At 51.4% G+C, this 57671-nt stretch carries 57 protein-coding genes (2 of these 57 running past the window's edge); 42 read left to right on the top strand and 15 right to left on the bottom strand.

Going from position 1 to position 57671, the window contains the following annotated elements:
- The 8 genes from addA to EVJ34_RS04065 all read left to right on the top strand — a co-directional run.
- Positions 1 to 2787, top strand: the 3' portion of a protein-coding gene (gene addA, locus EVJ34_RS04100) for a helicase-exonuclease AddAB subunit AddA (RefSeq protein WP_131484767.1). The gene continues 816 nt to the left of window position 1, outside the view; the window shows 2787 of its 3603 coding nt (coding positions 817-3603); its start codon lies beyond the left edge, outside the window; its stop codon occupies positions 2785 to 2787.
- Positions 2788 to 2902: 115 nt separating this feature from the next.
- Positions 2903 to 3265: a response regulator gene (locus EVJ34_RS04095; RefSeq protein WP_021066686.1), complete on the top strand. Its 363-nt coding sequence runs from the start codon at positions 2903 to 2905 to the stop codon at positions 3263 to 3265.
- Positions 3262 to 5820: an ATP-binding protein gene (locus EVJ34_RS04090; protein WP_131484766.1), complete on the top strand. Its 2559-nt coding sequence runs from the start codon at positions 3262 to 3264 to the stop codon at positions 5818 to 5820. Before EVJ34_RS04095 ends, EVJ34_RS04090 begins: the two co-directional genes overlap by 4 nt.
- Before the next feature lie 144 nt (positions 5821 to 5964).
- The gene (locus EVJ34_RS04085) at positions 5965 to 6345 is read left to right on the top strand and encodes a YisL family protein (RefSeq protein ID WP_131437615.1); all 381 of its coding nucleotides are present in this window, start codon (positions 5965 to 5967) and stop codon (positions 6343 to 6345) included.
- 101 nt (positions 6346 to 6446) lie between these two features.
- Positions 6447 to 7448 carry a class I SAM-dependent methyltransferase gene (locus EVJ34_RS04080; RefSeq protein ID WP_131484765.1) on the top strand — a complete coding sequence of 334 codons (1002 nt, stop codon included), beginning with the start codon at positions 6447 to 6449 and terminating at the stop codon, positions 7446 to 7448.
- Between the two features lie 73 nt (positions 7449 to 7521).
- On the top strand, positions 7522 to 9048 hold the full coding sequence (locus EVJ34_RS04075) for a phytoene desaturase family protein (protein ID WP_255417489.1): 1527 nt from the start codon (positions 7522 to 7524) through the stop codon (positions 9046 to 9048).
- On the top strand, positions 9045 to 10523 hold the full coding sequence (locus EVJ34_RS04070; protein WP_131484763.1) for a phytoene desaturase family protein: 1479 nt from the start codon (positions 9045 to 9047) through the stop codon (positions 10521 to 10523). The genes EVJ34_RS04075 and EVJ34_RS04070 overlap by 4 nt, the downstream gene beginning before the upstream one ends.
- The gene (locus tag EVJ34_RS04065; RefSeq protein WP_131484762.1) at positions 10492 to 11331 is read left to right on the top strand and encodes a phytoene/squalene synthase family protein; all 840 of its coding nucleotides are present in this window, start codon (positions 10492 to 10494) and stop codon (positions 11329 to 11331) included. Before EVJ34_RS04070 ends, EVJ34_RS04065 begins: the two co-directional genes overlap by 32 nt.
- 430 nt (positions 11332 to 11761) lie before the next feature.
- Here EVJ34_RS04065 and EVJ34_RS04060 read toward each other — a convergent pair whose 3' ends face one another.
- The 6 genes from EVJ34_RS04060 to ybaK all read right to left on the bottom strand — a co-directional run bounded on the left by EVJ34_RS04060 (position 11762) and on the right by ybaK (position 17000).
- Positions 11762 to 13228, bottom strand: coding sequence for a phytoene desaturase family protein (locus EVJ34_RS04060; protein ID WP_131484761.1), 1467 nt, complete (start codon positions 13226 to 13228; stop codon positions 11762 to 11764).
- Between the two features lie 19 nt (positions 13229 to 13247).
- Entirely contained in the window at positions 13248 to 14315 is a 1068-nt protein-coding gene (locus tag EVJ34_RS04055; RefSeq protein ID WP_131484760.1) for a glycosyltransferase family 2 protein, read from the bottom strand.
- Positions 14315 to 15010 carry a lysophospholipid acyltransferase family protein gene (locus EVJ34_RS04050; RefSeq protein ID WP_131484759.1) on the bottom strand — a complete coding sequence of 232 codons (696 nt, stop codon included), beginning with the start codon at positions 15008 to 15010 and terminating at the stop codon, positions 14315 to 14317. Before EVJ34_RS04050 ends, EVJ34_RS04055 begins: the two co-directional genes overlap by 1 nt.
- A complete protein-coding gene (locus EVJ34_RS04045; protein ID WP_131484758.1) occupies positions 14976 to 15728 on the bottom strand; it encodes a carotenoid biosynthesis protein in 753 nt (250 codons plus the stop codon). The genes EVJ34_RS04050 and EVJ34_RS04045 overlap by 35 nt, the downstream gene beginning before the upstream one ends.
- Before the next feature lie 88 nt (positions 15729 to 15816).
- Positions 15817 to 16515 (bottom strand): CDP-diacylglycerol--serine O-phosphatidyltransferase, encoded by a 699-nt coding sequence (gene pssA / locus EVJ34_RS04040; protein ID WP_131484757.1) that lies wholly within the window; start codon positions 16513 to 16515, stop codon positions 15817 to 15819.
- A gap of 20 nt (positions 16516 to 16535) precedes the next feature.
- On the bottom strand, positions 16536 to 17000 hold the full coding sequence (gene ybaK / locus EVJ34_RS04035) for a Cys-tRNA(Pro) deacylase (RefSeq protein ID WP_131437594.1): 465 nt from the start codon (positions 16998 to 17000) through the stop codon (positions 16536 to 16538).
- A 152-nt stretch (positions 17001 to 17152) separates the two neighbouring features.
- On the opposite strand from ybaK, the gene EVJ34_RS04030 reads away from it, so the two are divergent.
- Positions 17153 to 17887 carry an enoyl-CoA hydratase/isomerase family protein gene (locus tag EVJ34_RS04030; protein WP_131484756.1) on the top strand — a complete coding sequence of 245 codons (735 nt, stop codon included), beginning with the start codon at positions 17153 to 17155 and terminating at the stop codon, positions 17885 to 17887.
- A gap of 39 nt (positions 17888 to 17926) precedes the next feature.
- Here EVJ34_RS04030 and EVJ34_RS04025 read toward each other — a convergent pair whose 3' ends face one another.
- Both EVJ34_RS04025 and EVJ34_RS04020 read right to left on the bottom strand, forming a co-directional pair.
- Positions 17927 to 19285 (bottom strand): MATE family efflux transporter, encoded by a 1359-nt coding sequence (locus EVJ34_RS04025; RefSeq protein ID WP_131484755.1) that lies wholly within the window; start codon positions 19283 to 19285, stop codon positions 17927 to 17929.
- A 157-nt stretch (positions 19286 to 19442) separates the two neighbouring features.
- Complete coding sequence (locus EVJ34_RS04020) at positions 19443 to 21227, bottom strand: glycoside hydrolase family 13 protein (protein WP_131484754.1); 1785 nt, start codon at positions 21225 to 21227, stop codon at positions 19443 to 19445.
- A gap of 373 nt (positions 21228 to 21600) precedes the next feature.
- Here EVJ34_RS04020 and EVJ34_RS04015 point away from each other — a divergent pair, with 373 nt between their 5' ends.
- The 11 genes from EVJ34_RS04015 (at position 21601) to EVJ34_RS03965 (ending at position 34532) form a co-directional block, all read left to right on the top strand.
- On the top strand, positions 21601 to 22866 hold the full coding sequence (locus EVJ34_RS04015) for an extracellular solute-binding protein (protein ID WP_131437586.1): 1266 nt from the start codon (positions 21601 to 21603) through the stop codon (positions 22864 to 22866).
- 105 nt (positions 22867 to 22971) lie between these two features.
- A complete protein-coding gene (locus tag EVJ34_RS04010; RefSeq protein WP_052090084.1) occupies positions 22972 to 24324 on the top strand; it encodes a carbohydrate ABC transporter permease in 1353 nt (450 codons plus the stop codon).
- 1 nt (position 24325) lies between these two features.
- Positions 24326 to 25159 (top strand): sugar ABC transporter permease, encoded by an 834-nt coding sequence (locus EVJ34_RS04005; protein WP_131437584.1) that lies wholly within the window; start codon positions 24326 to 24328, stop codon positions 25157 to 25159.
- Between the two features lie 23 nt (positions 25160 to 25182).
- The gene (locus EVJ34_RS04000) at positions 25183 to 26694 is read left to right on the top strand and encodes an alpha-amylase family glycosyl hydrolase (protein WP_131484753.1); all 1512 of its coding nucleotides are present in this window, start codon (positions 25183 to 25185) and stop codon (positions 26692 to 26694) included.
- Between the two features lie 51 nt (positions 26695 to 26745).
- Positions 26746 to 27789, top strand: coding sequence for a LacI family DNA-binding transcriptional regulator (locus tag EVJ34_RS03995; protein WP_131484752.1), 1044 nt, complete (start codon positions 26746 to 26748; stop codon positions 27787 to 27789).
- A 234-nt stretch (positions 27790 to 28023) separates the two neighbouring features.
- The gene (locus EVJ34_RS03990; RefSeq protein WP_131437578.1) at positions 28024 to 28971 is read left to right on the top strand and encodes a YsnF/AvaK domain-containing protein; all 948 of its coding nucleotides are present in this window, start codon (positions 28024 to 28026) and stop codon (positions 28969 to 28971) included.
- An 87-nt stretch (positions 28972 to 29058) separates the two neighbouring features.
- Complete coding sequence (locus EVJ34_RS03985) at positions 29059 to 29868, top strand: YsnF/AvaK domain-containing protein (RefSeq protein WP_131484751.1); 810 nt, start codon at positions 29059 to 29061, stop codon at positions 29866 to 29868.
- Positions 29865 to 30272 (top strand): general stress protein, encoded by a 408-nt coding sequence (locus EVJ34_RS03980; protein WP_131484750.1) that lies wholly within the window; start codon positions 29865 to 29867, stop codon positions 30270 to 30272. Before EVJ34_RS03985 ends, EVJ34_RS03980 begins: the two co-directional genes overlap by 4 nt.
- A 222-nt stretch (positions 30273 to 30494) precedes the next feature.
- The gene (locus EVJ34_RS03975) at positions 30495 to 32792 is read left to right on the top strand and encodes a glycoside hydrolase family 65 protein (RefSeq protein ID WP_131484749.1); all 2298 of its coding nucleotides are present in this window, start codon (positions 30495 to 30497) and stop codon (positions 32790 to 32792) included.
- Between the two features lie 145 nt (positions 32793 to 32937).
- Positions 32938 to 33786 carry a YitT family protein gene (locus EVJ34_RS03970; RefSeq protein WP_131437570.1) on the top strand — a complete coding sequence of 283 codons (849 nt, stop codon included), beginning with the start codon at positions 32938 to 32940 and terminating at the stop codon, positions 33784 to 33786.
- A 74-nt stretch (positions 33787 to 33860) separates the two neighbouring features.
- Positions 33861 to 34532, top strand: a complete 672-nt coding sequence (locus EVJ34_RS03965) for a 5'-methylthioadenosine/S-adenosylhomocysteine nucleosidase family protein (protein ID WP_131437568.1) — start codon at positions 33861 to 33863, stop codon at positions 34530 to 34532.
- A 49-nt stretch (positions 34533 to 34581) separates the two neighbouring features.
- On the opposite strand, the gene EVJ34_RS03960 is transcribed toward EVJ34_RS03965, so the two are convergent.
- Entirely contained in the window at positions 34582 to 35394 is an 813-nt protein-coding gene (locus tag EVJ34_RS03960) for a Cof-type HAD-IIB family hydrolase (RefSeq protein WP_131437566.1), read from the bottom strand.
- A 165-nt stretch (positions 35395 to 35559) separates the two neighbouring features.
- Here EVJ34_RS03960 and EVJ34_RS03955 point away from each other — a divergent pair, with 165 nt between their 5' ends.
- The 16 genes from EVJ34_RS03955 (at position 35560) to EVJ34_RS15985 (ending at position 46820) form a co-directional block, all read left to right on the top strand.
- Positions 35560 to 35754 carry a YjzD family protein gene (locus EVJ34_RS03955; protein WP_021066656.1) on the top strand — a complete coding sequence of 65 codons (195 nt, stop codon included), beginning with the start codon at positions 35560 to 35562 and terminating at the stop codon, positions 35752 to 35754.
- 66 nt (positions 35755 to 35820) lie between these two features.
- Positions 35821 to 36240, top strand: a complete 420-nt coding sequence (locus EVJ34_RS03950; RefSeq protein WP_131437564.1) for a thioredoxin family protein — start codon at positions 35821 to 35823, stop codon at positions 36238 to 36240.
- The gene (locus EVJ34_RS03945; protein ID WP_131484748.1) at positions 36237 to 37019 is read left to right on the top strand and encodes a phosphatidylserine decarboxylase; all 783 of its coding nucleotides are present in this window, start codon (positions 36237 to 36239) and stop codon (positions 37017 to 37019) included. The genes EVJ34_RS03950 and EVJ34_RS03945 overlap by 4 nt, the downstream gene beginning before the upstream one ends.
- 127 nt (positions 37020 to 37146) lie before the next feature.
- Entirely contained in the window at positions 37147 to 37773 is a 627-nt protein-coding gene (locus EVJ34_RS03940; RefSeq protein WP_034776630.1) for a YqeG family HAD IIIA-type phosphatase, read from the top strand.
- 134 nt (positions 37774 to 37907) lie between these two features.
- Complete coding sequence (yqeH, locus tag EVJ34_RS03935) at positions 37908 to 39020, top strand: ribosome biogenesis GTPase YqeH (protein WP_131437558.1); 1113 nt, start codon at positions 37908 to 37910, stop codon at positions 39018 to 39020.
- Complete coding sequence (aroE, locus tag EVJ34_RS03930) at positions 39017 to 39802, top strand: shikimate dehydrogenase (protein WP_131484747.1); 786 nt, start codon at positions 39017 to 39019, stop codon at positions 39800 to 39802. The genes yqeH and aroE overlap by 4 nt, the downstream gene beginning before the upstream one ends.
- A 5-nt stretch (positions 39803 to 39807) precedes the next feature.
- Positions 39808 to 40104, top strand: coding sequence for a ribosome assembly RNA-binding protein YhbY (gene yhbY, locus EVJ34_RS03925; RefSeq protein WP_131437555.1), 297 nt, complete (start codon positions 39808 to 39810; stop codon positions 40102 to 40104).
- On the top strand, positions 40101 to 40670 hold the full coding sequence (locus EVJ34_RS03920; protein ID WP_131484746.1) for a nicotinate-nucleotide adenylyltransferase: 570 nt from the start codon (positions 40101 to 40103) through the stop codon (positions 40668 to 40670). The genes yhbY and EVJ34_RS03920 overlap by 4 nt, the downstream gene beginning before the upstream one ends.
- Positions 40660 to 41217 carry a bis(5'-nucleosyl)-tetraphosphatase (symmetrical) YqeK gene (yqeK, locus tag EVJ34_RS03915; protein ID WP_131484745.1) on the top strand — a complete coding sequence of 186 codons (558 nt, stop codon included), beginning with the start codon at positions 40660 to 40662 and terminating at the stop codon, positions 41215 to 41217. The genes EVJ34_RS03920 and yqeK overlap by 11 nt, the downstream gene beginning before the upstream one ends.
- Positions 41218 to 41227: 10 nt before the next feature.
- Positions 41228 to 41575, top strand: coding sequence for a ribosome silencing factor (gene rsfS / locus EVJ34_RS03910; RefSeq protein WP_021066647.1), 348 nt, complete (start codon positions 41228 to 41230; stop codon positions 41573 to 41575).
- Entirely contained in the window at positions 41575 to 42300 is a 726-nt protein-coding gene (locus EVJ34_RS03905) for a class I SAM-dependent DNA methyltransferase (protein WP_131484744.1), read from the top strand. The genes rsfS and EVJ34_RS03905 overlap by 1 nt, the downstream gene beginning before the upstream one ends.
- A 285-nt stretch (positions 42301 to 42585) precedes the next feature.
- On the top strand, positions 42586 to 43167 hold the full coding sequence (locus EVJ34_RS03895; protein ID WP_201739914.1) for a DUF2238 domain-containing protein: 582 nt from the start codon (positions 42586 to 42588) through the stop codon (positions 43165 to 43167).
- A 110-nt stretch (positions 43168 to 43277) separates the two neighbouring features.
- Complete coding sequence (locus tag EVJ34_RS03890) at positions 43278 to 44747, top strand: catalase (RefSeq protein WP_131484743.1); 1470 nt, start codon at positions 43278 to 43280, stop codon at positions 44745 to 44747.
- 66 nt (positions 44748 to 44813) lie between these two features.
- A complete protein-coding gene (locus tag EVJ34_RS03885) occupies positions 44814 to 45503 on the top strand; it encodes a hypothetical protein (RefSeq protein ID WP_131484742.1) in 690 nt (229 codons plus the stop codon).
- Positions 45504 to 45570: 67 nt separating this feature from the next.
- The gene (nfsA, locus tag EVJ34_RS03880) at positions 45571 to 46323 is read left to right on the top strand and encodes an oxygen-insensitive NADPH nitroreductase (RefSeq protein ID WP_131484741.1); all 753 of its coding nucleotides are present in this window, start codon (positions 45571 to 45573) and stop codon (positions 46321 to 46323) included.
- Entirely contained in the window at positions 46230 to 46820 is a 591-nt protein-coding gene (locus EVJ34_RS15985) for a YrvL family regulatory protein (protein ID WP_131484740.1), read from the top strand. Before nfsA ends, EVJ34_RS15985 begins: the two co-directional genes overlap by 94 nt.
- Positions 46821 to 46887: 67 nt before the next feature.
- Here EVJ34_RS15985 and EVJ34_RS03870 read toward each other — a convergent pair whose 3' ends face one another.
- The 3 genes from EVJ34_RS03870 to EVJ34_RS03860 form a co-directional block, all read right to left on the bottom strand.
- A complete protein-coding gene (locus EVJ34_RS03870; RefSeq protein WP_131484739.1) occupies positions 46888 to 48009 on the bottom strand; it encodes a TlpA disulfide reductase family protein in 1122 nt (373 codons plus the stop codon).
- A gap of 63 nt (positions 48010 to 48072) precedes the next feature.
- Positions 48073 to 49473: an MBL fold metallo-hydrolase gene (locus EVJ34_RS03865; RefSeq protein WP_131437539.1), complete on the bottom strand. Its 1401-nt coding sequence runs from the start codon at positions 49471 to 49473 to the stop codon at positions 48073 to 48075.
- Positions 49474 to 49542: 69 nt separating this feature from the next.
- Positions 49543 to 49839 carry a rhodanese-like domain-containing protein gene (locus EVJ34_RS03860; protein WP_029595926.1) on the bottom strand — a complete coding sequence of 99 codons (297 nt, stop codon included), beginning with the start codon at positions 49837 to 49839 and terminating at the stop codon, positions 49543 to 49545.
- A gap of 113 nt (positions 49840 to 49952) precedes the next feature.
- Between EVJ34_RS03860 and EVJ34_RS03855 the strand changes: the two genes are divergently transcribed.
- From EVJ34_RS03855 to EVJ34_RS03835, 5 genes are all read left to right on the top strand, one after another.
- Complete coding sequence (locus EVJ34_RS03855; protein ID WP_236636632.1) at positions 49953 to 50324, top strand: rhodanese-like domain-containing protein; 372 nt, start codon at positions 49953 to 49955, stop codon at positions 50322 to 50324.
- Positions 50325 to 50364: 40 nt separating this feature from the next.
- The gene (locus tag EVJ34_RS03850; RefSeq protein WP_131437535.1) at positions 50365 to 51144 is read left to right on the top strand and encodes a sulfite exporter TauE/SafE family protein; all 780 of its coding nucleotides are present in this window, start codon (positions 50365 to 50367) and stop codon (positions 51142 to 51144) included.
- 195 nt (positions 51145 to 51339) lie between these two features.
- Entirely contained in the window at positions 51340 to 53247 is a 1908-nt protein-coding gene (locus EVJ34_RS03845) for an LTA synthase family protein (protein WP_131437533.1), read from the top strand.
- 102 nt (positions 53248 to 53349) lie between these two features.
- The gene (locus EVJ34_RS03840; protein WP_131484738.1) at positions 53350 to 53967 is read left to right on the top strand and encodes a class I SAM-dependent methyltransferase; all 618 of its coding nucleotides are present in this window, start codon (positions 53350 to 53352) and stop codon (positions 53965 to 53967) included.
- A 19-nt stretch (positions 53968 to 53986) separates the two neighbouring features.
- Positions 53987 to 55237, top strand: coding sequence for an MFS transporter (locus EVJ34_RS03835; protein WP_131484737.1), 1251 nt, complete (start codon positions 53987 to 53989; stop codon positions 55235 to 55237).
- Positions 55238 to 55264: 27 nt separating this feature from the next.
- Here EVJ34_RS03835 and EVJ34_RS03830 read toward each other — a convergent pair whose 3' ends face one another.
- The 3 genes from EVJ34_RS03830 to EVJ34_RS03820 all read right to left on the bottom strand — a co-directional run bounded on the left by EVJ34_RS03830 (position 55265) and on the right by EVJ34_RS03820 (position 57280).
- On the bottom strand, positions 55265 to 55459 hold the full coding sequence (locus EVJ34_RS03830; RefSeq protein WP_131437527.1) for a hypothetical protein: 195 nt from the start codon (positions 55457 to 55459) through the stop codon (positions 55265 to 55267).
- 173 nt (positions 55460 to 55632) lie between these two features.
- Positions 55633 to 56370 carry an ABC transporter permease gene (locus EVJ34_RS03825; protein ID WP_131437525.1) on the bottom strand — a complete coding sequence of 246 codons (738 nt, stop codon included), beginning with the start codon at positions 56368 to 56370 and terminating at the stop codon, positions 55633 to 55635.
- Positions 56348 to 57280: an ABC transporter ATP-binding protein gene (locus EVJ34_RS03820; RefSeq protein WP_131484736.1), complete on the bottom strand. Its 933-nt coding sequence runs from the start codon at positions 57278 to 57280 to the stop codon at positions 56348 to 56350. The genes EVJ34_RS03825 and EVJ34_RS03820 overlap by 23 nt, the downstream gene beginning before the upstream one ends.
- Before the next feature lie 334 nt (positions 57281 to 57614).
- Between EVJ34_RS03820 and EVJ34_RS03815 the strand changes: the two genes are divergently transcribed.
- Positions 57615 to 57671, top strand: the start of a protein-coding gene (locus tag EVJ34_RS03815) for a 2-oxoglutarate dehydrogenase E1 component (RefSeq protein WP_131437521.1). Its footprint extends 2790 nt past the window's final position; the window shows 57 of its 2847 coding nt (coding positions 1-57); its start codon is at positions 57615 to 57617; its stop codon lies beyond the right edge, outside the window.

Here is a 57671-nt window from a genome sequence, read left to right as displayed (position 1 = left end):
GTCAAGTTCGGGACGATGAAATCCGTTCAAAAGAAAGAAGAGCATCACGTTTATCACACGGTATTGAAGCCGGCGTACGATCAGGCGAAGAAGAAGTTAAGTGAAGCCATCGCCCAAGCGAGCACGAGCGGGGCCGATTATTTAGACGTGTTGATGACACAACGTCCGCTCGTCGAGACGCTCGTCAAGACCGTTCGGACGTTCGGTGCCGCCTATGAACAGGCGAAGCGGGACCGTGCCTTCGTCGATTTCAGCGACCTCGAGCATTATGCGCTCGCCATTTTACGAGACGGGGAAGCGCCATCTTCGGTCGCTTCGCTTTACAAACAGCGCTTCGCCGAAGTATTGATCGATGAGTATCAGGATACAAACGAGATTCAAGAGACAATCATCGGGCTTGTCAGTCATGAAGTCGAGAACGTCGGGAACTTGTTCATGGTCGGTGATATCAAGCAGTCGATTTATCGGTTCCGTCATGCCGAGCCTCGCTTGTTCATCGAGAAGGCGACGCGCTTTAAACAGGATGGGGCGGGACAACGAATTGATTTATCCCAAAACTTCAGAAGTCGGGCCGAGGTGCTCCATGGCATTAACGACTTGTTCGTTCGATTGATGGACGAAGAAGTGAGTGAAATCGAATACGATGAGGCGGCACGCCTCGTGCCGGGACGAACGTATGAGGAACTTGAGGCGAGCCCGGAACTTATCCTCGTCAACGGGGAGAGCCGTGACTTGTCGAAACAAGAGCTAGAAGGCCGGGCCATCGCGACCCGGATTTTAGAGCTTGTCTCGGGTGATGAACCGTTCAAAGTGACCGATGAGGCGACGGGACTGCTGCGGTCGTGCGAATATCGCGATATCGTCATTTTGGTCCGCTCAAAAAAAGAACGCGTCGAACAGCTGATGGATATTTTGACACAGTACAACATCCCGGCCTATACCGATTCAGACGGTGGCTATTTCCAAGCGACCGAGATTCGCATGATGCTCGCGGTGTTGAAACTGATTGACAACCCGCTTCAAGACATCCCGCTCGCCGGGGCGCTCCGTTCGCCGATGTTCGGGTTCAGCGACCGAGAATTGGCCAATATTCGTCTTGAATCGGAGGACTCGTTCTTCGAGGCGCTCAAGGCAAAAGCGGACGATGAAGATGATCTCGGTCTGAAGTGCGGCGATGTACTCGACGCATTGTCGGCGTGGCGCACGTTCGCCCGGAACCATAGTTTGTCGGAATTGATTCAACAAGTGTTCAACGATACCGGCTTTTACGATTTCGCCGGCGGCTTACCTGGTGGGAAAGGGCGCCAAGAAAATTTGAAGGCGCTCTATGACCGGGCGCTGTCGTATGAGCGGAGTGGTTACCGCGGCTTGTATCGTTTCCTCCGTGTGATGGACCGGCTTCAGGATAATGGGGAAGATTTATCGGAAGCGCGTTCACTCGGTGAAGAAGAGAACGTCGTCCGGATTATGACAGTCCATAAATCCAAAGGACTCGAGTTCCCGGTCACGATCGTCGCCCAACTCGGGAAGCAGTTCAACAAGCGCGACCAAATGCAGCGTGTCATCTTCCATAAACGTTATGGCATCTCGCTCGACGCGATTGACGTCGTCACCCGGACGAAGACGGAGACGTTCGTCAAAGAGATGATTCGTCGCGATCTCGATGCCACCATGAAGGCAGAGGAGATGCGCGTCTTGTATGTCGCACTCACCCGTGCGAAAGAAAAATTGATTTTGGTCGGGACAATCAAAGAGCCCGGGAAACAAATCGGACAATGGTTGCATGTCGAGCAGACCGGGGTGACGTTATCGGCCGATGCGCGTCGCGAGGCGAAGACGTATCTCGATTGGGTCGCCCCGGCACTCCTGAAACTCGAAGGGGCCGCCCCGTTCTTGGAACAGCAAGGGCTACCGGTCATCGCGCCACAGCCGGAAGCGACGTCATGGACGTACCGCATCATCGGGGAGGAAGACTTGGCGGAAGTCGCTACACTGCAAGAGATGATGGCACAGCTCCATCATGTCAAACAGTTCGAGGCGATTGACTTCCCGGTCAAAGACGAAGCGAACGTCGCGGATTTCGTCCACCGGGCGTTCACGTATGCATATGCGGCTCAATCTGCGACCGAGACGGCAGCGAAACAAACGGTCACCGAACTGAAACGCGCGCTCCAGCTCGAGCAGGCTGCGTTTGAAGAGACGTACCGGGCGAGTGACACGCCATACCGCGAACCGAAATGGAAGCAGTCGAAGCAGACAGGGGCCGAGCGGGGGACGACATTACATCTCGTCTTCCAATTGATTGACCCGTCCGAGCCGCTCGATGTCCAAATCGATCGCTGGGAAATCGATGGTATGCTCAGTCCGGTCGAGGCCGAGACGGCAAGGCTCGCGACTCCTGAAATCGAGGCGTTCTTCGCTTCGGAAACCGGGCGTGCCTTAACGTCAGCGCTCCAAGCTGGACAGGGCTGGCGCGAGTTGCCATTCACATACACGGTTCCAGCCGAGCGGGTCAATCCGAGCGGGACGTTCACGGATGAGCATGTACTCATTCAAGGGATTATCGATTGTCTGTTTTATGATGGCGAGACATACGTGCTCCTCGACTATAAATCGGACTCTGTGCTCTTTTCGAGCGATTCCCGTGAAGCGGCGAAACAAATGCTGCGCGACCGCTATCACGTCCAATTATCGCTCTACCGCGAGGCAATCGAGGCGATCTGGGGAATCACGGTTGGCCAGATGCTCATTTATTCGCTCGAATTGCAGGAAATTGTTGTATTATAATGTAGACGTTGTGAAGAAAAAGGGGTACGGTTATACACCGTACACCCTTATTTTTTGTGATTACGAACTGAATCCGTTAAAATAATGGAATGGGATAAAAAATGGAGGAATCGTCATGGTGAAAATTTTACTAGCAGAAGATGAAGAAGTATTACGGATGCTTGTTTTAGATACATTAGAAGATGAAGGATATGACATTGATGAAGCGCCAGACGGCCTTGAAGCCTATCGGCTGATCGAACAGAACGAGTATGATCTCGTGATTGTCGACCATATGATGCCAGGCATGACCGGTCTTGAGGTCATCGAGAAAGTACGGAAACTACCGGGACGTCAACATACAAAAGTGATGATGCTCACGGCGAAGAGCCAACAATCTGATCGTGATTGCGCGAACGAGATTGGCGTCGACTATTTTATTTCCAAGCCGTTCAGTCCACTTGAGTTGGTGAAGATTATAGGAGGCATTGTGAATTGAACAGATGGTTTAAACAAAAACTCGGTCGCGACCTTATGGTCGTCCTCTATTCATTCCTCGCGCTCGCACTCGTGGGATCGATGATCATGTACACGTACATGCAAGAGCGAGTTGCCGAAAATGAACAACGGCTAGAAGACGTTGATGAACGGATTGAACGGTTGAACACGCTATGGGACGAATGGCAAGGTGCTCAATACGACGCACGCGGTTATCTTCTCTTTGGCGATCCAGAATTACTTGATTTGGCTCGTACGAAAGAGAATGAGTTCCAGCAAGAAATCAACTGGTTCAAGAGCGTCGTCCAAACGAAACAAGGTGAGATTTTCGCAGAAGACTTGCAACAATTTCATGACTTCTATTTCGGCGTCATCCTTCCGGTGACGACAGAATACGGACAATTGCGCGCTGAAGGTGAAATTACCGAGACAACGATCAACCCGGAAACGATATTGACGTTATCGACAGCAGAACGATTGATTGCACAGGGCGCCGTTCCATACGATTCTGAACGAGGCATCGATACACTGGGACCGATTCAACAAATCGAGACGGCGTTAGCTGATTATAAAACGTTGATGGACAGTGAAAAACAAAAAGTATATGACTCTTGGAAATTGAACAATGACATTTTACAATTCTTGTGGATTGCGAGCATCTTGTCGTTCGCCGCATTGATTCTATTAGTCATCCAACCGTTTTTGCGCCGTCAAACACAGTTGATTTCCCGCTTGTCAGTCGCATCTGACCGCTTGTTGAAAGGTGAGATCGTCGACATGAGTGATCAGATGGATCGTGAAGACGAAATCGGGACGATGTCGCGGTCCTTCAACAAGATGGCTGAGACGCTTCGTGATAACGAACGTCACTTGATTGAGAAGAACCACGAATTGCAGGCGCAACAAGAAGAATTGATCGCGCAACAAGAAGAACTCCAGGCCCAGCAACAAGAACTCGAAGAAATCTTGGAGCAAACGCAACAGAATGAGCAGCACTTGGCTTATCGCAACGAGTTGACCGAGACACTCGCGGCACGAGACTCGTTGACCGCTTATCCAGAGATTATCGAGAAACTAGTCGCCATCACCGACTCCGAAGTCGGCGCCCTCGTTTTTGTCGATGCAACGGGCTCGTTCTCGATTACAAGCCACGGCTTGAACGAGACGCTCACGCGTCAATTGCTCGATAGCGAGAATTCCGTCTTGACGCGTGCGATGACGCTGCGCACGACCGTGCACTCGTCGAAACAAGTCGCGAGCGACCACCCACTCCCGTATCCATACTACATGTATGAGACGGCTGTGCCGGTCCATGACCCGACGGATGATTCGATTATCGCGTTCATCTATCTCGTCCGCTATAAGGACCGTTTCACACAAACACAGATGGGTGATATCATGTCGTTCGCTCGCCAGTTGTCGCTCTCGCTTCTCCGGATGCGTTTATTTGAAGAGATGACTCGTGAGAAAGGGAAGACAGAACGAATTCTGGACTCGATTCGTGAGGCGGTCATTTACGTCGAGCATTCGACCGATGATGTCTTCGTCAACCGACCACTCTATGAAATGTTCCCTGAACTCGATGAAATCACATCGAGAGAACTTGCAGAACTGTCATGGAACGAATGGCGCGAGACGATTTCGACAACGGTCGACCAAGAAGATGATTTCATGAAGTATACGGATCGTCTTTTCACTGACGATTTCCCACACGACAGCGTCAGCTTCTCGATCCGTAAAGGCGAGATGAACTTGCAGATGTATGCAGAACGGATCGTCGTCGGTGGGTTATCGAAAGGGACATTGCTCGTCTTCCGTGACATCACGAGCGAGACCGAGGCAGAACGCTTGAAGAGCGAATTCATCTCGACGATTTCTCATGAATTGCGGACACCGCTCTCGTCGATTTACGGGTTCACCGAACTCATGGTCAAGAAGCAATTGCCGAACGAGAAGCAAGCGAAGTATCTACAGACGATCCACGCCGAGACGGAACGACTTACACATCTCGTCAACGACTTCCTCGACGTGCAGCGCATGGAAGCTGGTAGTCAAATGTATGATCGGGAACAGCTTGATATTGAACCGATTGTGCGTGACATGATGACGTTCTATGAAGCGTCGTCATTGAAACATCAATTCGAAGTGATTGCGACCGATGACCGTCCGTATGAACTGTTCGCGGATTGTCAGAAGTTTAAGCAGTTGATGAGCAACTTGCTCTCGAACGCTGTGAAATATTCTCCGCGTGGCGGGAAAATCACCGTCGAACTGGGTCATCACGACCAATCGGTGTCGATTAAAGTGAAGGATCAAGGCATCGGTATTCCAAGCGATGCGCTCGACCGTCTCTTCGACAAATTTTATCGGGTCGACAATTCGGATAGCCGTGAAATCGGTGGAACCGGACTAGGCCTCCCGATTTGTCAGGAAATCGTCCGTGGGCACGCGGGTCAGATTCATGTCGAGTCGGTCCAACATCAAGGTTCGACGTTCACGGTCGTCATTCCAAGTTATGAATACGCCGTCCGTGAACAAGAAACGACGACAGCTTAATCACGTCAACACGCCAAGGCGCCTATCGATCATCGATGAGGCGCCTTTTTGGTGCAAGCGAAGGTTTTTCAATTACCCGCTTGACCGCAATCCGAGCGACTCGTGTACAATAGAGATTGTACATAATGGAAAGGGGGACTTTGAATGCCATTAACTGCATTCCTACACACGCACGTCACGAGCTGGATCTTGTTACTCGTCTTGTTCGCCGTCGCTTACGTCGGCTATAAGAACGCGAACAAGAGCGGGAAGATTGCCCACATGGTGTTTCGACTCATGTTGCTCGTCGCGTTCGGCACAGGACTTTATTTGTATTTACAATTGAACGGTGGCGGCATGTTCTATCACGTGAAAATCACGGTCGGACTGCTCACACTCATCTTCGGTGAGATGACGCTCATCCGCGTGAAGAAGAAAAAACCAGCGAACGCAATGTTCGGCGGTTTTGCTATTCTCGCACTTGTGACGATTTTCATCGGCTATGCGTTGCCTTACGGTCAGTCGTTCTTCAGCAATTTCATTTAATTTGGTTCCCACTTCGCACATCGAAGTGGGATTTTTTTGTTTGTCCGTAAATTATTAGGGGAAAATAAAAAAATCAGTGATAACGATGATGAGGTGAAACGATGGAACAACAGATGAATGAATGGTCACGCGTTTTGCACGCACGCAGATGGATGAAACAAACCGAATCGTTCCTGCCGCTCTGGCACGGGTATATCGGGTATAAATATGGATTGTTCGACGCGCTCCAAGGCGGGGCAAGTTTTGCGGAGATGACGCTTCGCTTGAAACAGCCATTGACGAAACTAGCGCTTGAACGTTGGCTCGAAGTCGGGGTCGCCGTACGCCATTTGAAGAAGAAAGGCTGGCGCTATTTCCCGACACGTAGTTTGAAATATCAGTTGTCGCACGAAGATGAGCGTAGTATCGGTTTCATGCTCCAAGAGATGATGGAACTTCATATTCCGGCACTCATCGCATACCCTGACTTTTTAGAGTCGGGTACACAGAAGACGTTCGACGGTGCGACGCATGGCCAAGTCGTCGCACAGACGTCGACGCTCGTCGAGACGGTCGCGTTCCCGGTCGTGCAACAGCTGTTGCGTCAGGCCGACGTCAAGACGATGCTCGATATCGGATGCGGGCACGGCGGCTATTTACGGAAACTACACGGGCTCGAACCTGATTGGCAACTGACCGGCATCGATCTCGAGGAAGATGTCATTGCCGAAGCTAGGGATCAGGACGAGTCGGGCGACATCCATTACGAAGTGGCTGACTTCATGGAATGGGACCATGACGAACGGTTTGATGCCGTCATGATGAATAATATGCTCTACTACTTCTCCCCGGAACAACGAATCGAGCTGCTCGGACGGATGCTTGAAAACTTAGACGAAGCAGGTGTCGCCGTCCTCGTCACTCCGCTCGCGGAGACGCCGCTCGGGTCTCGATTTGCCTCAGCGTTCAATGCGTTCATGACGTTGCATGATAATCTCTATCCGCTCCCGACGATTCGTGAGTTACGTCGTCAAATGCACAAGGTCGGCTTTGATAACGTCCGTTTCATCCCGTTCATCCCAGAAGGGTCGTGGTACATTGTCATCGCGAAACGCGACAATTGACACATCACGGACACACGACGAGCCGATTCAGATTTGAACTTGTCTCCAGTCATTTCTATAATAGGATAGAAGCATAAGAGACTTTTCACATAGGGAGTTGTTCAACGTGTCGGAAAAAAGAGTCGCCGTAATCGGTGCCGGACCAGGAGGACTTGCGGCCGCTATGCTGCTCGCAAGTCGTGGTGTGAAGGTAACAGTGTTTGAGAAGCAGGCATTCGTCGGTGGACGGACGTCGCGTCTTCAAGTCGGAGAATTCGCGTTTGATCGTGGCCCGACTTTTTTAAATATGCCGTATATTTTAGAAGAAATATTCGAAGAGACAGGTCGAGATTTACATGACTACGTCGAGATGAAGCAACTCGAACCGATGTACGACCTTTATTTCGATAAAGGGAATCGCGTTCTATCGATGACGACCGACCGCGATCAAATGCATCAGGCGATCGAAGAACAGTTCCCGGGCAACGGGGAAGGATACGAACGCTTCATGGCCGAACAAGCCATCAAGCTTTCGAAGTTGATGCCGGTCCTACAGACGGCGCACGACAAGTTGACGGATTACGTGGCCACGCGCGTCTTGAAGGCGCTCCCGTTCTTGTCGATCGGTAAATCGTTATATGACGTGTTATCGGAATACTTCACGAGCGAGGAGCTGAAATACGCGTTCACGTTCCAAGCCAAATATTTAGGGATGTCGGCTTGGGATTGTCCCGGCGGCTTCTCGATTTTGTCGTATATGGAGCATGCCTACGGCGTCCATCATCCGATTGGCGGCGTGAACCAACTATGTACAGCAATGGCGCGCGTCATCGAAGAAGAAGGCGGAGAAATTCGTCTCGGAGAAGGCGTCGACCGTCTCTTGCTCGACGGAAAACGCGTCAACGGGCTCGTGGCAAACAACGTCCACTATGCCTTTGACGAAGTGATTGTCGGCGCGGACTTCGCGCACTCGATGACAACGCTCGTCCCGAGCGACGCACTGACACGTTGGAGTCCGAAGCAGCTGAAGAAGAAGCGCTATTCATGCTCGACGTTCATGCTCTATCTTGGGCTCGACCGCGTCTATGACGATGTCGCGCATCACTCGATTCATTTTGCCGACGATTATGAGCGGAACGTGAAGGAGATGACGCAAGAGTTGAAATTGAGCGAGGATTTCTCGTTCTATGTCCAAAATGCGTCACGGATTGACCCGACGCTCGCACCGGCAGGGAAATCATCACTTTACGTACTCGTTCCGGTGCCGAACAACTTGTCGAATTTACCGTGGGAGACGCTCGAGGCGACGATGACCGAGCGCGTCCTCGATGCCCTCGAGACGCGTTCACCGTATCGTGAGATCCGTAACCATATCGAAGTGATGCAGCCGCTCACGCCAAACGATTGGGAGGCGTTCGGTGTCTATGAAGGTGCGACGTTCAACTTAGGACATAACTTGTCACAGATGATGTATTTCCGTCCCCATAACCAATTCGAAGAGCTCGACCACGTCTGGCTCGTCGGTGGTGGGACACATCCAGGCAGTGGACTGCCGACGATTTTTGAGTCGGCGCGGATCACCGCCAACTTGTTGCGTGACCGGGCAGGTGTCGGCCAATGAACATCAGTTTCGTCGGTGCCGGCATCGGATCGCTCTATGCGGCGCTCCTGTTGACCCATAAATATCCGTCGTTAAACGTGACGATCTACGAGAAAGAACAACGCGTCGGCGGTCGGCTCAATTATGTCGAGTTCGCGAACGGGGCCCGGGTTGATGAAGGACCGACCATCGTCTTATTGCCTAAGAAACTGAAAAGTCAGCTCCTAGAGGCCGGCTTTCCGGAACGAGAGCTCGAGTTGATCGAGGTCGACCCGCTTTATCGCCTTCGTTACGAGGACGGTACGACGTTCCACAAATATCGTGACATCGAGCGCCAGGCGGCCGAAATTGACCGTCTGTTCAATGAGGGCGACGGATTTAGAAAGTATATGACCCAAAAACGGGAAGAGTACCGCCTTGGGTTCGATGCGTTCTTAGATCGCGGTTATAAAGGCAAGACCGATTTGTTCGAACCGAAACTATTGATGCTCCTCATGCGCTTGAAGGCGTATGAGACGGCCCATGAGAACATGAAACGCTTCTTCAAAGACGAACGCCTGCGCGTCGCCTACAGCCTCCAAACGCTCTATATCGGTGGGAACCCGTATGATACTCCATCCCTCTATGGTTTGATTCCGTATCGCGAACAAGAGGAGGGAATCTGGTACGTCAAGGGAGGATATTTCTCACTGGCGACGAAAGTAGAACAAGAGTTGAGACGACGCGGCGTCAAATTCGAGTTGAATGCGAACGTGGAAAGGGTCCGAGTCGAGCAAGGTCAGGCGAACGCGGTCATCGTGGACGGTGTCGTTCATGCGTATGATGCGGTCGTCGTCAACGGAGACTTCCCGCTCATGGAACGGTTGATTGATGGCGTCAAACCGAAATCATATGAACCGTCGAGCGGAACGCTCTTGCTTTACTTCACCGTCACTGGGGAGATCGAGTTACCGGTCCACCAATTCGATTTACCGAATGATTTTGCCGGGTCGATGCGGACCATCTTCGAAGATGGTAAACTAAGCAAGTATCCGGCGATGTATACGTTCAATCCATCTTTGATTGACGACTCATTGGCGCCGGACGGGACGAGCGTCCTCTATGTTCTCGTTCCGGTCCCACGCAAATTGGAACGTGAGGACTTTGAAGCGAGCGGAGCAATCGAGCATTTGATTGGTCGGATCGAACAGATGGTCCCCGACTTCAGGGACCGTGTCCTCGAGATGAAAGTACGGACGCCGATGGATGCAGAACGGTTTGGTTTATTCGAAGGTGGTAGTTTCGGCATTGCCCCGAAATTGGCCCAGTCGGCCGCGTTCAAACCGCAGGCTCGCCCGTACGCGCATATCGACCGCCTTTACGCCGTCGGCGCATCGGTGCATCCGTGTGGAGGAGTCCCAATCGTCATGATCGGCTCGCAGCTGTTAGTGAAAAGAATGGAAGAAGAAATGGGGGCATTGTACCATGACGACACAAGAAGCGTATCGTCACTGTGAAGACGTAATGAAAAAAGGCTCGCTCACGTTTTATCGGGCCTTTTCCTTGCTCTCCAAACCAGACCGTCAGGCCGTGGCCGCGGTCTATACGTTTTGTCGGACGCTCGATGACGCGGTCGATGAATCGGACCGGCCCGAAGAGAGCTTGACTCAATTTTTGGCTGAATTCGATCGCTTCTTGGCAGGTGAACCCTTGCCGGATGCTCTCTGGGTGGCGTTACGTGACGTCTGGGGACGGTACGATATGGACGTCGATCCGTTCTTCGAATTGGCGGAAGGTATGAAATGGGACTTACATAAGACGCGTTATGCGACGCTTGAGGAGACGGAACAATATAGTTACTATGCGGCCAGTACCGTCGGCTTGATGTTGTTGCCGATCCTCGCGCCGGACGTGGATGCGACAGAGCGGGACCAGTTGAAACAAGGCGCCATCGACTTAGGGATCGCGATGCAGTTGACGAACATTTTGCGTGACGTCGGCGAAGACCTCGACCGTGATCGGATTTATGTGCCACAATCGTTACTGACGGAGTTTGGTATCTCAGAAGAAGTCTTGTTCGCGCGACAAGTGACACCGGCGTTTGTGAACGTCTGGGAGACGATGGCGCGCCGGGCCGAACAACTATATACCAGAGCCCGGGAGACACATCACTTGTACCCTGTGACGAGCCGGAAGCCAGTCAGTGCGGCGGGGCTGCTCTATGAAGGGATTTTGGACGCGGCCCGGCAGAACGGACACGACGTCTTCACGAAGCGAGCGTATGTCTCGACGATTCAAAAAGGAAAACTGTTGGCCAAACTATAAGAGAAGGCAGCCGTCACGAGACGGCTGTCTTTTTTGCGCACAAAAAAACCACTTTTGGCGGGGGACCAAAAGTGGTGTAAGCGTTGTGTGATTCGTTCATCGGGGAAACGAACGAATCGGACGTGATGAACCCTAAAGATGTGCCTCGTCTCATGGGGAATGAAACGATGGGGCATCTTCGCTGAAGCAGGATGCTTGATGGACTAAGGGGGAACATCATAATGCATGCTGTTCCAGCCACGGGATACGAGTGGGGAAACTCGCTCATCACTTTTTTCTCGGGTGTGACAAGTTCAAAACGCGATAGGCTCGGGGAAGCCGTTCGATCGCTACAGGTGTAACAAACGTTACAAAACTGCTTGAACTCGAATATGATATTATCACGTCTATCCGGTGTCGACAAGTGTCGAATCTTCTGTTCACAAAATGTTCAAATTGTCAGAGGTATGTCCTCTAACATCGAACGGGCCGCAAACTGTCCTGAAAGCGTCACCATCGGGCTACCACCGCCCGGGTGGGTCGAACCACCCGCAAACCAAATGTTCGACACATCTTCTGAGCGAGCGGATGGGCGGAAGAACGCTCCCTTTTTCGAGTTGGCTGACGTGCCGTACAACGATCCGTAATACGCATAAAAATCACGCGTCAAGTCAAGCGGGGTGACACGACGGTGGAATAGGACGTCGCGGTCTTCCCAATCGACGCCAAACTTCCGGAGGCGTCGACGAATCAAATGTTCATACGTCTCGGCATCGATTTCGGTCATATGGGCCGGTGCGTTGACGAGAATGAACAAGTTGTCACCAGCTTCTCCCATCGATGCGTCCGTATGGGCCGAGTTCGAGATGTAGATTGTCGGCTCATCCGCATACCGTTCTTCGTCAAACAGTGCTCGGAACTCCGCTTCGTAGTCGTCTGAGAAATAGACGTTATGATGTGCCAAGTTCAATCGCTTGTTCAAGCCGACCATGATGACGAAAGCGGACACGGATGGTTCGATTGTATCGCGCGTCGGTACAGGGAACGAAGGGCGGTCGATAGCATCGACGAGCCGTGGATATTGCGTCAGCAATTCTCCGTTCAATAAGACGGCATCACAAGACATGACTTCTTCATGGTCGATGACGACCGCGTGCGCTTTCCCGTTCGTCACTTCGATTTTCGTGACCTCATGGCCGAGACGGAACTCGACGCCAAGTTCACTGGCACGTTTGGCGAAACCTTTCGCAATCGTCCAATTCCCGCCTTTCGCGAAATAGACGCCGTCATTGAGTTCCAAATGCGAGATCAATGCGAACGTGCCCGGTGTGACATACGGGCTGCTACCGATATACGTCGCATATCGATCAAGCGCCTGAATGATGCGCGGATCTTTAAAGTATTTCTTATGGAGCGCATGAAGGCTCTTAAGCGGATGTACTTTCATCATATCGGCCCAAAGTCCAGTATCGATTTTAGAGTCCATCCGTGTGAAGAAACGGTTGTTGGCGATCTCGAACAGTTTTTCCGCCTCGTCCAAGTAGTCGGTCAATTGATTTTTGTTGGCCTTGTCGCCCGTCAGCCGGCGTACCTCAGCTTCCATTTTTTCACGGTCTGAATGGAACGTGAACGTCGAACCGTCCGAGAAGTGATTCACCGTGTGCGAATCAAGTTTGACGAGATCGAAATAGTCGTCCGGGTTGGCGCCACTGTTACGGATGACAGAACGGAACACGTCCGGCATCGTGATCGTATTTGGTCCAAAATCGAAACGGTGTCCATCGGTGATGATCGGCATGAGCTTTCCGCCGACGTGTTCATTCTTTTCAATGACGGTCACATCGTAACCGCGAGCGGCAAGGGTGACGGCGGCACTCAAGCCGCCGAGTCCGGCCCCGATAATAGCGATATGTTTCATGTTGTGCCTCCTAGCAAGATTATTGATACGTACGGCCTTTCCATGAAATCGGCTTTCGTCGCCATTTGCGTACGACCGCGCTCGACAAGAGCAACAAATAGGCGATGAGACTGAACGGATGGAGCCAAAAGTGGTGTCCTCCCGACTTGATGTCAATCGCCAACCGAGCGAGTAAGACGAACACGCACGCCAAAAACGAAGTCCAATCCATATATACGAGGAATGCGATGAAAGCAGATAGCTGGATACCGTAGTATAAGAAGAAATAAAGGGCGATGCCCACTGCTTCATTCATTCCCTTGAATACGTTCTTTGAAAACCCGTTCCAGACTTCTTCGTTCGTCGCATACATGTCACACGTAATATAGGGGGAGACGTTGACGAGCGAGGTGACTTTTTTGCGTCGCTTGAACTCACGGCATAGGTCGATATCATCAATCAACGAATCGTGAATCGAGGCGTGTCCACCGACGTCGTCATAACTTTCACGCTCGACGAGCACGTTCATCCCGTTGGCGGCGGCGAAAGCGGGATGGCGCACTTTTCGCCAAAACAACGGCAAATGCTGGGCAATCAAGACGTGCTGCATCGGAATCAACAGTTTCCCGAGCCATGTCGGTGTCGGAAAACGAGGGAAGCCGGACAAGAAGACCGCTCTTTCGCGTGCGAGTGTGCCATGTAATCGCCCGATGAACGTCGGGTCGACCGTGACGTCGGCATCGAGGAACAACACGTACGGCTCGGTCGTTTGGGTCGCCAACTGATGACACGCATGAACTTTGCCGGCCCAACCTTCAGGAAGCGGCACGCCACGGAAAATGGTGAAGCGGGCATCGTCTTCGATTGCCCGGACGAGTGCTTCGTATGTATCATCCTCGGACCGGTCCTCATATAAATAGACATGGCATCCATCCGTCAAGGCGTGCTTCAAACTGGTGATGAGTTTCGGCACGTTCCGCTCTTCGTTCCGTAGCGGAATACATACCGCAGTCGGAGGGGCAGAGATGGGCGCAGTGAGTGGGCGCAGGAATAGTAAGTTCACCAACGTGAAGACAAACATCAAGAACGTGAGCGCGAGAATCACCATCAGCGGCCTCTCCCGATTTGGAGCAAGTGTTCCGTCCAATCCGCGAGGCTGCGTTTCGGAGGGAACAAGGCGATATAGCGGTCGGATTGATTGATCACGTCGTCGCGCGTATCGTCATACAGACGTTCGAGTGCTTCGGCGAGCTCTTGCTTTTGAAGCCGCCTCGTCTCAGACATGACCGTATGGTTGCGGAAGCGCACATAGACGAGTGGGGCCGCGTGCGATGCGAACGTATAATAGATGGCGCATAAACGGACTTCTGATTTTTGAAGTAGCATCGTCGCACCTGTGCCAATCTCAAGCGGACGTTGTTCTTGCGGATATTCACGTCCTTGCGGGAACACCCAGACGGACTTGCCTTCAGACAAGAGACGATTGGCATAGTCGAGCGAGGCACGCACGTCGGACAACTTTCCTTTCTGGATGGAGAATGCGCCCAAGTGACGGAAGAACGGGAAGCGGCGCAACCCATCCTCATCCATCAAGACGTGGACATCGTGGCGCAAATAATATTCGTTCAACATGAGTAAAATCATCCCATCCCACCAAGAACTATGTGTGCTTAAAAACAACCCTGGTGTCGGCACGTCATCGGTCCGGACGTGAATGGTATGGAAAAACGGACGGATTTGACGTTCTTTGACGAACGTCGAGAACAGATTATTGAACCATTTCTTTTTGCTCGCTTCGATCATGTCGGCTCCTCCGTTCTATCAAGATGAGGCCTGCGGCTGTCACGACGCTGAGTACACCGATCCCATAGAGACCGGCGTTGACTGCCGTGACACCGAACAAGGCGTGAAGCATGACGAACAAATAACGGCCGTGCCCGAGCAACATCGGCTCCGCCTCGACTTCAAACCGGTCGAGTAACCACGAGAAAATGAGCGACAGTCCGAACCAGCCGACGAAGTTTTGCGTCGGGATGTCATAATACAGACCGTCATTGGCCCATTCCCAATAGCCTTTCACGTTCGCTGCGACCGGATCAATCGCCATGTCGAGCCAAACAGCGAGGAACGGGACGAGCCAGAGCGTGCGGTTCTTGAACGAGAACAAGCGGGCGACGGCAAAACTCGAGCCGATGACGGCGAGCCATGCCGCGCCAATCGTGACCGGCACGCCGAACACGGTCGGACCGAACGCCTCGGCATAGATATACTCGCTGAACGGGAACCCGGTTTTGACACCGAGCGTCTCGACGGCAATCGAGCCGAAGAAGATGAACGGGACGATCAAACGGGCGTGGCGGACGCCGTCCGCAATGACCCAACCGCCGATGGCCCCAGCGAGCCATAAGAACACCGGGTTCGCCCATTCGAGCCAACTCGGCAACAAGTCAAAGCCAACGAGGACGACCCCGATGACATACCAAACTAAAAACCATTTCCAAATCCATGGATACACTTTCATTTCATCACCTCACCTTTCATTCTAGAGAGGTTTTTGAAATCCGTCTAATAAATGCATGCAAAAAAAAGAGCCCCTCGAGAGGGACTCATCAATTCGCCATCTGTTTTCGCTTCTTGACGAATGAGAAGGCGATAAATAAGACATAAAACGTGACGGCGATGAACCAAAACGACGGCCATTCTTTCCAGCGGGCCAGAATCATGTACGTCAAGTAGACGAGGCTAACCGTGATAATGAACGAGTGGCGCGGGAGCGGCACATCTTTGAAACTCGGGATACGCACGCGGCTGACCATGAGCAGGGCGAGCCCCGTGAAAAAGATTGGGGTGAGTAATTCGCTGATTTGGTCTCCAAACGTCGTCACGACGGCGAGCAAGCCGCCGGCCGCAGTGATCGGCACACCCGAGAAGTAACTGGCCGTGACGTTCGTCGCCGACAAGTTGAAGCGGGCCAAGCGGTAGGCGCCGAACAACGGGAATAAGGCGGCGAAAAAGAGGCCGTAATTGCCGTAATCGATAAAGAATGTATAGTAAGCGAGTAACGCCGGGGCGACCCCGAACGTGACGACATCGGCGAGCGAGTCGAGTTCTTTTCCAAAATCACCGGCCACCCCGAGCATACGGGCCAGCCGTCCATCCAAACTGTCGAGCATCATGGCGATGATGATGAGCAGCGTCGCGTTCGAGAAGTCGCCGCGCGCCGCATAGACGATCGCCAAGACGCCGCAGAACAAGTTGCCGAACGTAAACGAGTTAGGAATCCATGACCGGATTCGTTCTTTCCACATAGGTATTGCCTCCATCTTTGTCATTGAGTGAACCAGTGACCGTCCGTGAACCGGAGCAAATCGGCCGGTGTGAGTTCGAGTTGATAGCCGCGCTTGCCGGCCGAGATGATGATCGTGTCTTTTTGTTTAGCGCTGTCATGCAAGTAGACAGGAAACCGTTTCTTCGCTCCAATTGGTGAGACACCGCCGCGGATATAGCCGGTCAGCGCCTCAAGCTCTTTCATGGGGACGGGCGAGACTTTTTTGGTGCCCCAAGCTTTCGCGGCCGCTTTCAAATCGATATCTAACTCTCCTGAGATGAGGAAAAAGGCGTAGCGCCGCTGCTCATTCTCGAGACAAATCGTTTTATAGAGCTGGTCGAGCGGTTTACCGAGTGCCGCGGCGACATGTTTGGCGGAGACATCGGACGTGTCCACCTCATAGGAGTGGTACGTGAACGGGATGTTCCGTTGTTTCAATTGTCTTGCGGCATTCGTCAGTTGCATCAGTCCCACCCTTTCGTTGAACGACTCTTTTAAGAATAGCAAATAGTGGTAGCGTCGGGCAATCGAACTCGGAAAGTTTCTATGACAAGAAGGAAACAGAATCCACGATATAGAAATGAATAGTGATTCATTTTAATAAAGGGGGAGATAGGATGGAAACGATTCAACTAGAACGGCGGAACGGGGTCGGCTGGCTCAAGTGGAACCGACCGGAAAAACTAAACGCGCTGAATGAGACGTTGCTACGCGAGGCGAGGGAAGCCATCGAAGAGATCGTGGCGGATGAAACTGTCCACGTCATCGTGCTCGTCGGGCAAGGGCGTGCCTTCTCGTCCGGCCAAGACTTGACGATTGAGAGTGACGCCGACTATGGTCTCTATTTAGAAGAGGTGTATCATCCACTCGTGCGGGTGCTCGCTGACTGTCCGAAACCAATCATCGCCGGCATTCACGGGGTCGTCGCGGGGGCGGGCTTGAGTCTGGCGCTTGCGGCGGACGTTCGCCTCGTCGCAAGGTCGACGAAATTTAGTTCCGCCTTCATCAAAATTGGCCTTGTCGCCGACGCCGGGGGACCGTACCATTTACGACGCTTGATGCGGCCAGATCTCGCGCTCGCTTGGATGTGGAGCGGCAGCACAATCGACGCCGAACAGGCCGAAACGTTCGGTCTCGTCACCGAGCTCGTCGAAGATGAGGCGTACTTGGAGCGGTTGACGACCTATGCCGAGACGCTCGCGGCCAAATCACCGACAGCGGTGCAAGGCATGAAGGCGTTATTCGGGGCCGACTCGTTCGAGGACGGTCTCGAGCAAGAGATCATCTGGCAACGGAAATGTGGTCAGACGGACGTTCATCGCCAGGCGATGCAGGCGTTCCTCAATCGATGAAAAAAGAAGCGGTCACAGCGACCGCTTCTTTTTGGTTAATTATGAAGTTGGCTTCGGTTCGAATTGGAAGCCTTTTTGTTGCCACGTGCCGTACTTCCAACGACGGAAAGCGAAGAAACCGCGGAACCACTCGTCGAGTGAGAAGGCGAGCCAAATGCCGAGGACGCCGAGTCCCATCTGGAGTCCGAACAAATAACTGAAGACGACGGCCACGCCCCACATCGAGGCAATTCCAATCATGACCGGGAAGCGAACATCGCCGACCGACTTGAGTGAACCCATCAGGACGATGTTCATAGCGCGACCCGGCTCCAGGATGAGCGTCGCCCATAAAATCGGTACGCCGACGGCGATGATGTCCGGATTCGATGTGAACAGGCCGAGTAACGACTTGCCGAACACCGCGAGTCCGAGCGACGCCACGAGTGAAGCGAACATGGCAATCTTCAACGTTTTGACGGCGCGGGTATACGCTTCTTTGAACCGTTTCCCGCCGATATCTCGAGCAATCAACAGCTGCGTCCCTTGCGCGACGGCGACCGTGAACAAGAAGGCGAGCATCGACAAGTTCATGACGTACACCCGAGCGGCGAGGGAAGCCTCGCCCATCGTGGCGATAAAGCCGGTGATGATAATTTGTGAGAACTGATACGATAAGTTTTCTCCAGCCGACGGGACCCCGATTTGGAGCAAAGCGCGAATATCGTCGCGTTGCGGCTTCATCAATTCCTTGAGCGGGAAGCGGAGCATGAGCCGCTTCTTGACGATCCAGAACAAGAGCACCATTGCCGAGAAACGGGCGATGACGATAGCCCAGGCGACACCGGCGACACCTGTCACAGGGAGACCGAACCAGCCCATGACGGCGAGCATCGCTCCGATGGCTGTGATGATATCGATTAAGAGTGTGGCGAGCATCGCATGCTTCGTCATCCCATGGCTCCGGAGGACGGAACTGAGCGCCATGATGAGCGCTTCGGTGAACAGCGACAACCCGACGATTTGCAAGAACAACAACCCGTGGGCGAACAGCTCATCCGATAAACCGAACAGGCGCAGGAACGTCTCACCGAACAAGAACACGACAGCGACCATGAGCACACCGAGCCACATGTTCAGGCTGACGGCAGAACGGGCGAAGTCGCGGCTCTTCTTCATCCGATTGGCGCCGATCGCTTGACCGATCAAGATGGTCGCACCGACCGAGGTGACGCTGAAGACGATTAAGAAAACGTTCAAAATTTGGTTGGCGACGCCGACCGCGGAAGCGGCGGCATCGGAGTAATGGGCGAGCATGAGCGTGGCGATAATCCCGGTCCCCATATGGAGCGCGAGTTCGATGAAAATCGGCCACGAGATTTTAAATAAACTGAGCTGTTCGGTGTCTTTTGTCGGCATGGTGTATTCTCCCTTGTTTCTACAATTCTTTATATGAAATATTTACGTTGTCAAAATCACAAGGGTCATGTTACTCCTTTTGAAATGAAAAAGAAAGGGATTTGGTAAATTATTTTCAACAAAAAAAACACCCGCCGAAACGGGTGTAAAACGGAATTTATTTCATTTTTAAAATCGTGGCGCTATAAGGTGCGAGCTCGATTTCAAGAGAGTCTACATCACGGTCGTGAAGCAAGTCGTAAGCACTTCCGGTATGGCCGAGCGGGTTGAGCTTCGAGACAGAGTCTGAGTTGTTGAAATAAATCAAATACGTCTCATCTTTCGTGCAACGCTCGATGATGAGGGCGTTGTCTTCATCGTCGACGAGATTGAAGCGATACGAGCCGGCGTTGGCGAGCACCGGGTGCTCTTTGCGGAGTCGAATCAACTTCTGCACGTAGCGGAACAACTCGCGATCTTCTTCGGCTTCGTCCCATGGCATGCAGCGACGGCAACCCGGGTCTTGTTCACCTTCGAGGCCAATCTCGTCCCCGTAATAGATACATGGGCTGCCTGTATACGTGAGCATCGACATCATGAGTAGTTTGAACTTCCCTTTATGTCCTTTCGTCCGGGTGAGGGCACGCGGCGTGTCGTGCGAGTCAATCAAGTTGAACGTCACTTCGTTCACGTTCTTCGTGTTCATCATCTCGACGCGCGTCAATTCATTGCGGAACTCGGAAGCGGACGTCCGGTCGAGCGCGAAATAGTTGAGGCTCGCGTTCGTGAACGGATAGTTCATGACCGCGTCGAACTGATCGCCCTTGAGCCATGGTTGGGCATCATGCCAAATCTCGCCGAGGATGTATGCATCCGGGTTCGCTTGCTTCACGGTTTTACGGAAGTCGCGCCAGAAGGCGTGATCGACTTCGTTCGCCACATCTAACCGCCAGCCATCGATGCCGAACTCTTCGACCCAATAGCGGGCCACTTCTAATAGATAAGCTTTTAACGCCGGATGCTCCGTGTTGATCTTCGGCATGTTCTTCTCGAAAGCGAACGTGTCGTAGTTCGGCTTCGGCGTCGTCTCGATCGGGAAGTCGCGAAGATAGAACCAGTCACGATATTCCGACTGTGGTCCGTTCTCGACGACGTCCAAGAACCATGGGTGGTTGTAACCGACATGGTTGAACACGGCGTCGAGCATGACTTTGATGCCGTTCTCATGAAGCAAGTCGACGAGTTGCTTGAACTGCTCTTTCGTGCCGAATTGTGGATCGATCTCCATATAATCGAGCGTGTCGTATTTATGGTTCGTCGTCGCTTTAAAGATTGGGCAGAAGTAAATCCCGGTGATCCCGAGGTCGACGATATGGTCGATATGGTCGATGATCCCTTGGAAATCGCCGCCGAAGAAGTTCGTGATCGTCGGTTCCGTACTATTCCATGGAAGCGTGCCTGCCGGATCGTTGGAAGGATCACCGTTCGCGAACCGGTCTGGGAAGATTTGATACCAGACCGTGTCTTTCACCCATGCCGGGGCGTGGAAGATATCGACCGGGTTAATGAACGGGATACAGAAGTAATAGCCTGTATCATCAAGCGGTTTGTCTTCGAACCAGCCTTTTTCCGTATAGACGGCCGTTTCATTTCCATCATGGAGACGGAAGCCGTACCGAAGGCGACGGAATGGCGGTTTAATGGCGATGAACCAGTAGTCGTACTGATCGTCGTGACCGATCTTTTCCATTGGTGTCTCGAACGTACGCCAGAAACTCGGCTTGTCGGGATCGAAGTTCCACATGGCTGGATCTTCAGAATGCCAGTCGTACGGATCATTCCAAATTAAGTCAACAGATTGGATATCATTTCTTTTCGTATGGAAGCGAATATGTATCGTTTCTCGGTCGTACTTGTACACGAAAGGGGACATGGCGCGATGGTAAATAGCTTCTTTGATCATGGGTTTGCATTCCTTTCTTTAGTGAGGGTTATAACCATTTTACACTGTCTATCCAGAAAAGAAACAACAGTTGTGAAAACGTTTGCTCAAGCAAAGGGTAATAAAGCGTTTACATTTTGTCAATCGTCCGATTCATCATTTTTTTGCGAAATAGGGCCATAAAAAATTCAAAAAGAGATAAATGGGACAACGGCAATAAAAAAAGCGAAAAAAAAGACTTGTAAAACGCTTACACAACTGTATAATAAAAATTGAGGTGAGGATGCAAACGTTTTCACTAACCTACTGATTCTGTAGCGGAGTTGATTCAATCAGTAGGCCAGTGCGATTGCGCAAATCTGACCATACTATTTCCTTGGGGAGGTTTTTCATCATGAAGATGAAAAAAATGGTAGCAGGACTTTCAACGGCAGTATTCGCTTTCGGTGCACTTGCTGCATGTGGTGGCGGTACGGACAATGGTTCTACTAACGAAGGCGGTTCTACTAGCGAGAACAAGCCAGAAAAAATCGTAATTTGGGAAGATATTGAAAAGTCGGAAACGACGAAAGAAGTTGCGAAGGCGTTTGAAGAAGAACACGGCGTCGCAGTTGAAGTCGTTGAAGTCCAAATGACGGATCAAAAGGACAAGTTGGCGCTTGACGGCCCAGCTGGAAAAGGTCCTGATATCGTTCTCGTACCACATGACCAAATCGGAACGATCGCTGACCAAGGTCACTTGGCACCGCTCACTGATGAAGGTGCGCTCGATGCGTTCACAGACGCTTCGCAGTCGGCTGTCATGTTCGACGGACAAGCTTACGGCTACCCGAAATCAGTTGAAACGCCAGTCCTCATGTACAACAAGGATTTGGTATCAGAAGCTCCTGCTTCAATGGATGACTTGTACAAGTTGTCTACAGATCTTAAAGACAAAGGCGAGTACGGCTTCCTCGGTCTTTGGGATAACTTCTACTTCGCACACGGTGTCGTGGCTGGCTTCGGCGGTTACGTCTTCAAAGAAGACGGCGGCGCGCTCGACCCAACTGACATCGGCTTGAACAACGAAGGCGCAGTCGAAGGCTTTGACTATATCGGCAAATGGTACGAAGAAGGCCTCTTCCCTAAAGGGTTGATTGGCGAGTCTGGCGGCCAGGCGATGGACCAACTCTTCACTGAGAAGAAAGCACACACAGTCATGAACGGACCGTGGGCAGTAGCTGGTTACACAGACGCTGGCATCAACCTCGGAGCGTCTGCAATGCCGACACTTCCAAACGGTGAGCCAATCAAGACGTTCATGGGCGTGAAGACATATGCACTTTCTGCTTACACGGAGAACCAAGAGTGGGCTGAAATGTTCCTCGCAGAACTCACGAACGAAGAGAACGCATTGAAGATGTTTGAAGCTTACAACGAGATCCCACCAGTAGCAGCCCTCGAATCGAACGAGACAATCACGTCGAACGAAGTTGCGAAGGCGGTATTCGATCAAGCAACGAACGCAATCCCAATGCCTAACATTCCTGAAATGGGACAAGTTTGGGAGCCAATGGCTCAAGCGCTTCAGCTCGTAGCAACTGGCAAGCAAGATGCACAAAAATCAGCTGACGATGCTGTTAAAGTCATCGAGCAACAAATCCAAGCGAACAACCAATAAGGATGTGAAATGACGGGGTACGCCACATGGCGTTCCCCCTCATTTTCTGAAATTGAGCAAACGCTTGCTCGATTGATTTGCTCAAATTGAAAGGAGATATTGAGGATGGCTTCAATTGCGAACCCTAAAACGCCGGAACAACGTCCGGAAAAACCGACCAATCACGCTCGGAACGCCGCATTGCTTTCGATCATTCCGGGAGCCGGTCAATTCTATAACAATCAAAAAGCGAAAGCGATCGCTTTCTTTATCGTCATCATGTCTTATTTTGCAGTTAACTACGATCTCTTTTTCAAAGGAGCGGGCGCAGGACCTGGCGACCGTGGTGGCCTTTGGGGATTGATCACGCTTGGCGAAGTGGCAGGACCTCGTAACGACCACTCCATCTTCTTGATGGTAGAAGGGATTGTCGCATTAATCTTACTTTTCTTCGGAATCGCGTTCTACATCTGGAACATTCGTGACGCCTACCGAGTCGGTCGCATTCGTGATCAGCACCTAAACGTCCCAACGTTCCAAGTGCAGCTCCGCAACTTGCGCGACCATGGATTCCCATACTTGATGTTAATCCCGTCGCTCATCTTGCTCGTTTTCACAGTCGTATTACCGCTTATCTTCACTTTCTTAATCGCATTCACGAACTATCGTTACAACAACGCGCCACCGGCGAAACTCGTCGAGTGGATCGGATTTGAAAACTTCACACGTATTTTTGAAATCGATATCTGGCGCGACACGTTCGTCGGCGTTCTCGGCTGGACACTCGTCTGGACGGTCGCTTCGACGGTCGGTGTCATCGCGATCGGGATTTTCCTCGCGGTTCTCTTGAACCAAGAAGGTCTTCGTTTCCGTCGCTTGTTCCGCTCGATTTTGATTTTGTCATGGGCCGTTCCAGCGTTCATCACGATCTTGATCTTCCGTTCGATGTTCAATGAATCGTTCGGTGTGTTCAACACGACGATCCTTCCGGCGTTCGGACTTGATCCGATCAACTGGATGACCGATCCGACGGCGACACGAAGCGCGCTCATCTTGATTCAATGGTGGCTCGGTTTCCCGTTCATCATGACGCTCATGACTGGGGTCTTGCAATCGATCCCTGGCGACTTATATGAAGCGGCGACGATTGACGGCGCGACCATCTTTGACAAGTTCCGTTTGATCACGTTGCCGATGCTCTTGTTCGCAACAGCACCGATTTTGATCACGCAGTTCACATTTAACTTCAACAACTTCAACATCATCTATCTCTTTAACGGCGGTGGACCGGCTGTACCGGGACAAACTGCCGGCGGTACCGATATCTTGATTTCATGGATTTACAAATTGTCTCTCGGAGCCAACCCGCAATACGGACTTGCGGCTGCGATCACGCTCATCTTGTCATTCTTCATCATGACACTTGCCGTCATCCAGTTCCGTCGGACAAAATCTTTCAAAGACGAGGATATGATCTGATATGAAAAAACAAAAACGAATCAATTTGGCAATCTCTTATGTCATCTTGACGCTTGCGTCGATCATCATTCTCTATCCAATGCTTTGGGTGGTCGGGACGTCCTTTAACCCGGGACGTACGATCACTTCGACCATTATCCCTGCAAATCCAACGTTTATTCACTATAAAAACTTGTTTGATTTGACGATTTCAGATTATAGTTTATGGTATGTGAATACACTGAAAATCGCTTTCATCACGATGGCGCTCTCAGTCATTCTCGTTACGATTACTGGCTATGTCTTCTCGCGTTACCGCTTTGTCGGACGGAAGAACTCGCTCATCTTGTTCCTCGTCTTACAAATGGTGCCGCAATTCGTCGCCATCATCGCGATTTTCGTGCTTCTTAATATGCTCGGTCTCCTCGACACGCACACAGCGCTCATTCTGCTGTATGCCGGTGGCGCGATTCCGATGAACACGTATCTCGCAAAAGGTTACTTCGATACGATTCCGAAAGAGCTCGATGAAGCCGCTCGGATGGATGGTGCCGGTCACCTCCGTATCTTCTGGCAAATCATTTTGCCGCTCGCGAAGCCAATTGTCGCAACGATCGCCTTGTTTAACTTCATGGGCCCGTTCAACGACTTCATCTTGGCATCGCTCGTCCTTCGTTCACCAGAGAAACAGACGCTCGCGGTTGGTCTTTACAACATGATCTCTCGACAGTTCGACAACAACTTCACGTTGTTCGCGGCAGGCGCCGTCCTTTCGGCCCTTCCAATCGTTCTCTTGTTCTTCGTGTTCCAACGTTACTTCGTCTCGGGTCTCACTGCCGGTGGTACGAAAGGATAATACTCACTTAAGGGGGAAGCGATATGAGGCGAGGCGTCGTGCTCGTTCTTCTGTCGCTTCTTTTGTTTCCAACAGTCGTCGGAGCGAAAGAAGCAGCATCATGGGAACAAGAACGCATGTACTTTATCATGGTCGACCGGTTCGTTGACGGGAATCCCGATAACAATGACCAGGTCGATAAAAATGACCCGAAAGCCTTTCACGGGGGCGATATCCGCGGCGTGATTGAAAAGCTCGATTACATCGAGTCGCTCGGATTCACGTCCGTCTGGTTGACACCGGTGTTTGAAAACATGCCGGACGGTTACCATGGCTACTGGATCAAAGATTTTTACAATATCGATCCCCAATTCGGGACGAAAGAAGATTTACAGGAACTCGTCGACGAGGCGCACAAACGGGATATGAAAGTCATCCTCGACTTTGTCGTCAACCACGTCGGGCCGAACCATCCGTGGGTCGAGGAACGACCGGACTGGTTCCATGACGAGTTGCCGATCGTGCTATGGAACGATCAAGAACAAGTCGAGACGCACTGGTTGTTCGACTTGCCCGACTTTAAGACCGAGGACCCAGAAGTAAAAGATTACTTACTCGAAGCGGCCACGTATTGGATCGAAGAGACCGGAATTGATGGCTATCGCCTTGATACGGTACGACATGTGGACAAGCCGTTTTGGGAAGACTTCGTCACAGCGGTCCGTGAAGTCGATCCTGACTTTTATCTCTTGGCCGAAGTGTTCGACCCAGACCCACAGTACGTCGCGGAGTATGATGACTTAGGTTTCAACAGCATCACGAACTTCACGTTTTATGACCGCGTCTCGAAAACGATGACGCAAAAGACGGCGAACGTCGACGAAATCGACGTGGCCGCGAGCTACGCCGAGACGTTCTTTAATGATCCGAATCAAATGGCGACTTTCTTAGATAACCACGACGTCGAACGCTTCATGCATGTCGCGGAACTAGGGGGTGCCGAGTCGGCCGAGCGTCGTTTACGACTTGGATTATTTGCACTTTATGCATCACCAGGGATGCCAATCGTCTTCCAAGGCACGGAGAATGCACAAAAGGGCGGGGCCGATCCGGCGAACCGGGTCATGACCGATTTCCCTGGAAATGAAGAGCTCCACGAATATGTCGCGACGATGAACCGGATGCGGGCCGAATACCCGGTGTTTGCGACCGGCGAACAACGGATGATTGCCTCGAAAGACGGCATGGCCGTGTTCGAGCGTCGTGACGGCGACGATGTCGCCTTGTACGCCATCAATATGAACGCCGAGGACCGAGAGATTGAATTCGAGGTAAGCGAAGTCGGGGAAGACACTCGCCTTCGTGGTCTCTTGTTCTCACAACTTGTCACGGACAGCCGTGGCACGTTCACTGTCAAGCTCGCAGGAGAAAGTGCAAACGCCTACATCGTCGAAAAATCGGAAGTGAACATGTGGACGATTGGTCTACTCGTCGTCGCCATCCCGATTTTCTTGACTGGATTGGTCATGTGGAAGCGTCGCAAGAGCGCAAGCTGACGATACCCTTTCATAGGGAACTTTGAACTAACGGAAGCAAGGGGGAGCATTATGCAAATCACGATTAAAGATGTCGCCAAACACGCCAACGTCGCACCGTCGACCGTGTCTCGCGTCATCGCCAACAGTCCGCGAATCAGTCAGAAAACAAAAGAACGTGTGCGTAGTTCGATGGAAGAACTCGGGTACCATCCGAACATTCACGCCAGAAGCCTCGCCAACCGCTCGACGCAATCGATTGGTCTCGTCATGCCGAGCGCAGCGACAAAGACGCTACAAAATCCATTTTTCCCAGAAGTGTTGCGTGGAATCAGTACGAAAGCCCATCAAAACGGCTACTCGCTCTACATGACGACGGGTGTCACCGAAGAAGAAGTATTATCTGGCGTGATCGAGATGGTCCAAGGACGCCGCGTCGACGGGGTGATTGTCTTGTATTCACGTGAGGATGACAAAGTCGTTCAATATTTGCGTCAGACGAAATTCCCGTTCGTCGTCGTCGGGAAGCCGTTCGGGGATGCCTCGTCCATTACGTACGTTGACACGGACAACTATTTGGCCGGTCGCGAAGTGACGAAACATTTATACAACCTTGGTCACCGCTGTATCGCCTTCATCGGGGGATCGGATAAGCTCGCTGTCACACAAGACCGTCGCAACGGTTACGCCACGGCGCTCATGGAAGCGGGCATTCCGATTCGCGAAGACTATATTGCGCGAGCCGAGTTCATGACGAAAGGCGGCGCCAAAGCCGTACGCGAATTGCTTCAATTAGAAGAACCGCCAACGGCCGTCGTCGTCAGTGACGACATGATGGCGCTCGGTGTCATCAGTACGCTCAGTGAGATGGGTCTTAAGATTCCAGAGGATGTGGCTGTCGTCAGTTTTAATAACGTCTATATCGCCGAGCACTCGAATCCGCCGCTCACTTCGGTCGAAATCAATATCTTTGGGCTCGGTTTTGAGGCGACGAACTGTCTGATTGAACAGATTGGTGATAGCGCGCCGCCTTATGGAAAACGCGTCATCGTCCCTCATTATTTGGTCGTGCGTCAGTCGTGCGGTCAAAAAAAGAAAATGGAAATCGTTGAATGAGTGTAAACCTTCCGTATCATGCGGAAGGTTTTTTTATGTGTAATTCGTATGCATATATTGAAGGAAGAATCAATCAGCCAAAAGTCGTGACGTTACAAACAGATGACAATCGTGAAAGAAATGCATGAAACGGAATTGCAAGGGAACATCTACATTACCGGCCGAATGGCAGATCATTACGTATTCGTCCAGCTTATGACCAAAAAATATAAAAGTTGAAAGGGAGATACAATCATGGATAACAAACGTTATGTAGGCACTTACTATCAGGAATCAGAGCTCGTGTCAAAAATTGATGAGCTTCGCGCCGAGGGGCATCGCGAAGATGATCTGTACGTCGTTGTGAAAGATAAATCAAACCTTTCGATGGTTCGCGGCGAAACGGATGCGGAAGTAAAAGAAACGAAAGCGTCATGGCTTGACCGCTTCTTTGGAGTCGCGGACGGCGAAGATGAAGTACGTCGCACGTTCGATAAACTCGGCTTCTCGGAAGAAGAGACAGCACGTCACCATCAAGATATTGAAAACGGTGGGTTCGTCCTCCTATTGGATTCGAACGACGGCATTTTAGATGATGGTCGGAACGACACGTTTGAAGGTGGTCGCACATCAGCCGGTTACGGTTCAGAAGGTAATGAGGCGGGGAATATGACCGCGCGTGAGGTCGGGATGACAGGAGCTTCAAGCTCTGGTATTCCGACGGACCGATCAAACGATATGGATCAAGATATTCGTAACCGTACCGATTTGACAGATGAACAAAAACTCGAATTGCACGAAGAGCGTCTTCAAGTGAACAAAGAGCGCGTGCAAACCGGAGAAGTTCACGTCGAGAAAGATGTCGTCGAACACGAAGAGCGCGTCGACGTTGAAGTAGAACGTGACGAAGTGTACGTGGAGCGACGTCGTGTAGACGAAGACCGATCAGCGACAGGTCACTCATTTGACGCGACGACAGACCGCGATGAGATTCGCGTACCGGTCACAGAAGAACGTGTCGACGTGACGAAGAAGGATGTCGTGGCTGAAGAAATCGTCGTCGGCAAAGATAAAGTGAAAGATACGGAAACAGTACGTGAGACGTTGCGGAAAGAAGAGGCACACATCGAAGGGGAAGATGACCTTCGCCATCGTGATCATGACCGTGACCACACACGTCGTGATGAGCGCGATCGTCTCTAATCGATTGAACAAGTACCTCGACAAGGATGGCTCTCTCTGAGGGACCATCCTTTTTTTCGCCAATTGAGCAAAGGAGGAACGAACGCCATGAAACATGCGATCATCTCAGAAGTATTTGACCAACCTGAAGCGTTGCTCGATCGAACAATCGATTTAAAACGAGAAGGGTATGAAGAAGAAGACATGTACGTTCTCGTCAAACAGGCCGATGTGGCGGACGTCATCCGTCGTCACTCGAACCTCTACGTCCTCGTCACCGATGAACCGGGAACGGTCGCCTCACTCGTCACGTCGAGTGAACGGCCGATTGAGCGCTGGCTCAAAAGTATGCGCTTGACGTCAGAGCAACAAAATCGTTTTGAGAAGGAAGTCGAACACGGTAGGCTCTTTCTTTACGTCGATGCGGACCGAAACGAACAACAGATTGACGCTACGAATCGGAAGGTAAAACCTACGCCACAGACCGAGGAACAGACGCTCGCCTTGCACGAGGAACGCTTGATAATCGAGAAACAACCAGTCCAATCGGGAGAAGTCGTCATCAATCGTCACATATCGGAGACCGAACAAGCGATTGAAGTCCCCGTTCGGAGGGAACAGGTTCATGTGGAGCGGGTGAACGGGTCGGAGGATGTGGTCGAAGATTACGACTTCGATCAACCGGGTATTCGAACAATTGATGAAGGGGACCATTTACGAATCCAAGTCATCGAGGAACGGGCCTTCATCGTGAAGCGTCCTGTCGTCGTCGAAGAGATCATCGTCCGGAAACAAGTGACCGAAGACGTCAAAACGATGACAGAAACGCTCCGCAAAGAAGAAATCGAAGTGACCGAGGTCGGGCAACCCAATCTCACGGTCGAAGACCATACAACGCGAAAGGATGAGACACAATGAGTAAACGTCGATTTGTAGACACGTATCAAGAGGAGGCGGCACTCGTCGCCAAAATCGATCAATTGACCGAAGAGGGTTACGACGAAAGTGATGTATTCGTCGTTGCGAAAGATCAAGACGATGTCTCGCTCGTCAAACGGAATACCGATGCAAAAGTGGAAGAAGCGAGCGCGAACTGGATGCAGAAGTTCAGCGGCGTCGCGGAAGGTGAAGAAGAAGTGAAACGAGCCTTGCTCGACCTCGGTCTCGCTGACGACGACGTCAATCGGGCGTACGGCGATATTTTAAACGGAGGTTATGCCCTCATCCTCGACGAACCAGATACGGGATTCAATGACGGGAACAACCCCGCGTTCGAAGGGCACGAAGCGAACGCAGCGTTCGGGAACGATCAGAAGAAGTGACTAGAGTTTGACCTGCTTGGCCCTTTAGTGGCTTGGCAGGTTTTTGTTTTTAAACGTCACGAAAAAAACAAAGAAAAAAGTTTATGCAAACGATTGCATTATCGGGTGAGTCGTGTAAAATGAGAGGTGAGATTGTAATACAGCGCTTTCATAGACAAACGGTTGCATGAATCGATTGTCTGATGACGAGTAGCCTTGTAGAGAAAAAGGAGTGGCAGACAGATGAAACGATTGTTTGCAGTCGATGAATGGAAAGTAACGGAAAAGAGCCTACATCCGAAAGAAAACCGCCTCGCAGAATCGATTACCTCGCTCGGTAACGGTCATATGGGGATGCGCGGTAACTTTGAAGAAGATTATTCAAACGATACGCACCAAGGTTTCTACGTGGCCGGTGTCTATTATCCGGATAAGACACGTGTCGGTTGGTGGAAAAACGGATATCCGGAGTACTTCGCAAAAGTATTGAACGCGACGAACGTCGTCGGTCTTCGTGTCGTCATCAACGGGACACCGGTTGATTTGGCGAAGTGGGAAGTGAAAGACTTCACGCGTGAGCTCGATATGCAACGTGGCGTTCTCACACGTACGTTTACACTCATGAACGGAACGGAAGAGACGAACGTTGAAGTCGTCCGCTTCTTCTCAATCGTCGATAAAGAGATTTTAGCGATCCGTTACAATGTCACTCCGGTGAACTATGAAGCGAAAGTCGAATTCACGCCTTACTTGGACGGGGATGTCGTCAACGAAGACTCGAACTATGACGAGAAGTTCTGGTTGCCGGTCGAGCATGGCGTCGAAGAACGTTTCGGGTTCGTGACAACGAAAACGAAAAAGCTCGACTGGCATGTCACGGCATCGATGATCGCGGACGTCGAAGGGGCACGTTGTGAAGTGCTCGAAGCGACGGACCTTTTTGTCGCCAACAAGTTCACGGTCACAGCGGCAGCCGGTGAGACGGCGACGGCGTACAAATATGTCTCGGTCGTCACGAACCGTGACTACGAGGTCGAGGAATTACAATCGATGGGTATGCAGCGCGTCGAGATGGCGTTCGAAAAAGGGTTTGAAACACTTCTCGCTGAGCAGACAGAAGCCTGGCTCGCTCGTTGGGAAGACGCTGACGTCCGCATCGACGGTGACGCCGAGGCCCAGCAAGGCATCCGCTTCAACATCTTCAACATGTATCAGACGTACACAGGCGAAGATTCGCGTCTCAACATCGGACCGAAAGGATTCACCGGCGAGAAATACGGCGGCGCCACGTACTGGGATACGGAAGCATATTGCCTCCACTTCTACTTGGCGACGACGAAACCTGAAGTCTCGTGGAACTTGCTCAAATATCGTCACAACCAATTGCCGCAAGCAAAAGAGAATTCGGTCAAGAACGTCGGCATGGAAGGCGCCCTCTATCCGATGGTGACGATGAACGGGGAAGAGTGCCACAACGAGTGGGAAATCACGCATGAAGAGATTCACCGGAACGGTGCCATCGCCCACGCCATCTTCAACTATACGAACTTCACAGGCGACAAGTCGTACTTAGGTCAATACGGACTTGAAGTATTGGTCGAGATCTCGCGTTACTGGGCAAGCCGCGTCAACTTTGTCCCGCACAAAGACGTGTATATGATCCTAGGCGTCACAGGTCCGAACGAATACGACAACAACGTCAACAATAACTGGTACACGAACTTGATTGCCGCTTGGACGCTCGAGTATACGCAAGAAGTGTACAACTACTTGAAAGAAGCAGAGCCGGCGCGCCTTGAAGAACTCGTCGCGACGCTCGGTCTTTCAGACGAAGAACTCGCGAAGTGGAACGATATCCAAACGAAGATGTATTATCCGAAAGATGACCTCGTCCCAGACGTGTTCATGCAGCAGGACGGCTTCATGGATAAAGAACAGATCTTGGTGAAAGACCTCGATCCGAAACACTTGCCGCTCAACCAAAACTGGTCGTGGGACCGCATCCTCCGCTCGAACTTCATCAAGCAAGCGGACGTGCTCCAAGGACTCTATACGTTCAGTGACCGCTTCACAGTCGAACAGAAACGTGCCAACTTCGATTTTTATGAGCCGCGTACGGTCCATGAGTCGAGCTTGTCACCTTGCGTTTACTCAATCATTGCGGCCGAAGTCGGCTACGAAGACAAGGCTGTCGAATTGTATCAACGTTCGGCGCGCCTAGATCTCGACAACTATAACAATGACACAGAAGACGGGCTTCACATCACGTCAATGGTCGGTTCATGGATGTCAATTGTTCACGGTTTCGCAGGCATGCGCGCCCTTGAGACGGAACTCACGTTTAGCCCGATGATCCCGAAAGGTTGGAATGGCTACTCGTTCAACATGCTCTGGCGTGGCCATCACTTGACGGTCACATCGACGCGTGAACAAGTGACAATCAAACAGACAGGTGGCACGGACGTCTCCATCCGCGTTTACGGAAACGTCGTCACGGTCCCGGCAAACGATGCGGTGACCATCGAGACAGTGAAAGCGTGATCAAACGCATCAGTTCAACAAGTCGGCTTCGGTCGGCTTGTTTTTTTATGAAGAGTGTGGGCACATCTCACTATTTTTGTGGTATGCAGCGCTAGAAAACTATGTTATCTTGATTCTTAGCTATTTTTGAAAGGGGAGACAAAACTTGACGGAAGCCGTTAAAGAACACGCACGCATCGGGATCGTTTCGATTATCGGGGGAGTGTTCGTAGCATTATCCATGACATTATTTTTAATCCCGGCTGGGGTATACTCGACCGGATTTACAGGGCTTGCCCAAATCTTTACGAAACTGTTTGCGGGGACGCCGTTTGAGCTAGGGGAAGGAATTTGGTTCTTCGTCTTAAACATACCGCTCTTGATTGTCAGCTACTTCATGCTCGGCAAGAACATGATGATTCATACGTTGATTAGTGTCGCGGCAGTCACCGTGTTCATTCGCGTGCTTCCGCAGTCGTCCATCATTTCGGACGACCCGCTGTTGAACGCCGTGTTCGGCGGGGTTTTGCTCGCCATTGGTTCGGGTATCACGATTCGCTTCGGTGCCTCAACCGGCGGATTCGATATCGTCGCCCTCATCTTGGCGAAATTCACGAACAACTCGGTCGGCGTCTATTTGTTCCTGATGAACATGATGATCGCGCTTTGGGCCGGTGCGTTGTTCGGTTGGCAGACCGCGCTCTACACGATCGTCTTCTTATATGTGACGTCAAAAGTCATCGATGAGATTTATACGAATACGCAGCGCCAGACGCTCTTCATCGTCACGAGCCACCCGGACGAAGTGACGAAAGAACTGCATCAGCACGTCTTCCGTGGCATCACGCTCATGCCGGCAATCGGTACGTATTCGAAAGTAGAGAAAGCGACGCTCATGATGGTCGCCCAACGCCACGAGGTGCGAGAAATCACGCGCATCTGTAAAGATGCCGACCCGACCGTCTTTATCAATATGGTCCCAACTGAAGATGTCGAAGGTGCGTTCCGACGCTAAAATAAACCCCCGCTGAACGCTCAGCGGGGGTTATTGTATAAGTAGAGATAAAACGAGTGTGAGGGGGATACGTAATGATTGGAGTCAGCATTGCGACGAAATGGGAATATGAAGCGACATTGGACTACTATGATGTGAAAGACCACGAGCGGTGCAGCTATCCGTATGGTGAGTATTTCATGACGACGCTTGATGATGCCGAGCTCGTTTTCTACAGTACGGGTGTGCGGAAAGCGAACGGGGTGGGCGCCAATCAATATATGCTATCTCGCTTCAATTTAACGAAAGTGATTGTGGCTGGAACGTGTGCTGGAATCGACGATACGTTCAACCTGTTGGACATTGTCATCCCTCGTCGTGCCGTTCAATACGATTGTACGGTCAAAGAAGTAGAGCCGCTCATCAAGTCATCGTTTATCGTTGACATTGAATTAGCGAACTACGGGGACGATTTTTTGACCGGTACCATCGCGACAGCCGATCGAGCGGTCGTGATGTGGAACGACTATTTGGAATTAAAGAAACACGACATCACCGTCGCGGATACAGAAGCAGGCGCCATCGCGTATATCTGCAAGAAGAATGCCATCGAGTGTATCATCATCAAGGGGATATCCGACTTCCCGACGGATGAGCGCGGCGCGAATCCAGTCGAATCGAACGCGGAGCAAATCAATGTGTACGTGGCGAACACCCCAAAAGTGATGACCAAGATTTTTGATGACTATCTCATGCGTTTTGTTTAATTGTAGGTCAGAGCAAAAAACTCCCGCTGAACGCTCAGCAGGAGTTTACTTATGCTTTGATGCCGAGTTTTTCTTCGAGGTAGATGGCGATGCCGTCTTCCATGTTCGACGCGGTCACTTCATCCGCGACGGCTTTCAACTGGCTGATGGCGTTGCCCATCGCGACGCCGGTGCCGACGTAGTCGAGCATCTCGAGGTCGTTTTCCTCGTCACCGAACGCGATGATGTTTTTACGGTTGATGCCGAGATGTTTCGATACTTCGCGCAACCCGAGCGCTTTCGACGTGTTCTGGCTCATGACTTCGATCATGTGTTCCGGCATGCGCCATTGACGGTTCAAGACGGCCTCGGCGTGGACTTTATTCAATCGAGCGCGAACGTTGTCGACGTGCTCTTTCGTCGCATGGATGAGGAGTGATGTCGGCTCATCCTGCAAATGTTTGAGCAAGTTGCCTGATGTGACGCTGAGCGCGCGCTCGGCGTAGGGGCTATAAAACTCTTGCGGGTCTTTATGGAAGTAGACGTGGTCGGTCACTTCGACCACAATGTTATGCGCTTTCGTGTCCGAGACTTCTTCGATAATCTCGTGCGCCGTTTTGAGGGGGATTGGCCGGTGCGTCACTTCGTATGACGGATCTTTCGGGTGATGGACGAGCGCCCCGTTGAAGTTGATCAGTGGTGTCGTCAACCCGAGCTGTTCGTAATACATGATCGAATGACGTTGTGGGCGTCCGGTCGCGATCATCACTTCATGACCGGCCTCACGGGCTGCCTGAAGCGCGCGCACGTTGCGCTCACTGATCGTCTTGTCGTCGCGCAACAATGTTCCATCCAAATCGACTGCGATTAAATACCGTGACATAAAGGGTTCCTCTTTTCTACGAGATGCTTATTTCTCAAACCGTACCATATTTCCCGTTTCGACGGAAAGAATATACAATCGAGGTCGCACATTTTACGGTAACAATGCTATACTAAGGTCGTATGAATTTTTCATGAATCATCTGTGAGATGGAGGGGACTATCGATGCGTTACTTAGTCACATTGTTCTGGGCGATCTTGCTTTCGAATACAGCGATCTTTATCATTTCTGCTGTCGATGGCGTGACGTTCAACGCGATGCTCGCGACATTCTTTGGCGTCGTCATCACGATCTTTATTGTACTCTTGGACACGCTTAACCAAGATATGGGAATTAGCGACGTCGCACAAGAGAAGTAAGACGTCTACAACCAAGCTGGCTCATATCCGAGTCAGTTCTTTTTATATGTTTAGGAGGAATCGAATATGAAAAACAGTGCCAAACGAGCCAACTTCATTACGTTCGCCATCATCGGTGTCATCATTGTCGTCGGAATCGCTCTATTGTTCTTCTTGAACAATGCGAACGAAGAGACGGGCGTCAACGCCGTCACAGCAGATGAATTGGAGACGAAAATCTCCGAAGAGGAAGAAGTCGTCGTCTATTTCTGGCAGACTGGCTGCGAATACTGTGAGCAAGTCAAACCTTACGTTGAGCCGCTCATCGAAGAAAATGACGCCGTCTCGATCAACTTGGCCGACCATAACGTCTGGACGACTTACGGCATCAACGGGACTCCGACAATGATTCGTTTCCAAGACGGAAAAGAAGTCGGTCGTGTCGAAGGCGCCGTGTCGGAGCAACAATACGAAACGTTCTTTAAAAACGAGGAGGGCGCACAGTGATCAAAAGCCGCTTGTATCAGACTTTGTTTGAGTTGAACGCGACCCCGGTCATTGCCAAACGACTCCGTGCCTTCGCTGAATCGTCAGCGAGCCGGTCCTTCATCCCTTCGTTTGCGAAAACGTATCAAATCAATCTTGATGAAGCGGCGGAGCCGATTGAGGCTTATCCGAGCCTGCACGCCTTTTTCACACGTCACTTGAAAGAAGGGGTCCGGCCGATTGATGCAAGTCCGGACTCAGTCGTCTCGCCATGTGACGGCAAACTATCGATTGTGGCCGATATCACGGACGACAGCCGCTTCGAGGTGAAGGGACAATCGTACACACTCGCCGAGCTGCTCGGGTCACAACAAGAAGCGAGACGCTACGCGGGCGGCACGGTCTGTGTCCTTTATTTGAGCCCACGTGACTATCATCGTGTCCACGTCCCACTTACTGGACGGGTGCTCAGCCATTACGAGCTCGGGGACCGTTCGGCCCCGGTCAATGACATCGGCTTGACGGAGACGGTTCGTCCGCTCTCGCGCAACTATCGTCGCGTTACACGTTTTGAGACGGCGGCCGGTCTTTACGAGCACATCATGGTCGGTGCGTTGAACGTCAACACGATTGAATGGACGCTCGATGGCGATCGCGCTGCCAAAGGCGAAGAGGTCGGATACTTCTCGTTCGGCTCGACCGTCATCCTCTGTTTTGAGAAAGATCGCGTCACGATTGACCCGACAAAAATCGGTCCGGTTCGACTCGGAGAAGTCATCGGAACGATGCAAAACGATTGATTATAAAAACTTTTTCAGGCCGACCGAACGATACACTAGTCGTTTGGTCGGTTTTCGTTTACCATAGAAGGGATATCACTACATGTATAGTAGTTGAATCGCTTTAGCTAATTGGAGGAATTTAAACGTGTTTAATCGACTTTATCCGAAACAGTTCGTCGCGTCAGTTTTTGACATCGACCTTGAAGAATTGAAAGACCGTGGGGTTCGCGTCATTTTGACGGACCTTGATAATACACTCGTGGCCTGGGACGTCCCGCACGCACCTGAGCTTCTTTTGCTATGGCTTGAAAAAGTGAAATCACACGGACTCGATGTCATCGTCGTCTCGAATAACAACGAGAACCGCGTACGTACGTTCACGGAACCGCTCGGCCTTCACTATGTGGCGCGTGCGAAAAAGCCGTTGCCGTCTGGATTCAAACAGGCGCTCGCGAAATATGGCTATTCGACGAAAGAAGCCATCTTTTTAGGCGATCAATTGTTCACGGACGTACTCGGTGCCAATATGGCCGGGATTCACGTCATCCACGTGCAACCGGTCGTCAAGACGGACGGACTCGTCACGAAGTTCAATCGCATGCTTGAAAAAGTCGTGTTCGCCCATATGAAACGTCGCGGGAAGTACGTGTTGATCACGAAAAAAGTTGAGGAAATCGCCGTCGATGCGAAGCGCGCCAAAGTGGCGGTCGCTGAGAAAATCGGTGAGGCGATGCACTCGCGTTCCGAAGATTCACATAAAAAAGATGAATAAGGACCTCGAACGCACAGGAAGAAGGAGGCTGTCCATGTACGGCGCGTAAGGCGTCGGAATTAACGCTTCAGGAGTAGCGGCGAGGCGCTACGGTGAATGAAGAAGAGGCAACTTAAATGACAGCAGACAACACTATGGAAGAAACAAAACGTTATTGCGCCGGTTGCGGTGTCGCCATTCAAACGGAAGACCCGACCGGTGTCGGTTATGCACCAAAATCAGCACTCGATCGCGAGATCGTCATTTGCCAACGTTGCTTCAAATTGAAGCACTACAACCAGATCCAAGACGTCGAACTGACAGATGACGATTTCTTGCGCATTTTGAACGGCATCAGCGCGAAAGAAGCGCTCGTCATCAAAATCGTCGATATCTTCGACTTCAACGGCAGCTGGTTGCCAGGGCTTCAACGCTCGGTCGGCACAAACCCTGTCCTCTTGGTCGGGAACAAAGTCGACTTGCTGCCGAAGTCGGTCAACCCGAACCGGATGGCCAACTGGATGAAGGCTGAAGCGAAAGAGCTCGGCTTGAACCCGATCGATGTCCATTTGATCAGTGCGAAAAAAGGTCACGGCATCGATGAGCTCGCTGAAAAGATTGAATATTACCGGAAAGGCAAGGACGTCTATGTCGTCGGTTGTACGAACGTCGGAAAGTCGACGCTCATCAACCAAGTGATCAAGCGTTTCGGGGCAGAGGACGAAGCCATCATCACGGTCAGTCATTTCCCGGGAACGACGCTCGATTTGATTGACATCCCGCTCGACGATGATGCGAACTTGTACGACACACCGGGGATTATCAACCGTCATCAAATGGCGCATTATGTTGATGCGAAAGATTTGAAGACGATTACGCCGAAAAAAGAGATTAAGCCACACGTGTTCCAGTTGAACCCGCAGCAGACGCTCTTCTTCGGTGGACTCGCTCGTCTCGACTACATGGAAGGCAACAAGCGCTCGTTCGTTGTCTACATGTCGAATGAGTTGAAGACACACCGGACGAAACTCGACAAAGCAGATGAACTATATGAGAACCATATCGGTAAGATGCTCAACCCGCCGAACGAGAAGACATTGCAACTATTGCCTCCACTCGTGCGTCACGAGTTCAGTCTCCGTGACGGCGTCAAGACCGACATCGTCTTTAGCGGACTCGGTTGGGTCGCGATTCACGGAAAAGGTGGACGCATCGCCGCGTGGGCTCCAAAAGGAGTTGCCGTCACTTTGCGTGAGGCGCTCGTATGAGACTGGCCGTCATCGGTCACCCGATTGCTCATTCGCTCTCTCCCGTCCTGCATGAGCAGTGGCTGAGAGCGTCTGGGCTTTTCGGGCGCTATGAGGCACTTGACGTCGCCCCGGACGAACTCGCGGACTTGTTTCAAACGATGCGTGACGGCAACTGGGACGGTTTCAACGTCACGATCCCGTATAAAGAGGCGGTCATCCCGTACCTTGATGCGCTCGATCATGCGGCTGAAGCTGCCGGTGCCGTCAACACGGTGTATAGGCGAGATGGGAAGCTAATCGGGACGAACACGGACGGTGCGGGCCTTGTCGCCGCGCTCGACCGTCATACCGATTGGACGGGCCGTGTGCTCGTCATCGGAGCTGGCGGGGCAGCACGCGGCATCATCAGTGCCTTGCCGACTCGTTCTGTCACGGTCACGAACCGGACGATGGAGCGAGCGGAACGACTCGCGGCCGCGTTCGGGATCGAAGCGTTGGCACTCACCGATGTCGATCTGTCACGGTATGACGTCATCATCCAGACAACATCAGTTGGCATGAACGGGGTCGATTCCCCGATATCGTTAAAAGGTTTACGACAAAACACCGTCGTTTGTGATATCATATATCGTCCACTCGTCACACCGTTTTTAAAAGAAGCCGCCAAAACAGACGCGAAAATCGTCTACGGAACTGCCATGTTCGTCGGACAAGGCGCTTTGGCGTTTGAATATTGGACAGGTGTGAGACCGGATCAACTTGTCGGAATGAAGTTAATTGAAAGCTTATTGGAGGAATAAATAGTATGTTATCAGGTAAACAAAAACGCTTTTTACGTGCTGAAGCACACCACCTTTCACCGATCTATCAAGTCGGGAAAAATGGAGTCAGCGAAGCGATGTGCAAAGACATCGGCGACGCGCTCGAAAAACGTGAGCTTTTGAAAGTTCAAGTGCTCCAAAACTGTCTCGATACGCCGAAAGACGTAGCCGGAGAATTGGCTGAGGGCACGAAAGCCGAAGTCGTTCAAGTCATCGGAAAAGTCATCGTCTTGTACAAACAGGCGAACGAGAAAGAAAATCGCCATATCAAACTCCCATGAGTCGCATCGGTCTGATGGGGGGCACGTTCGATCCGCCTCACCTCGGTCACTTGTTGATTGCCGAGCAGGCGCGCGAACAGCTCGAGCTCGATGAGGTCTGGTTTTTGCCGGCCGCGATCCCGCCCCACAAGGCGGGTTTCAGCCCGGCTGAAGACCGGATCGAGATGACACAACGGGCGATTGCGGACCAAGCCGATTTCAAGCTGAGCTTGATCGAGTTTGAACGCGACGAACCTTCCTATACGGTCGAGACGATGAGACGGTTGCGAGATATGTACCCGGACGATACGTTCTTCTTTTTGATCGGGGCGGATTCGCTCGAGTCGCTCGAGAAGTGGTACGACTACGACACGCTCGTCACCCTCGTCACGTTCGGGGCCGTCGCGCGTCCGGGAAGCCGGTACCGTATCCCGAGACAGGCAGATGTGCGCACGATCGACATGCCGCAACTCGAAATCTCATCGACCGATATCCGGGAGCGGGCGATGCGAGAGAAGTCCATCAAATATCTTGTCCCACGCGATGTCGAAACTTATATCAAGGAGCGCGACTTATATGACGTATGAGGAAGCACAATCATTGATTGAGGCGACGTTACCGGAGAAACGCTATATCCACACGCTCGGTGTCGTTGAGACGGCCGACCGATTGGCCCGTTTATACGGGGCTGATGTGGAGCAGGCGCGACTGGCGGCGATGTTGCACGACTATGCGAAGTATTTGGATGCCGACATGATGCGGCAAGTCGTGGTCGAAGAGAACCTCGATCCGACCTTGCTTGTGTTCGACGACGAACTGTTACATGCACCGGTCGGGGCCATCCTGTTAGACCGGGCGTACGACCTTGACCCGGCCGTCGTATCGGCCATCAAAAACCATACGACCGGAGAACCGGGCATGTCCCGGCTCGACCAAATTTTATTCGTTGCGGATGCGATCGAACCGAATCGGTCGTATCCGGGCGTCGACGAGTTGCGTCACCTTGCTGACCATTCGCTCGAAGCGGCTGTCGTCGCGACACTACGGCAGACAATCTCTTATTTATTGACCAAGTCGGTGCGGATTTTCCCGCTGACAATTGAGACGTATAACCATTTTGTGAAAACACCCTAGGAGGTACAGTATGACTGTAAAAGAAGAATTAGAATTGATCGTGAAGGCCGCTGACGATAAGCGTGCCGAAGATATCGTCGTCCTCGACATGGAAGGCATCTCACCGGTCGCAGATTATTTCGTCATCTGCCACGGTAACTCAGAGAAGCAAGTCCAAGCGATCGCACGCGAAATCAAAGACGTGGCCGGCGAGCATGAGCTACCGCTCCACAAATTCGAAGGCATGGACTCGGCACGTTGGGTACTCGCTGACCTCGAAAACGTCGTCGTCCACATCTTCCATCGCGACGACCGTGACTACTACAACCTTGAAAAATTGTGGGCAGATGCGCCACAAGTGGAAGTAGAAGTCGGCTAATGGCGTACGAAGGGTTCGCCTACGTCTACGATGAGTTAATGAAAGATGCCCCGTATGAGGACTGGGTCGCCTTCGTGCGCCGCCACGTCCAAGACGGTGCATCGCTTGCTGACGTCGGATGCGGGACGGGCTCGGCGACGATTCGCTTGGCGGAGCATTACGAGACGATCGGGCTCGACTTATCCGAGTCGATGCTCGAAGTCGCCCAAGAGAAAGCGCTCGAGGCAGGCATCACGCTACCGCTTTGGCAACAGGATATGCGGGAGCTTGAATTGCCACACCCGGTCGACGCCGTCACGATTCTCTGTGACTCGCTTTGCTATCTCGAGGAAGAGGCGGATGTCATCGACACGTTCGAGGCGGTGTACGAACAATTGAAACCGGGCGGCATGTTCATCTTTGATGTGCATTCGCCGAACAAGATGCAGACGCTCTTCAATCAGAAGACGTATGCCTCGAACGGAGAAGGTTGCTCGTACATCTGGTTCGCCGACCCGGGCGAAGCACCGCTCTCGGTCGTTCACGATTTGACGTTCTTTGTCGCTCTTGAGGATGGCACGTATGAGCGTGTCGAAGAGACGCATGAGCAACGGACGTATGAGCCGGGGCAGTATATGCAATGGCTCATCGGAGCAGGCTTCCATGTGAAATCGGTCACCGCTGACTTCTCGGACCAAGCTCCGGGCCCGAACGCAGAACGAATCTTTTTTGTCGCCCAGAAATAAACGAGACCCCATCGCAACTTGCGATGGGGTCTTTATCATGGTCACGGCTCGTGACTGAATTGCCATTGGACACCGAAACGGTCTTCGACCATGCCATACGCCTTGCTCCAAAACGTTTCTTGGAGCGGCATATAAGTTCCTCCTCGAATCGTTTTTTTCAGTATGGAACATATGCACGTTAGAAGAATCCGACAAAATCACGAATTTTCGGACGGGGTTGTTGAATAAGAAGCTGAAACGGGAATGAGAAAGGGGAGACAATCTAACGAAAGAAGGCGCGTTACATTGAAACTGACACGGGGACGTGTACTGGAATTCGGGTTCGTGTTGTTCATGGCGATTATTCTCGTCACGTCGATTATCGAAGGAGAGTGGTTTGACGCGAGCGTCGCTGGGGCAGGGATCGTATCGGGATTGATTCCATTCATCCTCGAGAAGACGTTTAAGACCGAGTTCGACGCCAAGATGAAAGTCGCCTATATCTTGTTTTTGTTCGCATCACAGTATTTGGGCTCGATTGTCGGGCTATACAGTAATGGCTGGTGGGACACGTTTCTGCACGTGTTGAGCGGTGTCTTTCTGGCATTTCTCGGCTTTGACTTTTTGACGAGGCTCGATGAGGACATCCGGCTTGAGATGCCGAAGCGGTTCGTCTTCGTCTATATCGTCGTCTTCTCGATGGCCGGGGCGGCACTTTGGGAGATGTATGAGTTCACGTCGGATTTGGTGTTGAGCACGACGATGCAAGGGAACGGAAATGATGACACGATGGTCGATATCGTCGCCGGATCACTCGGCGGCATCATCGCAGCTCTCCTCGTGACGGAGCTTCATCGGAAAGAACAACATAAGAAACGCAAAAAATGAGAACGATTTCAAAAATGCTCGAGTTCGTCTCGAGCGTTTTATTTGTAATAATTATTATCTTTTAATATTATTAATCTTGTAATAATGATTATTAAGAGGAGGCTATATTAATGGATCAACACCGTCATCTAACTACTAACCAAGGCGTTCCCATCGGGGACAATGCCAATTCCATCACAGCGGGTCGCCGCGGCCCGACGCTTCTCGAAGATTATCAGCTAATTGAGAAACTCGCCCACTTTGACCGTGAGCGCGTGCCGGAACGGGTCGTTCATGCCCGTGGTGCCGGAGCACACGGTGTCTTCAAAGTTAAAAATAGCATGAAACGATATACAAAAGCCAAATTTTTGCAGGAAGAGGGACAAGAGACACCAATCTTCGCTCGCTTCTCAACCGTCATCCATGGTCTCGGTTCACCAGAGACACTTCGTGACCCACGTGGATTCTCGGTCAAATTTTATACAGAAGAAGGAAACTACGACTTCGTCGGAAATAACTTGCCCGTCTTCTTCATCCGTGACGCGATCAAGTTCCCGGACGTGATCCACTCGCTCAAACCGGACCCACGGACGAACCTGCAAGACCCGGACCGTTTCTTCGACTTCATGTCGCTCACGCCGGAATCGACGAGCATGCTCATCCACTTGTTCAGCGATGAAGGAATTCCAGCGTCCTACCGTCATATGCGCGGTTCTTCAGTCCACTCATTCAAATGGGTCAACGAATACGGAAACACGGTGTACATAAAACTCCGTTGGGTCCCGAAACAAGGTGTTAAAAACTTGTCGATGGAAGAAGCGGCGAAAGTACAGGCCGAAGACTTCAACCATGCGACACGTGACTTGTTTAACGCCATCGAAGAAGGCGACTTCCCGGAGTGGGATCTTTACGTCCAAATTCTCGATCCGGCTGATATGGACAACTTCGATTTCGATCCGCTTGACGCGACAAAAGACTGGTTCGAAGATGTCATCCCGTATCAGCTCGTCGGTACGATGACGCTCAACAAAAACGTCGACAACTACTTCGCCGAGACGGAATCGGTCGGCTTCAACCCGGGCGTGCTCGTACCTGGGATCCAACCGTCTGAAGACAAGATGCTCCAAGGCCGCTTGTTCTCATATTCGGACACGCAACGTTACCGCATCGGGGCGAACTATTTGCAGCTCCCAATCAACTGCCCGTTCGCACAAGTATCGAACAATCAGCGTGATGGGGCGATGCCGTTCAAACAACAGACGAGCCCGGTCAACTATGAACCGAACCGTTATGAGGACGCACCGAAACCGGATGCGGCTTATATCGAGACGGAACAACCGCTCACAGGCGTAGCCGGTCGTCAAAAAATCGAGAAGACGAACGACTTCGGTCAAGCAGGTGAAGTGTACCGTCGCTACTCGGAAGAAGAGAAGACGGCGCTCGTGAACAACTTGGTGGCGCATATTAAAGAAGTCCGCCACGAGAACACGGTGCTCCTCTTGATTTGCAACTTCTACCGGGCCGATCGCGACCTCGGCGCGCGTCTCTCGGAAGCGCTGAATGTCGATATCACACCGTTTTTGAGTCAAGTTACAGAATAAGTACGTAAGCAGAGTGGGAAACGCCACTCTGCTTTTTTGCGTATACTAGAAAGTGGGGGTGATGAGATGACTGTGCGAAGTGGCGGCTACTTGCTGATCGAACGTACAAAACGAGCCGAATATATGGACGCGCAACGACTTCCGGAGCTCGTCCGATCAGCGAGTGAATGTATTTGTGAGCAACATCCGACGCTCGATGTGCTTTGGGGGACGTCAAAAGATCGTAAGAATACGTATCGAGAACGACTGCGACTTAGCGAAGAAGATTTCCTCAAGCTCACGGAATGGGTGGAAGTCCATCAGGAGAGTGGGGAACTCGGGTATCCTCAAACGTTTCAGACGGTTGAACTCGCAAAGAGATTTCGAGACAGTTTCCTCTCTCATATCGAACTCGATATCCTTGAGCTCGGGCTACCTGAGTCTTATGTTGCTGACTTTTTAGCACAAGGGGACGAAGGAGAGAGTCCCGAGCGTTACGGTGTCGAACGATTCATTTTGGGGCACGAACGGGACGAGCCGACGGGACAATTTCTCGGTTACGAGGTGCTCGGGTATGAGAACGGCATGTTTCATTCGTATTTATGTAATGGATTAGAAAAAGACTTTGCCGAGCAATTCTCCTTCAAGTTGAATAAACATGGGTTCGTCTCGACGCTTGAAGAAGCGGGACGCTATTGTACATACAGCAATCAAGAAGACGTTGAGACAGAATCTGTCCTTTGGCTACCGTGGGCAATTTTTGAGGGGAAGGTCTGACTAGAAGCTTTCAAAATTGTCCCGAGCCCTTCCATATGCCAAGATAAGAAAAAAAGGGGGATGCTACATGAACCAAGTCATCGAAACACTACTAAATCACCGCTCCGTCCGCTCGTTCACGGATGAGGCGTTGACCGACGAACAAATCCGACTCATCGTCGAGAGTGCCCAGCGCGCTTCGACGTCGAGCTTCATTCAAGCCTATTCAATCATCGGCGTGACCGACCCGGAGAAGAAAGCACGGTTAGCCGAGATCGCTGGCAACCAGCAGTACGTCATCGATAACGGTCACTTCTTCGTCTTCTGTGCTGACCTGTATCGTCACGAGTTGATTGGGGAACTGCGTGAGGCTGAAGTGAATGCGACGCTTGAGACGGATGAGAAGCTGCTCGTCGCGGTCATCGACGCTGCGCTCGCGTCCCAAAACGCTGTCGTGGCCGCCGAATCGATGGGATTAGGTATTTGCTATATCGGTGGGATTCGTAACGACATGTTCGCCGTGAAGGAAGTACTCGGTTTACCGGAGCGGGTATTGCCGCTGTTCGGACTTGCCGTCGGTGTACCGGAACACGTCGAAGGTCAGAAACCGCGCCTCCCGTTCGAACATATTTATCATGAGAACACATACGCCGCGAGTCCTGAGCAGCTCAAACAAGAGCTCGATGCGTATGATGCGACGATTCATGACTACTACGCGGCACGCGGCTCGAACCAACGAAACGACACATGGACCGGGCAGATGGGACGGATGTTGTCGAAACCGACACGGCTCGATGTGAAAGACTTCTTGAAGACGCAAGGTTATTTAAAGCAAAACTAAGAACCGCCCAGGCGGTTTTTAGTTTTGACACGCTGTCTAAGCAGGAGGGGGCTATCACAATAAAAGGAAGCAAAACTATATTGATCTGTACGTTGATCGTTTCAATCATATTGATTGTGTTTACCTCACTTGAATTTCTAATTTTGAAGATACTTGGTTTACAGTATGAATCGTTGTGGAGTCTCCTCCTCTTCTTCCTCGTATATGGGATGTCAGAGATTCCGACCAACTTATTTCTGTCGGCATGCTTGAAGGCGTTGACGACTCTCGATCTCATCCAATCACATACAGGGCTGCTAGCCTTGTTCTTTCACATTGCGAGTCCTTTCATCGTATTGAACATCATTGATAGTTTGATGACGTCTGTGTCGATTTCTCAACTGGGAATCCTTCTGTTCTCGCTTGTCACCGGTCTCGTAGGATGGTTATCCATCCAACAAGATTCACATCCTCCAAAACGAGGGTCGAAAGAATTTGAAGCTTACGAAAAAAGATGAGTTGAATGACCGGCGAAACAAATAAGGAGCGGCTATTCTCGATCGAGAGAAAGTCGCTCCTTTATTTTCAATTTGTATGAGCATCAAGCCAGGCATGGTCGATCGCGCCGAACTGCTTGGCGACGATAATTCCATTTTCATCGAGGACGTACGTCGTTGGCATCGCCTGGATGCGGTAGGCGTTTCCGACGATTCCTTCCTCGTCATAGACGACCTTGAACGCATCTTCATATGGGGCGACGAACGTCCGCGCATCCTCGACATCCCGTTCGCTCGTCGTCGTATTGACGGCGACGATGGTCACATCGTCTTGTTCACGGGCAAACTTGGCCATGTCTGGCATCTCGGCCCGACACGGTGGGCACCATGATGCCCAGAAGTTGACGACGACCCGCTCACCGCGTAAATCTTTCAAGTTGAACGTCGTCCCGTCGGTCCGCTTCAGTTCGAAGTTCGGGGGCACTTGACCGATGTTCAACCCGGTTTGAGACGAGTCGGCCTCGAGGCGTAGTGTCTCGTCAGGCAAGCTCGCGTTGATGACGGCGAGCACGACGACAATCCCGAGTCCATATTGGACCGCCTTTTGAGATGGCCGCGCTGCATATATGGCGACGGCGATGAGAAGGGAGAACGGAATGAGCCACCACAACTCGAACGTACCGGTGACGGTCGATCCGATCAACCAAATCGCCATGGCACCGACCACGGTCCAAAGCAGCGCCCCGAGCGTCGGTGTCCGCATCCAGCGCCACGTCATGACGAGCAGCGAGGCGATGAGGACGGCCATATAGATGTGGAGCGGTTGTGGCGATGAAAGCAATGGGAGCACCCCATATTTCGGGACGACGAGCGTCATCGCCAGCCAAAGGAACAAGGCCGAGAATAACCAATAGCCGCGAAGGTGAGCATCGAGCCGGTAGACGAAGAATGCGATCACACCGGCGGCGATGAGAAGCGACCACGTGCCTCCGGTCGCATAAAGGGATAAGGCCAAACTCCCCGTCGAGGCGAGACCGAGGACGATCGCGCTTCCTTTCCATGCGAGAAAACCGGCGAACCAGGTGCCGAGGACAGCGTCGCGGTCTTTTTCCGACAAGCCGATTTTCTTAAAACCGATATAGAGAATGAGCAGGCTGACCATCATGGCTAGTAAATCGAGTCGAACGTTCAATGGACCGATCGCAATCACACAATCCCTCCTAGAGAAAAAGCGCCCAGTCGAGTGGGCGCTTTCTTTGTTTGTAGTATAGCATTAGCCGATTTGTGTTGCATTGAGGACGGTCTTCATCGCACCGTAGCCACCTAGGATGTTTTGGATATCCTTGTAGCCGAGTGATTGAAGTACGCTCGCGGCCATCCGTGAACGGACGCCTGACGCACAGTGAACGGCAATCGTTTGGTCGGTTGGAAGACCTTCGTGGTCGCGTGCCAATTTACCGAGTAGGATACGTTCGGCTTTCTCGTAGTGGCTCGCGTTCCATTCCGTCGCATTCCGGACGTCGAGAATGAAGACGTCACCTTTTTCAGCTGATTCAATCGCTTGTTCCGCTGTCACGTCCGTGTACGTTTCCGTCAACAACTCTTGACCGAGCTCTTCGACTGGGACGACGAAGCGGAGACGGTCGAGACCGATCGATTGGAGGTCCGTCTGCACTTGATCGACGTCTTCCGCGCTTGCGATGAGCGTGATGTCTTTGTCAAAGTTGACGAGCCAGCCGGCCCATGAGACGAACTTCGTGTTATACGGGATGTTGATTGTGCCCGGGACGTGACCTTTGGCGAAGTCTTCCCCTTTACGTGTATCGACGACTTGTGTCTCGTCGACGAGCGTATCGAGGCGGTCCGTGCCGACGACTTCCGGACGAGCGATTTCGTTCGTGACTTGGATGCCTTCTTTGTTCACTTTCTTCATCATCGCGAAGTAGTTCGGCGGTTCTGGCTGGTCCGTCGTCAACTCTTTGATGAACGCGTCTTTGTCTGTCATTTGAAGCGCCCAGTTCGTCGCTTTCTCGTAACCGACCGTCGATGTCGGGATGGCGCCGAGCGCTTTACCGCAAGCACTTCCGGCACCGTGGCCCGGCCAGACTTGAACGAAGTCAGGAAGAGCTTTGAATTTCTTGAGTGAGTCAAACATTTGCTCGGCACCGATGGCTGTCGTTCCTTTTACACCGGCTGCTTCTTCGAGCAAGTCAGGACGACCGATATCACCGACGAAGACGAAGTCACCTGTGAAGATCCCCATCGGTTGTGTCTGGTTCCGGTCGTAAAGCAAGAACGAGATATGTTCTGGCGTGTGACCTGGTGTATGCATGACTTCGAGTGTGACGTTACCGACTTTGAACGTGTCGCCATCTTTGACGAGTTTTGAGTCGATGTCTTTTGCGAACGCATATTTCCATGACGCGTCGCCTTCGTCTGATAGGTAAGCCGTTGAACCGGTACGTTTCGCAAGCTCGAGTGAACCTGAGACGAAGTCGGCATGGATGTGCGTCTCAGCCGTGGCGACAATCTTCATGCCTTCTTTTTCAGCTTCTTGAAGATACGGTGTGATGTTGCGGGCCGGGTCGATGACGACGGCTTCGCCGGTCATTTGGCAACCGACCATATAAGATGCTTGTGCTAATTTTTGATCATAGAAATAACGTAATAACATGTAAAGTACCCCCTAAGATTAATTGACTGTAAACGATTATGGTTGTTGAGATGTATATATAGAAGATTGTTAGACGGTTTCGCCCGTCCAGCTCATCATGCCGCCATCGACGTTGATGACATCGAAGCCGAGTGAATCGAGGTAAGCCGAAGCGTTCATGCTTCGTCCCCCTGCTGCACAGATGACGTGAATCGGTTTCGAACGATCGAGCTCATCGACTTTCGCACCGAATTCAGAGAGGGGAACGTTTTTCGCTTGCTTGATGTGCCCACCTGCAAATTCGTCTGTCTCCCGAACGTCAATCAAGTTGAGCGTCTCATCAGATTGAAGCAACGTTTCTAGTTCAGTTGTCGAAATGGTTTTCATAAGCTTGAAATCTCCTTTGTGATTGTCGAATTTTTGAAATGAGTTTCTTTCGTTGTTTTTAATATACCCCCTGAGGTATACTAAATGCAAGAAAAAGAATCGGAGGTCGAAAATTGAAGAAAATCGTCATTTTTTTATCCATTTTAGTGTTGGGGACAATCGGAATCGTTCTTTTTACGTCAAATGAGAGTGGAATCACTCAAATCGACGTCGAAACACTACAAAACAGATTGGAAAACGAAGAAATATCCTTATTAGATGTCCGAGAAGCGGCTGAATACGAGGGGGGGCATATCGAAGGAGCGGTGAACGCACCACTTTCTTCATTAGATGAGATCGAATTGCCCTATTCGAAAGACGAGCCGATTTACGTCATCTGTCGAAGCGGGAATCGAAGTGCCCAAGCGGCCCAACTGTTGAAACAACGTGGGTACACAGAAATTTACGATGTCTCGGGCGGTATGATCGCCTGGGAACAAAACTAAAACTTACTTATATAGAGGGTAGGGAATTGGAGGAGTTAGCATGGAACTAGGATTTATCATCACCATTTTTTTGATCGGCTTCATCGGGTCGTTCATTTCAGGGATGGTCGGGATTGGCGGATCGATTATTAAATATCCGATGCTGTTGTACATTCCACCGCTCCTTGGCTTCGCGGCGTTCAGCGCCCATGAAGTATCGGGAATCAGCGCGATTCAAGTCTTCTTCGCGACGATCGGTGGGATTTATGCGTATCGGAAGGGCGGCTACTTAAACAAACAGCTCATCTTGTATATGGGTGTCGCCGTCTTGATCGGGAGTTTCATCGGCGGTTATGGTTCGACGCTCTTGTCGGAGAACTTGATTAACGTCGTCTATGCCGTGCTCGCGACCATTGCGACGGTCATGATGTTCTTACCGAAAAAGAATGTCGAGGATGTTCCGCTCGACCAAGTCACTTTCAATAAACTGATTGCGGCGAGCTCGGCGTTTGTCGTCGGGGTGGCCGCAGGGATCGTTGGTGCAGCGGGCGCGTTCATCTTGATGCCGATCATGCTCGTCGTGCTCCGGATTCCGACGAAAATGGCAATCGCGAGTTCGCTCGCCATCACGTTCATCTCGTCAATCGGCTCGACAGCCGGTAAAATCATCACCGACCAAATCGTATGGGAACCCGCCGTCATCATGATCATCGCCAGTTTGATTGCGGCACCACTTGGCGCGAATATAGGTAAAAACATGAAGACGAAGTCGCTTCAAATGATTTTGGCGCTCCTCATTTTAGCGAGCACCGTTAAAATTTGGATGGACATCATCGGTTAATCGAATCGACGTTAAATGGCTACCGAGGCGACTTGGTGGTCATTTTTGTGTAAAGCCCGCAATAAAATTGTTAAGTTTATGTATAATTGTAAACGTCAATTAGTTGAATTGAGGTCACAGGAACGTTAAAATATAGGTTATACGTCTAAAAAGAAAACGAACCTTCAACTTGAATTTCATATAAGGAGTGTTTACATGAATCACACGAATCAACCGAAAGGAAAAATGGACCGCTTCCGCCAGGCGACGCTCGACTCGTTCAAGACTCATCGTCTGTTCTGGATATTTACGATCCTGCTTTGGACGAAGTCGCTGATCGCGTATCAGTTCTTCTTCAATATGCCGGCTGAGAACGCGATCCAGGCATTCATTCTCATCATCAACCCGCTCAGCTTCACGTTGTTCTTGTTCGCTTTCAGCTTCTTCTTCGGGGGGAATAAGCGGAAGTGGGCACTGTACAGCCTATATCTCGTCTCTTCGCTCATCTTGTTCGCGGATACGACGTATTACCGTGAGTTCACGGACTTCTTGACCGTACCGGTCTTGTTCCAATCGTCGAACATGGAGACGCTGTCGTCGTCATTCCTGTCGCTTCTCGAATGGAAAGACTTGCTCTTGTTAGGCGATCTCGTCGTGCTTCCGTTTCTGTTATGGAAAATGAACGAGACGAGTCAGGCGTCACAGCGCCGTGTCTTGATCACATTCACGGCAGCAGCAGCTATGTTCGGATTCAACCTCGTCCTTGCCGAGACGGAGCGTCCAGAGTTACTCACGCGTTCGTTTGACCGGGAGCTGTTGGTCAAAAACTTAGGAACGTTCAACTTCCATGTCTACGATGCCATGCTTCAAACGAAGACATCGGCCCAAAAAGCGCTCGCAGACGGTTCTGAACTAGATGAAGTCGAGAACTTCACGCGTCAGAACTATGCGGCTCCAGACCCGGAGATGTTCGGGAAGTATAAAGGCAAGAACGTTGTCGTCGTCTCATTCGAGTCGGCCCAAAACTTCACGCACAACATGAAAGCTTCGAACGGTGAATACATCACGCCGAACTTGAACAAACTGATTGAAGAGTCCCACTACTGGCCGAACTATTACCATACGACCGGCCAAGGGAAAACGTCAGATGCCGAGTTCGCCCTCGATAACTCGCTGTATGGCCTCTCGCGTGGAGGAGTCTACTTCACGAACGCCGATAATGAATACAACGCATTACCTGAAGTCATTAAAGAAGACAACTACTACTCGGCCGTGTTCCACGCCAACAACAAATCGTTTTGGAACCGTGACCAGATGTATCAAAACATCGGCGTCGACAAGTTCTTTGACGAAGCGAGCTATGATCTCGGAAATCCAGAGGACATGACAGAGTGGGGACTGCTCGATGATGAGTTCTTCCGCCAGTCGGTACCGATGCTCGAGGAGCTCCCGGAACCGTTCTATGCGAAGTTCATCACGCTCACGAACCATTTCCCTTACACGATGCCGAGTGAAAAGCATGAGCTCGTCCCGAAATTTGAGACGAACTCGACGACGCTCAACAACTTCCCGCAAGCGCTCGCGTATCAAGATTACGCTCTCGGCTTGTTCATCGAAGACTTGAAGGCGAACGGGATGTGGGAAGACACGATCTTCGTCGTCTACGGTGACCATTATGGCATCTCGACGAACCATAACGCCGCCATGGCTGATCTGCTCGGGAAAGACGAGTTGACGCCGTATGACGTCGCCAAGCTTCAAGCGGTCCCGTTCGCAATCCATTTGCCGGGACAAGAGAAAGGTGAAGTGCACGAGACGATCGGAAGTCATGTCGATATGAACCCGACGATTCAGCACTTGCTCGGAATCGATACGTCTGAACAGGTCGGATTCGGGAACGATTTGTTCTCGAAAGAGCATTATGACCGCGCCATTTTCCGCGACGGGACGGTCGTGACACAAGACCATCTGTTCACGCAGTCGATGTGTTACGACGCCGAGACGGGTGAAGTCGCTGAAGATGGTGCAGCATGTACGCCACTTGAAGAAGAAGCGAACAAAATCCTTGAGATGAACGATCAACTCATCTATTCAGATTTACTCCGCTTCAAGCAAGACCAATAACGAGGAGAGAAAAGGTTGGAGACAATCTTTTCTCTTTTTTTGTGGTCGTCGCGCCTTAGGAAGACTAAGATGAAAGAAGTGCACATCAGAAAAGGAGAACTTATGACATTAGACTATACGGGAGAACGGGTCATCCCAGATCGCATGGACCCATTGAACGGTTTATTGCTCGAACATATCGCCCGCTATCATTTCGCTCTGTTATACATGAACGGGCGCGTCCTCGATTTTGCGAGCGGGAGCGGGTATGGCAGTCAATTGATCGCGAAAAACTTGAAAGGGACCGTGACCGAAGTCGTCGCGCTCGACTTGTCGGAAGAGGCGACGCGCTATGCGAAAGGCCGTTATCATCATCCGAACGTCAACTATATCGTCGGCGATGTCGTCGACCGGACATTGCCGGACAAACTCGGGATGTTTGATTGCATCGTCAGCTTCGAGACGATCGAACATGTGACCGAATATGAGGCGTTCATGGCGAACGTGTGGGACTTATTGAAGCCAGGCGGCATCTTGGTGTTATCGACGCCATTCGGCCAAGGGGTCGGGCAACCGACGAATGAGCCGTTCCACACGCACCAGTTCACGGAGGCCGAGTTCGAAGCGCTGTTCACCCCGTTCACATCGACCGAGTTCTATTACCAGCGTGGTGTGCTCGTCGAACCGAAGCGGGGTACGCGCCATTATCCGATTGGTATCGTGGTTGCTGTGAAATCATAGAGCAGGAAAGGAAATCAATATGGGGAAAATCAAAAAACCATCCTATTATGGATGGTACATGGTCATGATTGCAGGGCTCGGCGTCTTTTTCTCGGGTCCGGGCCAGACGTATTTTATCTCGGTGTTTATCGATCAATACATAACCGACTTCGGTTGGTCGCGTTCAGAAGTGTCGAGTATCTATTCGGCGGCAACGCTCGCTTCGGCAGCGTGTCTATTCTTCGTCGGACGATTGATTGATCGGTTCGGGCAACGCATCATGATGGTGCTCGCGTCGATCCTTCTAGCCGTCGCTTGTTTGTTCAATAGTTATGTGACGAACTTGACGATGCTCTTCTTCGGCATTTGGATGCTTCGCTTGTTCGGGCAAGGTTCGATGTCGCTCATCCCGAACACGCTCGTCCCGCAATGGTTCATCACGAAGCGGGGACAAGCGCTCAGCTATATGGCAATCGGCGGCTTCTTGAGTTCGGCTGTCTTTCCTCCGCTCAACGTCTGGCTCGTCGGTTTAATTGGCTGGCAGACGACGTGGCAAGTGTGGGGACTCCTCGTGCTCGTCTTGTTCACGCCGCTCGCTTACCGCTTCGTCCGTAATCGACCGGAGGATATGGGGTTGTTGCCGGACGGTGAGACAAACCCACATCCGAGCCCAAAGACGACAGGTGCACCGATTCACGTCGACGTCGACTTCACGTTCAAAGAAGCGCTTAAGACACGGGCGTTTTGGCTGATTCTCTCGTGTATCGGAATCCCGGCACTCGTCAACACGGCCATCACGTTTCATCTGATTTCGATTTTTGAAGAGCAAAGTCTGCCTCCTGTCACGGCGGCACTTGTCTTAAGTTTGATGGCGATCCTCGGGTTTCCGGTGACGTTCATCGCCGGAAGGATCATCGATGTCGTGAAAATCAATTACGTGCTCATCGGGATTTTCGTCACAGAAATCGTTTTCATGGTTATTTTGCAGTATACGACGACGTTCTCGCTCGCCATTCTCTTCGGGGTCATTTGGGGGATCAGCAACGGTTTTGAACGCATCGCCTTGAATTATGTGTGGCCGTATTACTTCGGTCGCGCCGCGCTCGGCAGTATCAGCGGGCTGGCGACGTCTGTCATGGTGCTTGGTTCTGCGGTCGGCCCGCTTCCATTCGGGATCGCCTACGACTTGTTCGGGAACTATGAGATGATTATTTGGTACTCGCTCGTCTTTCCGCTCATTGGTATCGTAGCTGCTGCTTTGGCAGTGAAGCCGACACTCGTCCGCTCGTGATGACATAAAAAACCCCGATGAACGAGGTCATCGGGTAATGAAATAGTATAAGAGGCCGAGCGCCAAAAATGAGACCGGGAACAAGACGATATACGTCCAAGACACCATCGACCAACTTTTCTTTTGACTATAGTCTGATTTGTCTTTCCCGAGTCCGACCATGATGGTGAAGACGAGGGCGATCAAGCAAACGAGTAGCGATAATCCAATTGTGAGATACATGTTGTCACATCCTTCATGATTTCTTCATATCAAGCATAGCTGAATATAAGATGAAAAAGCCTCTGAAATGTTGGGATTATGTGTCCAACAGTCAGCGGCTTTTATCACACCCTGGTGTTTGTTATATACGTGTCGGTGTCTAGCAAATCCCACACTCATTCAGACATGAAGCGTCATTCGGCGAACGTTTTACTGCGGAACATGAACGCCGTGATGATGTAGAAGGCAATGATGTGGATCAAGACGTAGAACGCCGAGAACCAAATCGTCACATCCATCGTCTCCATGAAACCTGGGCTTTGATAATAAATCGACAAGTCTGTGTGCAAGAAGACAATCCATTTGGCGATGGCCGGTTTCCATGTGATGAGAAGACCGCCGATCATCGTCGAGACGAAGTTCGCGAGCACGGTGAAGCCGATCACGACGCCGACTGATTTAAAGACGACCGAGAACATGAGCGTCAAGAAGATGACGAACACACCACTCGACACGCTAAGTAAGATGTTGCGGAACTGCTCGAGCGTCAACTCCCCGTCGAGCGTCAAGGCGAAGCCGTATGTGACGGCAAGGATGAACACGAACTGGGCGAGCATGATGAGAAGTGCGGCCACGAGTTTCGATAGTAAAATCCGGTCACGCGAGTACGGGCTCATGAGTAAATGTTTCAACGTATCAAACTTCAACTCGTTCCCAATCATCTCGGCCGTGAAGACGATCGTGAAGATACCGAGGAATGTCATCGCCGCCATCGTCGCATAGTTGACGAACGTTTCCGCGTCACCTGGGTTGTTGCCGCTACGGACGATGAAGTACGTCAAGACGATAATCCCGGTATACATGCCGAGCGCGACGAGCGGTTTGATCGTGCGTCGCCATTTCATGAACTCATTGGCTAGTAATGAACGCATTGTTCGTGCCTCCTTCTTTTTTCGTCAATTTCAAGAACTGCTCTTCGAGGGTCTCATGCTTCATCCCAATCTGATAGACGGCGATGCCACGTTCGACGAGATGGTTCAACAAATGCGGGATATCGGATTCCGGACGCGGGACAATGAACGTCTCAGCTGATTGTTGAATGATTTTCACATCATCAAAAGTGAGCGCCGCCACATCGAGCGCCTCGTTCATCTGTTCGCGATTGACTTTACAGAGGATGACACTCTCCGTTTTAGCCTCGCCGCCTTGGACCGACTTGATTTGACCTTGGTCGATGATGGCGAACCGGTCCGTAATCAACTCCATCTCGCTGAGAAGGTGACTCGAGATTAAAATGGCGATGCCGCGGTGGTCGGCCAAGTGGCGCAAGTAGTTACGGAGATCAGCGATACCGGCCGGGTCGAGACCGTTCGTCGGCTCGTCGAGAATCAAGACTTTCGGGTTATGGAGCAAGGCACGGGCGATGCCAAGCCGCTGTTTCATCCCAAGTGAGTACTGCTTCACTTTCATATCGAGCTTTGTCTCAAGTCCGACGAGAGCACCGAGGGCATTCAAGTCGACTTTCTTTAAGCCAGGAATCAAGTTCATCGCATGAATCAAATTCTCGCGGCCCGTCAAATACGGATAGAAGGCCGGATTTTCGACGATGGCACCGATGCGACTGAGCGCTTGTTGGCGTTCTGTCGAGACGTCGAATCCGTCGACGGTCACTTTGCCGTGCGTTGCTGGCATGAGGCCTGTGATGATGCGGATCGTCGTCGTCTTCCCGGCGCCGTTCGGGCCGAGGAAGCCAAAGATTTCTCCGGGCGTGACGTCAAAACTGACATTCGTCAGGACGTTCGTCTGGCCCATTTTTTTGTGTACGTTCTGTACGGATAACATAAGGTCACCTTGCTTTCGTTGAGAGTTTTTTCCACCTGGACACCCATATATACGGGCTTGGTTGAAACAAGGTTTCACCTTTTTTTGAAACTGATGAAACAAAGTGTCGATTTCACAATGTGTTGATAAGGAAAACTTATTGAAATAGTATGGACGAATTGTGAATTTGAAAGGGTCTTTCCATAGCGAAAGGTGTAGTATGAAGAGGAGAGAAAGAGGCAAGAATTGGCTCTTTTTGCAGGTCGAATCAGATGGATGAACTGTTTCGTCCTTAATGTTAAAATGAAAGCGTTCACACATCGGACGCGCAGGAACGGATAGGGGGATTTATTCAATGGGAGAGTCGTCGAACGGTCGCGAAGCAGTACAAGCATTTTATGGTCCAAACTTA

The sequence above is a fragment of the Exiguobacterium sp. SL-9 genome, assembly GCF_004336985.1.
Classification (GTDB): Bacteria; Bacillota; Bacilli; order Exiguobacteriales; family Exiguobacteriaceae; genus Exiguobacterium.
Note: the sequence above shows the minus strand (reverse complement) of the source record. Positions and strands in the feature narration are given on the sequence as shown.

Bases quoted from the DNA above. Each gene is read 5' to 3' on its own strand.
- EVJ34_RS04095 (WP_021066686.1), top strand. From the start codon at position 2,903: ATGGTGAAAATTTTACTAGCAGAAGATGAAGAAGTATTACGGATGCTT.
- EVJ34_RS04085 (WP_131437615.1), top strand. From the start codon at position 5,965: ATGCCATTAACTGCATTCCTACACACGCACGTCACGAGCTGGATCTTG.
- EVJ34_RS04080 (WP_131484765.1), top strand. From the start codon at position 6,447: ATGGAACAACAGATGAATGAATGGTCACGCGTTTTGCACGCACGCAGA.
- EVJ34_RS04070 (WP_131484763.1), top strand. From the start codon at position 9,045: ATGAACATCAGTTTCGTCGGTGCCGGCATCGGATCGCTCTATGCGGCG.
- EVJ34_RS04065 (WP_131484762.1), top strand. From the start codon at position 10,492: ATGACGACACAAGAAGCGTATCGTCACTGTGAAGACGTAATGAAAAAA.
- EVJ34_RS04060 (WP_131484761.1), bottom strand. From the start codon at position 13,228: ATGAAACATATCGCTATTATCGGGGCCGGACTCGGCGGCTTGAGTGCC.
- EVJ34_RS04055 (WP_131484760.1), bottom strand. From the start codon at position 14,315: ATGGTGATTCTCGCGCTCACGTTCTTGATGTTTGTCTTCACGTTGGTG.
- EVJ34_RS04050 (WP_131484759.1), bottom strand. From the start codon at position 15,010: ATGATCGAAGCGAGCAAAAAGAAATGGTTCAATAATCTGTTCTCGACG.
- EVJ34_RS04045 (WP_131484758.1), bottom strand. From the start codon at position 15,728: ATGAAAGTGTATCCATGGATTTGGAAATGGTTTTTAGTTTGGTATGTC.
- pssA (WP_131484757.1), bottom strand. From the start codon at position 16,515: ATGTGGAAAGAACGAATCCGGTCATGGATTCCTAACTCGTTTACGTTC.
- ybaK (WP_131437594.1), bottom strand. From the start codon at position 17,000: ATGCAACTGACGAATGCCGCAAGACAATTGAAACAACGGAACATCCCG.
- EVJ34_RS04030 (WP_131484756.1), top strand. From the start codon at position 17,153: ATGGAAACGATTCAACTAGAACGGCGGAACGGGGTCGGCTGGCTCAAG.
- EVJ34_RS04025 (WP_131484755.1), bottom strand. From the start codon at position 19,285: ATGCCGACAAAAGACACCGAACAGCTCAGTTTATTTAAAATCTCGTGG.
- EVJ34_RS04020 (WP_131484754.1), bottom strand. From the start codon at position 21,227: ATGATCAAAGAAGCTATTTACCATCGCGCCATGTCCCCTTTCGTGTAC.
- EVJ34_RS04015 (WP_131437586.1), top strand. From the start codon at position 21,601: ATGAAGATGAAAAAAATGGTAGCAGGACTTTCAACGGCAGTATTCGCT.
- EVJ34_RS04010 (WP_052090084.1), top strand. From the start codon at position 22,972: ATGGCTTCAATTGCGAACCCTAAAACGCCGGAACAACGTCCGGAAAAA.
- EVJ34_RS04005 (WP_131437584.1), top strand. From the start codon at position 24,326: ATGAAAAAACAAAAACGAATCAATTTGGCAATCTCTTATGTCATCTTG.
- EVJ34_RS04000 (WP_131484753.1), top strand. From the start codon at position 25,183: ATGAGGCGAGGCGTCGTGCTCGTTCTTCTGTCGCTTCTTTTGTTTCCA.
- EVJ34_RS03995 (WP_131484752.1), top strand. From the start codon at position 26,746: ATGCAAATCACGATTAAAGATGTCGCCAAACACGCCAACGTCGCACCG.
- EVJ34_RS03990 (WP_131437578.1), top strand. From the start codon at position 28,024: ATGGATAACAAACGTTATGTAGGCACTTACTATCAGGAATCAGAGCTC.
- EVJ34_RS03985 (WP_131484751.1), top strand. From the start codon at position 29,059: ATGAAACATGCGATCATCTCAGAAGTATTTGACCAACCTGAAGCGTTG.
- EVJ34_RS03980 (WP_131484750.1), top strand. From the start codon at position 29,865: ATGAGTAAACGTCGATTTGTAGACACGTATCAAGAGGAGGCGGCACTC.
- EVJ34_RS03975 (WP_131484749.1), top strand. From the start codon at position 30,495: ATGAAACGATTGTTTGCAGTCGATGAATGGAAAGTAACGGAAAAGAGC.
- EVJ34_RS03965 (WP_131437568.1), top strand. From the start codon at position 33,861: ATGATTGGAGTCAGCATTGCGACGAAATGGGAATATGAAGCGACATTG.
- EVJ34_RS03960 (WP_131437566.1), bottom strand. From the start codon at position 35,394: ATGTCACGGTATTTAATCGCAGTCGATTTGGATGGAACATTGTTGCGC.
- EVJ34_RS03955 (WP_021066656.1), top strand. From the start codon at position 35,560: ATGCGTTACTTAGTCACATTGTTCTGGGCGATCTTGCTTTCGAATACA.
- EVJ34_RS03950 (WP_131437564.1), top strand. From the start codon at position 35,821: ATGAAAAACAGTGCCAAACGAGCCAACTTCATTACGTTCGCCATCATC.
- yqeH (WP_131437558.1), top strand. From the start codon at position 37,908: ATGGAAGAAACAAAACGTTATTGCGCCGGTTGCGGTGTCGCCATTCAA.
- aroE (WP_131484747.1), top strand. From the start codon at position 39,017: ATGAGACTGGCCGTCATCGGTCACCCGATTGCTCATTCGCTCTCTCCC.
- yhbY (WP_131437555.1), top strand. From the start codon at position 39,808: ATGTTATCAGGTAAACAAAAACGCTTTTTACGTGCTGAAGCACACCAC.
- EVJ34_RS03920 (WP_131484746.1), top strand. From the start codon at position 40,101: ATGAGTCGCATCGGTCTGATGGGGGGCACGTTCGATCCGCCTCACCTC.
- yqeK (WP_131484745.1), top strand. From the start codon at position 40,660: ATGACGTATGAGGAAGCACAATCATTGATTGAGGCGACGTTACCGGAG.
- rsfS (WP_021066647.1), top strand. From the start codon at position 41,228: ATGACTGTAAAAGAAGAATTAGAATTGATCGTGAAGGCCGCTGACGAT.
- EVJ34_RS03905 (WP_131484744.1), top strand. From the start codon at position 41,575: ATGGCGTACGAAGGGTTCGCCTACGTCTACGATGAGTTAATGAAAGAT.
- EVJ34_RS03890 (WP_131484743.1), top strand. From the start codon at position 43,278: ATGGATCAACACCGTCATCTAACTACTAACCAAGGCGTTCCCATCGGG.
- EVJ34_RS03885 (WP_131484742.1), top strand. From the start codon at position 44,814: ATGACTGTGCGAAGTGGCGGCTACTTGCTGATCGAACGTACAAAACGA.
- nfsA (WP_131484741.1), top strand. From the start codon at position 45,571: ATGAACCAAGTCATCGAAACACTACTAAATCACCGCTCCGTCCGCTCG.
- EVJ34_RS15985 (WP_131484740.1), top strand. From the start codon at position 46,230: ATGGACCGGGCAGATGGGACGGATGTTGTCGAAACCGACACGGCTCGA.
- EVJ34_RS03865 (WP_131437539.1), bottom strand. From the start codon at position 49,473: ATGTTATTACGTTATTTCTATGATCAAAAATTAGCACAAGCATCTTAT.
- EVJ34_RS03860 (WP_029595926.1), bottom strand. From the start codon at position 49,839: ATGAAAACCATTTCGACAACTGAACTAGAAACGTTGCTTCAATCTGAT.
- EVJ34_RS03850 (WP_131437535.1), top strand. From the start codon at position 50,365: ATGGAACTAGGATTTATCATCACCATTTTTTTGATCGGCTTCATCGGG.
- EVJ34_RS03845 (WP_131437533.1), top strand. From the start codon at position 51,340: ATGAATCACACGAATCAACCGAAAGGAAAAATGGACCGCTTCCGCCAG.
- EVJ34_RS03840 (WP_131484738.1), top strand. From the start codon at position 53,350: ATGACATTAGACTATACGGGAGAACGGGTCATCCCAGATCGCATGGAC.
- EVJ34_RS03835 (WP_131484737.1), top strand. From the start codon at position 53,987: ATGGGGAAAATCAAAAAACCATCCTATTATGGATGGTACATGGTCATG.
- EVJ34_RS03830 (WP_131437527.1), bottom strand. From the start codon at position 55,459: ATGTATCTCACAATTGGATTATCGCTACTCGTTTGCTTGATCGCCCTC.
- EVJ34_RS03825 (WP_131437525.1), bottom strand. From the start codon at position 56,370: ATGCGTTCATTACTAGCCAATGAGTTCATGAAATGGCGACGCACGATC.
- EVJ34_RS03820 (WP_131484736.1), bottom strand. From the start codon at position 57,280: ATGTTATCCGTACAGAACGTACACAAAAAAATGGGCCAGACGAACGTC.